Annotated in this window: 45 protein-coding genes, 9 tRNA genes, 3 rRNA genes and 1 other annotated feature (2 of these 58 only partly in view); of the genes, 7 read left to right on the top strand and 50 right to left on the bottom strand. The window is 47.9% G+C overall.

Translation table 11 applies throughout. The annotated features are described in order from the left end of the window. The 3 genes in view from NST74_RS23095 to NST74_RS23105 are tightly spaced (at most 11 nt apart) and all read right to left on the bottom strand, a layout consistent with a single transcriptional unit that may run on beyond the window. Positions 1-169, bottom strand: the start of a protein-coding gene (locus NST74_RS23095) for a CocE/NonD family hydrolase (RefSeq protein WP_341114617.1). 1958 nt of this gene lie to the left of the window's left edge; the window shows 169 of its 2127 coding nt (coding positions 1-169); the start codon lies at positions 167-169; its stop codon lies beyond the left edge, outside the window. Between the two features lie 11 nt (positions 170-180). Continuing rightward, a complete protein-coding gene (locus NST74_RS23100; protein ID WP_341114619.1) occupies positions 181-1344 on the bottom strand; it encodes a dipeptidase in 1164 nt (387 codons plus the stop codon). 11 nt (positions 1345-1355) lie between these two features. Next, a complete protein-coding gene (locus NST74_RS23105; RefSeq protein WP_341114621.1) occupies positions 1356-2330 on the bottom strand; it encodes an ornithine cyclodeaminase family protein in 975 nt (324 codons plus the stop codon). A 184-nt stretch (positions 2331-2514) separates the two neighbouring features. Between NST74_RS23105 and NST74_RS23110 the strand changes: the two genes are divergently transcribed. From NST74_RS23110 to NST74_RS23130, 5 genes are all read left to right on the top strand, one after another. After that, positions 2515-3450 carry an aldo/keto reductase gene (locus NST74_RS23110; protein WP_341114623.1) on the top strand — a complete coding sequence of 312 codons (936 nt, stop codon included), beginning with the start codon at positions 2515-2517 and terminating at the stop codon, positions 3448-3450. A 521-nt stretch (positions 3451-3971) separates the two neighbouring features. Then, positions 3972-5162: an enoyl-ACP reductase FabV gene (fabV, locus tag NST74_RS23115; protein WP_341114624.1), complete on the top strand. Its 1191-nt coding sequence runs from the start codon at positions 3972-3974 to the stop codon at positions 5160-5162. A gap of 174 nt (positions 5163-5336) precedes the next feature. After that, positions 5337-6257, top strand: a complete 921-nt coding sequence (locus tag NST74_RS23120) for an aldo/keto reductase (RefSeq protein ID WP_341114625.1) — start codon at positions 5337-5339, stop codon at positions 6255-6257. Positions 6258-6521: 264 nt separating this feature from the next. Further along, positions 6522-7652: a glycoside hydrolase family 88 protein gene (locus NST74_RS23125; protein ID WP_445668153.1), complete on the top strand. Its 1131-nt coding sequence runs from the start codon at positions 6522-6524 to the stop codon at positions 7650-7652. Between the two features lie 96 nt (positions 7653-7748). Next, entirely contained in the window at positions 7749-8609 is an 861-nt protein-coding gene (locus NST74_RS23130; RefSeq protein WP_341114626.1) for an AraC family transcriptional regulator, read from the top strand. 242 nt (positions 8610-8851) lie between these two features. On the opposite strand, the gene NST74_RS23135 is transcribed toward NST74_RS23130, so the two are convergent. The 8 genes from NST74_RS23135 to NST74_RS23170 all read right to left on the bottom strand — a co-directional run bounded on the left by NST74_RS23135 (position 8852) and on the right by NST74_RS23170 (position 23326). Then, positions 8852-11245: a GH36-type glycosyl hydrolase domain-containing protein gene (locus NST74_RS23135; RefSeq protein ID WP_341114627.1), complete on the bottom strand. Its 2394-nt coding sequence runs from the start codon at positions 11243-11245 to the stop codon at positions 8852-8854. Positions 11246-11277: 32 nt separating this feature from the next. After that, on the bottom strand, positions 11278-15507 hold the full coding sequence (locus NST74_RS23140) for a glycoside hydrolase family 2 protein (RefSeq protein WP_341114629.1): 4230 nt from the start codon (positions 15505-15507) through the stop codon (positions 11278-11280). Next, the gene (locus NST74_RS23145; RefSeq protein ID WP_341114631.1) at positions 15455-16135 is read right to left on the bottom strand and encodes a hypothetical protein; all 681 of its coding nucleotides are present in this window, start codon (positions 16133-16135) and stop codon (positions 15455-15457) included. Before NST74_RS23145 ends, NST74_RS23140 begins: the two co-directional genes overlap by 53 nt. A gap of 290 nt (positions 16136-16425) precedes the next feature. Beyond that, positions 16426-17976, bottom strand: a complete 1551-nt coding sequence (locus NST74_RS23150; protein WP_341114632.1) for an ABC transporter substrate-binding protein — start codon at positions 17974-17976, stop codon at positions 16426-16428. Positions 17977-18014: 38 nt separating this feature from the next. After that, positions 18015-18899 carry a carbohydrate ABC transporter permease gene (locus NST74_RS23155; protein ID WP_341114633.1) on the bottom strand — a complete coding sequence of 295 codons (885 nt, stop codon included), beginning with the start codon at positions 18897-18899 and terminating at the stop codon, positions 18015-18017. A gap of 15 nt (positions 18900-18914) precedes the next feature. After that, positions 18915-19901 carry an ABC transporter permease gene (locus NST74_RS23160; protein WP_341114634.1) on the bottom strand — a complete coding sequence of 329 codons (987 nt, stop codon included), beginning with the start codon at positions 19899-19901 and terminating at the stop codon, positions 18915-18917. A gap of 292 nt (positions 19902-20193) precedes the next feature. Further along, a complete protein-coding gene (locus tag NST74_RS23165) occupies positions 20194-22503 on the bottom strand; it encodes an AraC family transcriptional regulator (RefSeq protein ID WP_341114635.1) in 2310 nt (769 codons plus the stop codon). Positions 22504-22561: 58 nt separating this feature from the next. Then, on the bottom strand, positions 22562-23326 hold the full coding sequence (locus tag NST74_RS23170) for an SGNH/GDSL hydrolase family protein (protein WP_341114636.1): 765 nt from the start codon (positions 23324-23326) through the stop codon (positions 22562-22564). Between the two features lie 130 nt (positions 23327-23456). Between NST74_RS23170 and NST74_RS23175 the strand changes: the two genes are divergently transcribed. Continuing rightward, positions 23457-24344 (top strand): AraC family transcriptional regulator, encoded by an 888-nt coding sequence (locus NST74_RS23175; protein ID WP_341114637.1) that lies wholly within the window; start codon positions 23457-23459, stop codon positions 24342-24344. Here NST74_RS23175 and NST74_RS23180 read toward each other — a convergent pair. Then, positions 24341-25252 carry an AraC family transcriptional regulator gene (locus NST74_RS23180; protein ID WP_341114639.1) on the bottom strand — a complete coding sequence of 304 codons (912 nt, stop codon included), beginning with the start codon at positions 25250-25252 and terminating at the stop codon, positions 24341-24343. The two genes, NST74_RS23175 and NST74_RS23180, sit on opposite strands and share 4 nt — an antisense overlap. A 128-nt stretch (positions 25253-25380) precedes the next feature. Between NST74_RS23180 and NST74_RS23185 the strand changes: the two genes are divergently transcribed. Continuing rightward, complete coding sequence (locus NST74_RS23185) at positions 25381-27384, top strand: alpha-amylase family protein (protein ID WP_341114642.1); 2004 nt, start codon at positions 25381-25383, stop codon at positions 27382-27384. Positions 27385-27833: 449 nt separating this feature from the next. Here the strand turns inward: NST74_RS23185 and NST74_RS23190 are convergent. From NST74_RS23190 to radC, 38 genes are all read right to left on the bottom strand, one after another. Then, positions 27834-27906 (bottom strand) — tRNA-Lys (locus NST74_RS23190). 80 nt (positions 27907-27986) lie between these two features. Further along, positions 27987-28065 (bottom strand) — tRNA-Leu (locus NST74_RS23195). A 19-nt stretch (positions 28066-28084) separates the two neighbouring features. Next, positions 28085-28161, bottom strand: a tRNA-Arg gene (locus tag NST74_RS23200). Positions 28162-28171: 10 nt separating this feature from the next. Continuing rightward, positions 28172-28246, bottom strand: a tRNA-Gly gene (locus NST74_RS23205). 36 nt (positions 28247-28282) lie between these two features. Further along, positions 28283-28355 (bottom strand) — tRNA-Lys (locus tag NST74_RS23210). A 15-nt stretch (positions 28356-28370) separates the two neighbouring features. After that, positions 28371-28448 (bottom strand) — tRNA-Asp (locus tag NST74_RS23215). 26 nt (positions 28449-28474) lie between these two features. Further along, a tRNA-Met gene (locus NST74_RS23220) sits at positions 28475-28551 on the bottom strand. 44 nt (positions 28552-28595) lie between these two features. Then, positions 28596-28671 (bottom strand) — tRNA-Val (locus tag NST74_RS23225). 88 nt (positions 28672-28759) lie between these two features. After that, positions 28760-28834: transfer RNA gene (locus NST74_RS23230), tRNA-Glu, on the bottom strand. Between the two features lie 93 nt (positions 28835-28927). After that, the gene (locus NST74_RS23235; protein WP_341114645.1) at positions 28928-29455 is read right to left on the bottom strand and encodes an AAA family ATPase; all 528 of its coding nucleotides are present in this window, start codon (positions 29453-29455) and stop codon (positions 28928-28930) included. A 205-nt stretch (positions 29456-29660) separates the two neighbouring features. Further along, positions 29661-29777, bottom strand: a 5S ribosomal RNA gene (gene rrf, locus NST74_RS23240). A gap of 214 nt (positions 29778-29991) precedes the next feature. After that, positions 29992-32920 (bottom strand): 23S ribosomal RNA (locus NST74_RS23245). A gap of 241 nt (positions 32921-33161) precedes the next feature. After that, a 16S ribosomal RNA gene (locus NST74_RS23250) occupies positions 33162-34719 on the bottom strand. Together the 16S, 23S and 5S rRNA genes form the textbook arrangement of a ribosomal RNA operon. 487 nt (positions 34720-35206) lie before the next feature. After that, positions 35207-36961, bottom strand: a complete 1755-nt coding sequence (locus tag NST74_RS23255; protein WP_341114647.1) for a LysM peptidoglycan-binding domain-containing protein — start codon at positions 36959-36961, stop codon at positions 35207-35209. 325 nt (positions 36962-37286) lie between these two features. Next, positions 37287-38168, bottom strand: a complete 882-nt coding sequence (gene ilvE / locus NST74_RS23260; protein WP_042130546.1) for a branched-chain-amino-acid transaminase — start codon at positions 38166-38168, stop codon at positions 37287-37289. Positions 38169-38172: 4 nt separating this feature from the next. Continuing rightward, positions 38173-39060, bottom strand: a complete 888-nt coding sequence (gene pheA / locus NST74_RS23265; protein WP_341114649.1) for a prephenate dehydratase — start codon at positions 39058-39060, stop codon at positions 38173-38175. Next, positions 39057-40037, bottom strand: a complete 981-nt coding sequence (thrB, locus tag NST74_RS23270; RefSeq protein WP_341114651.1) for a homoserine kinase — start codon at positions 40035-40037, stop codon at positions 39057-39059. The genes pheA and thrB overlap by 4 nt, the downstream gene beginning before the upstream one ends. 60 nt (positions 40038-40097) lie before the next feature. Next, on the bottom strand, positions 40098-41384 hold the full coding sequence (locus tag NST74_RS23275; protein ID WP_341114652.1) for a homoserine dehydrogenase: 1287 nt from the start codon (positions 41382-41384) through the stop codon (positions 40098-40100). Between the two features lie 36 nt (positions 41385-41420). Further along, complete coding sequence (locus NST74_RS23280) at positions 41421-41858, bottom strand: ACT domain-containing protein (RefSeq protein ID WP_042130552.1); 438 nt, start codon at positions 41856-41858, stop codon at positions 41421-41423. 158 nt (positions 41859-42016) lie between these two features. After that, the gene (locus tag NST74_RS23285) at positions 42017-43378 is read right to left on the bottom strand and encodes a hypothetical protein (protein WP_341114654.1); all 1362 of its coding nucleotides are present in this window, start codon (positions 43376-43378) and stop codon (positions 42017-42019) included. A 66-nt stretch (positions 43379-43444) separates the two neighbouring features. Beyond that, positions 43445-44215 carry a hypothetical protein gene (locus NST74_RS23290; protein WP_341114656.1) on the bottom strand — a complete coding sequence of 257 codons (771 nt, stop codon included), beginning with the start codon at positions 44213-44215 and terminating at the stop codon, positions 43445-43447. Positions 44216-44230: 15 nt separating this feature from the next. Then, positions 44231-44977 (bottom strand): hypothetical protein, encoded by a 747-nt coding sequence (locus tag NST74_RS23295; protein WP_341114658.1) that lies wholly within the window; start codon positions 44975-44977, stop codon positions 44231-44233. 11 nt (positions 44978-44988) lie between these two features. After that, positions 44989-46308, bottom strand: a complete 1320-nt coding sequence (locus tag NST74_RS23300; RefSeq protein ID WP_341114660.1) for an SPFH domain-containing protein — start codon at positions 46306-46308, stop codon at positions 44989-44991. A gap of 211 nt (positions 46309-46519) precedes the next feature. Continuing rightward, positions 46520-47830 (bottom strand): GTPase ObgE, encoded by a 1311-nt coding sequence (gene obgE / locus NST74_RS23305; RefSeq protein ID WP_341114662.1) that lies wholly within the window; start codon positions 47828-47830, stop codon positions 46520-46522. Positions 47831-47845: 15 nt separating this feature from the next. Then, positions 47846-48586 carry a Spo0B domain-containing protein gene (locus NST74_RS23310; RefSeq protein WP_076120422.1) on the bottom strand — a complete coding sequence of 247 codons (741 nt, stop codon included), beginning with the start codon at positions 48584-48586 and terminating at the stop codon, positions 47846-47848. 279 nt (positions 48587-48865) lie between these two features. Then, entirely contained in the window at positions 48866-49177 is a 312-nt protein-coding gene (rpmA, locus tag NST74_RS23315) for a 50S ribosomal protein L27 (RefSeq protein ID WP_042130564.1), read from the bottom strand. Between the two features lie 17 nt (positions 49178-49194). Next, a complete protein-coding gene (locus NST74_RS23320) occupies positions 49195-49530 on the bottom strand; it encodes a ribosomal-processing cysteine protease Prp (RefSeq protein ID WP_042130565.1) in 336 nt (111 codons plus the stop codon). Between the two features lie 12 nt (positions 49531-49542). After that, positions 49543-49854, bottom strand: coding sequence for a 50S ribosomal protein L21 (gene rplU, locus NST74_RS23325; RefSeq protein ID WP_042130566.1), 312 nt, complete (start codon positions 49852-49854; stop codon positions 49543-49545). Positions 49855-49868: 14 nt separating this feature from the next. Next, positions 49869-49954, bottom strand: a sequence feature (ribosomal protein L21 leader region). Then, on the bottom strand, positions 49887-50036 hold the full coding sequence (locus tag NST74_RS23330; protein WP_156114857.1) for a hypothetical protein: 150 nt from the start codon (positions 50034-50036) through the stop codon (positions 49887-49889). (Overlaps the previous feature by 68 nt.) Beyond that, on the bottom strand, positions 50017-51258 hold the full coding sequence (locus NST74_RS23335) for an Rne/Rng family ribonuclease (protein ID WP_341115961.1): 1242 nt from the start codon (positions 51256-51258) through the stop codon (positions 50017-50019). The genes NST74_RS23330 and NST74_RS23335 overlap by 20 nt, the downstream gene beginning before the upstream one ends. A 59-nt stretch (positions 51259-51317) precedes the next feature. Further along, positions 51318-52160, bottom strand: a complete 843-nt coding sequence (locus tag NST74_RS23340; protein WP_341114663.1) for a M50 family metallopeptidase — start codon at positions 52158-52160, stop codon at positions 51318-51320. Next, the gene (locus NST74_RS23345) at positions 52153-53016 is read right to left on the bottom strand and encodes a M23 family metallopeptidase (protein WP_042130571.1); all 864 of its coding nucleotides are present in this window, start codon (positions 53014-53016) and stop codon (positions 52153-52155) included. Before NST74_RS23345 ends, NST74_RS23340 begins: the two co-directional genes overlap by 8 nt. Positions 53017-53316: 300 nt before the next feature. Continuing rightward, a complete protein-coding gene (gene minD / locus NST74_RS23350; RefSeq protein ID WP_042130573.1) occupies positions 53317-54111 on the bottom strand; it encodes a septum site-determining protein MinD in 795 nt (264 codons plus the stop codon). A gap of 5 nt (positions 54112-54116) precedes the next feature. Further along, positions 54117-54776: a septum site-determining protein MinC gene (gene minC, locus NST74_RS23355; protein ID WP_042130575.1), complete on the bottom strand. Its 660-nt coding sequence runs from the start codon at positions 54774-54776 to the stop codon at positions 54117-54119. Between the two features lie 79 nt (positions 54777-54855). Next, positions 54856-55386, bottom strand: coding sequence for a rod shape-determining protein MreD (gene mreD / locus NST74_RS23360; protein WP_081389959.1), 531 nt, complete (start codon positions 55384-55386; stop codon positions 54856-54858). Continuing rightward, positions 55386-56264 (bottom strand): rod shape-determining protein MreC, encoded by an 879-nt coding sequence (mreC, locus tag NST74_RS23365; RefSeq protein ID WP_042130577.1) that lies wholly within the window; start codon positions 56262-56264, stop codon positions 55386-55388. Before mreC ends, mreD begins: the two co-directional genes overlap by 1 nt. A gap of 62 nt (positions 56265-56326) precedes the next feature. After that, on the bottom strand, positions 56327-57361 hold the full coding sequence (locus NST74_RS23370) for a rod shape-determining protein (protein ID WP_042130579.1): 1035 nt from the start codon (positions 57359-57361) through the stop codon (positions 56327-56329). A gap of 39 nt (positions 57362-57400) precedes the next feature. Further along, positions 57401-57671, bottom strand: the end of a protein-coding gene (radC, locus tag NST74_RS23375; RefSeq protein ID WP_042130581.1) for a RadC family protein. 419 nt of this gene lie beyond the right edge of the window; only the last 271 of its 690 coding nucleotides appear in the window; the start codon falls outside the window, past its right edge; it ends in the stop codon at positions 57401-57403.

Consider the following 57671-nt stretch of genomic DNA (forward strand, 5'->3'; position numbering starts at 1 on the left):
ATGGAAGAACAGTCTTGAACTGGCTATCCAACACGTTGTACTGCATTTGTGTTCGTCTACGTGGATCAACCTTGGCGAGCATAATCTGTTGTTCCGTAAAATGTATTTTCCCTGAATAAATGCCCGAACAGTAGAAGTTAAATGTAGTTGTGTTCAAATATGTTGTCATCTATTGATCCCCTATCCCCAAATTTCTTCAAATACGCGCAACCAGTTGCCACCCATGATTTTTGCAATATCCTCATCCTTATAACCGCGAGCTACTAGACCTCTAGTAAAGTTGATAAAATAACTATATTTTTCAAGCCCAGCAACAGTTTCAGTAGAAGGTCCGTCTCCTTTGGCGAAACCTAGTTTAGGTGCGATATGTTCTTTAAAATAGATCAAAGACCAGAGCACATCACTCATCGGCCAATCCGTCCCAATTCCGACATGATCTACGCCTACAAGCTGGATTACATATTCGATATGATCCAGCACATGATCAATAGTTGTATGATTAGGGTCTTCATGAACAAACCATGGCATAGCAAAAATACCGATCACTCCACCTGTCTTAGCGATCGCAATGATTTCCTCGTCACTTTTGCAGCGCATATGCGGATAGATGGCCTCTACACCTGTGTGTGAAGCAATAACCGGAGTCTTAGAATACTGGCAAGCATCGAGCGTGGTCTGTTTTCCGCAATGTCCCGTATCTACAATGATCCCCAGCTTGTTCAGACGCTCAATGAACCTTTTTCCATAATTCGTAATCCCAGCGTTCGACTGTTCTGCACAGCCTGCACCGACCTGATTCTGATTGTTATACGTTAATTGTAGAATTCTCAAACCAAAATTATGTAACACATCTAATAGATCCAGATTCGTACCTAGACCATCCGTTTCTTGCGCCGTGATAATACCCGCCTTATGGCCATTACGCTTGGCTGCACGTATGTCTCCTGCGGTTAAAGCTTTAACCAACCAATCTGCGGAGTCGAACTGAAGCTGAACTTCAGCCATGCTAGTGATCATGCTTTCTAAGGATTCTAGATGAAGTTCCCGGTTCCCCGCGGTAATTCCTGATTTATACCATTCACTTTTATACTCTGGGATCTCACCGCTGGCCGACAGCTTTGTGATCATTTTAGCTGGCATACTGCTGTATACCATCGGCTCATCTTTATAGGGCTCACACCGCTCTTTAATTTTTTCGGACACAGATTCTGGAATTGCGTTTGGAGATAAGGGACCCTGAAATAGCAAATCAATATTAATGTTCTGCTCATGTAAACGTATGGCCCGCTCTTCTTCTAGCTCCGTCAACTTGAAATCATACAAACCTTCATATGTGCTCATCATGTGGTCGCTCCTTAGAATGCAATTTCAATCCCTTTTTGTAATCTAATTGCTTCATTATAAATGAAGTTAGCTGCTGCTAAATCCTCTATGGCAAGTCCTAGTCCTTTAAAAAGAGTGATCTCATCAGCTGTAGTTCTACCCTCGATACTCCCGCTGATCAGTTCACCCATTTCACCGATGATATGGCCTGAAGTGATCACGCCTTCGTTCAGCGGAATTAAATAATCCCCAGATTCATTATGCGTGGATTCCAATCGGTCTACATACAACTTAGCTAACCGGACGGCCTCCGAATCCAGCTCACGATCCGCTGGTCTGCACGCTCCAACCGCATTGATGTGAACACCGGACTTCAGCCATTCTCCTTTAAGTACAGGCTCTGTGGATGCTGTTACGGTACAAATGATATCTGCTGGGCTGACTGCCTCTTGTACAGACTCAGCTACAACGATCTCCATACCATATTTACGGCTCATCTCCGCTTGGAAGTCTCTTGCTTTTGCAAGTGTCCTACTCCAAACTCTGACCTCACGTATGGATCGAACCAGCAGCATCGCTTCCAGATGGCTTTTGGCTTGTTCGCCCGTACCAAGAATGGCAAGCACTTCAGCATCTTCTCTGGCCAGATAGCGAGTGGCTACTGCGCTAACAGCCGCTGTGCGAATTGCCGTAATCTTTAGTCCATCTACTACGGCTTTCAGAACACCGGTAGAAGAATCGAATAGCGTAACAAGTCCTTGATGGGAAGGTAGACCTGAGCCATGATTGCTTGGGAATACACTAATGATTTTGGCTCCTGCTACTTCTTCTCCCTGCAAATAGCCCGGCATTAAGCCAATCAGGTTGCCTTGGTGCAGCGGGAGTACTTGTCTTAAGCTCTGTACAGCTTGTCCAGCGGACAAGTCCTTCAAAACGGATTCCATCACTGTGATGCAAGACTCCATTGCTAATAGCTCAGTCACTTCATTTTGATTAATGACTAGCATAAGACAACCCTCCTTTACTTCATTGTGACAACAAATGTGGGAATGCAAAATTATTCTTTATATCATAACTTATACGCTTTAATTATTCATGTATAAAGCTGGAAGCCATGAATTTGTTTTACCACGAGCCATTAGCTATACTTAATATAGTTCATATTCTATTTTAAGGAGCTGACGATTGATTATGTCTAGTAAAATAACTTTAGGTAGAACAAATTTGCAGGTACTCCCTCTCGGACTGGGTGCCAATGCTGTTGGTGGGCATAATTTATTTCCCGGCTTAAATGATGAGACTGGTAAAAACATCGTTCGTAACGCTCTTGATCATGGGATCAATTTCATTGATACCGCATATATTTATGGTCCAGGTAGATCTGAGGAACTGATTGGAGAAGTGCTGAAAGAAAGAGGCGGCCGTGACAAGGTGGTCATTGCTACTAAGGGCGCTCACAAGATTACTGGTGATAAGGTTACAATCGACAACTCTCCAGCTTTTCTAAGACAATCTGTAGAAGACAGCCTGAAACGCCTCCAGACCGATTATATCGATCTTTACTATATTCATTTCCCGGATGAAAGCACACCTAAAGATGAAGCTGTTGGCGAGCTTAAGAAGCTGAAAGATGAAGGAAAGATCAGAGCAATTGGGGTCTCCAACTTCTCCATTGAACAGCTGAGAGAAGCCAACAAAGACGGGCATGTAGATGTTCTTCAATCCCACTACAATTTATTGCATCGTGATGCGGAAAAAGATTTGCTCCCTTATACACAGGAGCATGGTATTTCCTTCGTTCCTTATTTCCCTCTTGCATCCGGCCTGCTTGGCGGTAAATATAAGCAAGGCGATACATTCAGCGACATTAGAAAGAACGACCCACTGTTCCAAGGGGAGACTTTTGCTAAAAACTTGGAGAAAGTCGACAAGGTTCGCCAAATTGCCGATGCCAAAGGTGTTGAAGTCGCTCATGTGGTGCTCGCATGGTATTTGACTGTACCTTCTATAGATGCACTTATTCCCGGTGCTAAACGTCCAGAGCAGATCGTATCGAACCTGGAAACGCTAAAGGTTCAACTGTCATCTGAAGAGATCAGAGCGATTGATTTAATCTTTAAGGCGTAATAGCGCCTTATATGTAAGTAATGTAAAGGGGGCTGTCCTAGAAGTCATGAAATGGCTACTGGGGCAGCCCCTTTTTGCTTTGTTCTATTATTTGAGCGGTTTGATTGGTTTGTTACGTTCATTGCGCTGCATTTCATTCGTTGGATTCGTTGGAAGAACATCTTTAACTAACATGCCCACATGCACAGCTGCTATCGGACACAGCTGACCTTAAACAGAGCATGATTACTTATTTGGAATCCTAACGGACCCCATAGCCGCTTTTGGCATGTAATACATCCAATAAGGACCTTTTTCTAAGGAATAACGTCAGTGAGGTCCGTAAATCGCAGTGGATGTATTAAGTTTCAGCGGTGCAGCCTGCCAGCGAGCCACGGAGTAGCGATCCTTGTCTAACCGCTAAAAACTCAGAGTAGTGTTTCTTATTAATATCCTAAATTCTTTGTATTAGTAAATATTGTTTGCTATACTTTCTCTGTGTATCAGTAGACTTAAATTTTTATACAAAGGGGAATTCCTTGATGATTATTCAACCTAAAACACGCGGATTTATATGCACAACAGCCCATCCAGAGGGATGCGCCAAACAAATAGAACAACAAATTGAATATGTAAAAGCACAAAAGAAAATTGAGGGACCTGCGAATGTACTTGTCATTGGTGCTTCTACCGGATACGGACTAGCTTCTAGAATTTCAGCTGCCTTTGGTGCTGGCGCCAATACCATTGGTGTGTTCTTCGATAAAGCTGCGGAAGGTCAGCGTACCGCTTCTGCAGGCTGGTATAACTCCGCTGCCTTTGAACAACAAGCAGCAGCGCTTGGGCTTAAATCACACAGCATAGTTGGCGATGCCTTCTCTGATGCTATTAAAGAAAAGACCATTGAATTGATTAAAGCTGAATATGGCACTGTCGATTTAGTTATTTATAGTGTCGCTTCACCTCGTCGTACCCATCCGGTAACAGGAGAAACCTTCTCCTCCGTAATTAAACCAGTGGGAACAGCTTATTCAAATAAAACCTTGAACTTCCACACAGGTGAAGTATCCATGACCACTATTGAGCCTGCTACGGAAGAAGAGGTACGTCAGACAATCGCCGTTATGGGCGGTGAAGACTGGAGAATGTGGATTGATCAGCTTCAAGCAGCTGGTGTCCTTGCAGACGGTGCTACTACCGTTGCTTACTCCTACATCGGACCTGAAATCACTCACCCTATCTATCGGGACGGAACCATTGGACAAGCCAAGCATGATCTGGAACAGACTGCGATCCAAATGAATGACCTTCTTGCGTCAAAAGGCGGACGTGCCTTTGTATCCGTTAATAAGGCGCTTGTAACACAGTCCAGCTCAGCGATTCCTGTAGTGCCCCTTTATATCTCTGCACTTTACGAAGTAATGAAGGAAAAAGGCCTGCATGAGAACTGTATTGAACAAATGTACCGCTTGTTCTCTGAGCACCTATATGGAGAAGGCAAGGCTACTACTGACGGAAGCTGCCTGATTCGTATTGATGACTGGGAAATGCGCGAAGATGTGCAGACTGAGGTTATGAAACGTTGGGACGAGCTGACAACTGAGAACGCTGCCGACCTAGCTGATCTTGAAGGCTACCGCCAAGACTTCTTCAATCTATTTGGCTTCAGAACAGATGGCGTAGACTACGAAGCTGATATTGATCCGAATGTCGACATTCCTAATATGGTCTAAATGCTAATGAGGTGGTCCGCAAAGTAGTGAATTCTACTGATGTGGCCGCCTCTTTTATTTTTCTAAGCATACCTTTCAATACGACACAGGATATATTGGCTTAGCCTCCCTCTATATGTTATGGTTTGATAGAATACTGCAAGTTCTACTTACATTCGAAGGAGTGAATCACTCATGGTTAAAAAAATTAGTGTAGCGAATGGTGTACTAGACGTATCCCAAATTTCGCTTGGCTGTATGCGGATCGCGGATTTGTCTGCAAAAGAAGCTGATACACATGTACATAGTGCGTTGGAGCTCGGAATAGACTTCTTTGATCATGCTGACATTTACGCAGACGGCAAAGCTGAAGAAGTATTCGCAGGAGTACTTCAGAATAATCCTGGTATGCGTGAAAAAATGCTGATCCAAACCAAATGCGGAATCCGCAAGGGCTATTTTGATTTCTCTAAAGAGCATATTCTCCAATCCGTGGAGGGCAGCCTTAAACGCTTAAAGACCGATTATATCGATGTGCTCCTGCTTCATCGTCCTGACACGCTGTTCGAACCTGAAGAGGTGGCTGAGGCTTTTGACATTCTGGAGAGCAAAGGATTGGTCAAGCATTTTGGGGTGAGCAACCAAAACCCGCTGCAAATCGAGCTACTCAAGAAAAATGTTAAGCAACCGCTCCTGTTCAACCAGCTGCAATTGAGTATTATGTTTACGGGTATGATTGATACCGGCTTCAATGTAAATATGACTAACTCCGGTTCGGTTGTCCATGATGGCGGGATTTTGGAGTACAGCCGTCTACATGACATGACCATTCAGCCATGGTCACCTTTCCAATACGGCTTCTTTGAAGGTGTGTTCTTGGATAACGACAAGTTCCCTGAATTGAATGAGGTCATTAACCGCCTAGCTGCTGAAAAAGAGGTGACCAATACTGCTATTGCCATCGCCTGGATTCTCAGACATCCGGCAAATATGCAGCCTGTTGTCGGTACAACCAATACGCAGCGATTGCGGGATATTGCCAAGGCTTCAGATATTACGCTCACCCGACCAGAATGGTATGAAATATACCGAGCTGCCGGCAATATACTTCCATAAGTATAAAAAACCACGAAATACGTTAATAACGTACCTCGTGGTTTTTCTTTTTGGATGGACTCTCAGAGATTTGAAGCCTGCACAAATTGATTAAGAGTCAACTGCTCTGCCAACTGGGGGCGGACAACGGTTATACTCCATAAATCAAAGCTTAGACACTCCCGTTCTTAACCGCAATTCAGCTAACCATTTGCACAACAAATCAATACAACACTAGGCATATAATGAACATAATAACAATTTAGCAATACTATGGAGGTTATTATGAACTGGAAATCGGCGATTGAACACACGCTCTCCACCACCCGCCTTAACATTAAGCGCTTTGGTGACTCTTTTCCAATTGTAAGCTTGGGAGACGGCAAATATCATTTAACTGACCATACCGGCTGGACGGAAGGATTCTGGTCAGGTATTTTGTGGCTGAGCTATGAATACAGCAAAGACCCGGAGATTCACGCTGCAGCCATCCAAACGGTTGATTCTTTCAAGAAGCGCATGGAAGCGGAACAGGAGCTCGATCACCATGACATCGGCTTTCTGTATTCGCTGTCCGCCAAGGCCCGCTGGATCGTTGATAAGGATGAAGAATCGCGTCTGCTGGCGTTGCAGGCAGCAGACATCCTAATGAAACGCTGGCGCTCTGTCCCGCAGCTGTTTCAAGCCTGGGGACCGGAAGGCGATCATGATAACGGAGCCCGGATTATTATTGACTGCCTGATGAATCTTCCCCTGCTCTATTGGGCAACCGAGCAGACTGGAGACAGCAGCTATGCGGATTACGCGAAGATTCATGCCGAGAAGAGCCGGCGGTTTCTGGTGAGAGGAGATGATTCCTCCTTTCATACTTTTTATTTCGACCAACTGACGGGCAATGCCATCCGTGGAGGAACCGCACAGGGCTATCAGGATGGTTCAACTTGGACACGTGGACAGGCTTGGGGTGTCTATGGCTTTGCCTTAGCCTACCGCTATTTCAAAGAGCCGCATTATCTGGATACCTCCATAAGAATGGCCCGATATTTTTGGGAGCATCTTCCTGCTGATCATGTTGCGTATTGGGATTTCGATTTGCCGCAGGAGGATTCCACGCCCCGCGACAGTTCGGCTTCCGCCATCTTTGTGTGCGGACTCCTGGAGTTGCTGGAACATTTGCCGGAGGATGACCCGCAGCGGGCATTGTTTGGTGAGGCCGTAGAGAAGTCTATGGATTCCCTGTTGAACCGCTACTTTACCGCAGGCAGTCCATCTGAAGAGGGTTTTCTGCGGCATGGCTCCTATTCTGTCAGAGGAAATTCATCTCCCGATGATTTCATGATCTGGGGTGACTATTTCTTTCTGGAAGCGCTGCTGCGTCTGCAGAAAGGTGTCCCGGGATATTGGTATGAGTACTAAAGTGATTACGCATCAGCCCCCCCCCGTGTCACCCGTGGCTGATATGAACTGAATGATCTATACTGTAATTAATAACGGTTATTAAGGGAGTGTTCCATGAACAGGAACGATCATTTACCCCAAAGATTTAAACCTAATTTATTTATGTACAATTATAAATATGAAAATGAGGAAGCCCATTGGTTTCACGCACATCGGGGAATTGAAATACTATATATTTACACCGGCCGCGGGGAAATCATGGCAGAGAATCAAATCTACCCTATCCGGGATCATACACTGGTCTGGTTTCAGCCCTATCAACTGCACCGTGTGATGGTTCCTCCGACACCCAACCGTTCATATATCCGGACGAATCTGACCTTTGACCCCAGTCTTCTAGAGCAGTACCTCTCCGTTTTTCCTTTAATGGAGAAGTTTTTCCGCAGGATGTGGAAGGGCAGCCTTCAGATGCCGGTTTTCTATGATTTGCAGGACACCCTGATTCCTGATTTGCTGGAGGAAATAGATTATTCCACAAATAACTCTACAGCTGGCACAGAAGAAAATATCGGATTTCTGATGCTTCAGCTGATCCGTCTGCTTCAAAAACACATGTCCGGTGACTTGACCGAAGTTAGCCCGCTACATTCGCGTGGAGGTTCACATGCTGAGCGAATCACCGAATGGCTTGATGAGCATTACAAAGAACCCTTCAGCCTCGAAGTGCTGGCTGCCGCGATGCATCTGTCACCCTATCATATTTCGCATTTGTTCAAGGAATTTTCAGGCATCACGCTGTCCGAATATCTGATGCAGCGGCGTGTAAGAGAAGCTTGTATACTGCTTGCCAATACCACTAAACCCGTTAAGGAGATTGCGGCAGAAGTGGGCCATCTTTCCCCTTCATATTTCAGTCAGATGTTCAAAAACAATAAAGGGATTTCACCCGAAAAATACAGAAGGAGCATCCGCTAAAACCAGCTTTTTGGATGGTACAAACAAGAATAGAAATATCCATCAAATACCTGTCTCTTGATCACTGCAAAAAATCACCCTTTCATAAAATGGAGTACTAAGCAGCCATTTTACGAAAGGGTGATTTAAGTTTATTTAAAGACGAACAGAGACATGAAACAAGAAACAGATTGGAAACGGCAGGATCCGCAGCCAAAGGTCGAATGTCTCGCCTGCCAGTAAAATACGAGCGATGTACTTCTCTACAGAATAACTTCAACCTTGACCGATGAACGTCCGGGATAAGGGGGAAGTACATTACCTTCCACCTGTTCTCCATCAACGGTGATTACTTTGACGCCTTTGCAGACCTTGCTGACATTCGTAACGGTGATGTCATAGACACAGCCTCTGAAACGCCGTTTTACCGTAAACCCTTCCCAATTTGCGGGAATACAAGGATCAACGGACAAGCCTTCCAGCACGGGCTTCACACCTATAATATATTGGGTGGCGGCGATATACATCCATGCAGCCGTGCCTGTTAACCATGAAACATTGGCGAGACCAAACTTGTCAGACTCCGGCCCGAACAGATTGGAGGCATAGACATAAGGTTCTGCTTTGTAACGCCATAAGCCCGCCTTGTCCATGGCCACATTCGGCAGCAGCTGACGATAATATTTATAGGCCAAATCTCCCCGACCAAGCATGCATTCAGCTATAATTGCCCAGGTGTTGGCATGACAGAATACCGCACCGTTCTCTCCCGTCCCCTTATTGTAATTGGTCAAAGGATCCGCAGGATCGGGAAAGGTGGTAATAGAAGGATGAATTTTTTTGATGCCGAGCTCCGTGTCCAACATTTCGCGTACACTGTCCATTGCCTTCAGGCCCTTATCTTGGTCCGCCATGCCGGACATAGTGGCCCAGGTCTGGGCGTTGAGCCAGATTTTGGCCTCATCGTGTTCATCGCTGCCGAGGAACCGACCATCATCCATAATCGCTCTCCGGAACCAACTCCCGTCCCAGCCGATACTGTTGACCAGCTTCCGCTGCGTCTCGTACATAGCTTCATACTGTGCGACGTCCTCCGGATGGCCGGCGAATACCGCAAGATCAGTCATCCGCAGCAGCACCGTTCCCAGCTGCATCGACGTCCAGATGCTTTCTCCTCGCCCCTCACGGCATACGCGGAACAGCTGATCGTTCCAGTCCGAGCGAAGCATCAACGGGAAACCGCTTTGTCCCAGCTTCGACGCGGTAAAATCAATCGCCGCCTTCAAATGCGCATACACCGTTCCCTCACCGCCGTCATAATAAGGTACCCTGGTCTTCAGAAAAGCGGCATCTCCGGTTTCCGCCAGAAGATCCCATGCCGCCAGCGCAGTCCACAAATGATCATCGGAATGGATGCTCGTTACCGGGTCCCAGCCTTCGTTCGGAAAGAAGTAGTGATTCACATGCCCGTCCCTGTACTGCTGGCCGAGCAACAGCTTCAGCTTGTCAAAGGCAAGCTCCGTGTCAAAGGGCACGACCGCCAAAATATCCTGCGCGGTATCCCGGTAGCCGACACCTCTGAACGTGCCCGTGGCATAAAAGGAAATGTTGCGCGAAAACAGAAAGTTACGGTGCGCCTGGTATGGATTCCAAATGTTAATCATCCGCTCGGCATCCTTATCCGGCAGACTGCTCTCCCACGCACCCAGGTAATCCGCCCAATTTTCTTTCAGCGCCCGGAAGGAGGCTTCTACGAATCCCGCTTCCCGGGAGTGAGCGACTGCCCTCACAATCTCCTGCTCATCCGCTGCAGTACCGAGAAAGACATTTATCGTGCGACTTTCCCCCGGCTGAAGCGTCAGGTTAAACTGCAGCGCACCGCACGGGTCGCCGCCCATCAGGGTGGAGTTGGTGCAGCCCCCGTTTTCAATTGCCGCCGGATTGGATTCGCTGCGGTAACAGCCAATGAATTCCTCGCGATCACCGTCATAACCGGCAAGCGGCATATCCGCTGTCAGATAGACAAGCGGTGTCTCCTCCGGTTTGGGCTGGTTCTCGACGCCGTACCGGTACACCAGCGCCTCCGCTTCATGGTACTGCACCGAAACCTGATGTTTGTTGTAGCACTGCCACTGCAGCTCTCGCATAAATTCCATCATACCGAATTCGGCGTAGGCATAGACCTTGAGCTCTTGCGGAGTATTGCCTTGATTGGTCAAGGTCAGATTCCAGATCAGTGAATTTTCATAAGGCCCGACAAAATACACCGTTTGGGCTGCTATGCTCCCCTGACTTGCCTCGAACCGGGTATATCCCATGCCGTGGGAACTCTTCCACATCTCCGGTTTATCTGTGGCAGGTTCGCTGCTCGGGCACCAGTAGCGGCCTGTTTCCGCATTTTGTATATAAAAATAAGGGCCTGAACGGTCCATCGGCAGATGGAAGAAACGGTAGCGCGTAATGCGCCAGATCTGGGGCGACTTGTAAAAGGCTACACCGCCGCCCGCATGCGACAGCATCGTGTGGAAGGTACCGTTCGACAGGTAGTTCATCCACGGCGTCGGCATATCCGGCCGTTTGAATTCCACCTCCTTCTCCTCGTCCCTGAAGATATAATAATCCTTGGGATCGGTATGTTCATGGGGATCAGCTTTCACTTGGTTCCAGCTCCTTTATAAGATTATCGGGTTTATTTCGGCTCGACCTCGTCAAGGGTCAGCCGGTATTCCAGGCCCTTCATATAAGTGCCGTCAGAATTCAGAAAGGTCAGACCAATTATGAGGTCGCCGCCGCTTCCCCGAACTATCGCAATCAGCCGGTTGAGTCCGCTCTGCAGCGTAAGCTCCCGCTCCGGCTCTGTCACCAGAGCACCGTTCAAATAAATCTCATTAGGAGCGGTTGTGTTGATACGCAGCCTCCCCCGGTGTAGCTGTCCGTCTCCCTCCCATTCCTCCGGCGTATGCACAAAGCAGCTTAGAAACCACGGATCTCTTCCCGCATCCGCTATACGCAAAGTACCGTTGCCGGAACGCCGCTCTTTCTTCTGCATCCAGCCGTAAAGGCCTTCGCCCAGATTATTCAAAGAAAACGCCGGATCGGTGTAGTACGCCTTCATCTCCTCATAATCAACATGGGGCTGACAAGGCAGTGCCATCATGGTTTCCACGGCCCACTCCTCATCTCCCTTCACACTGTCCAGCAAGCCGTCGGCAAATGACGCGCCCAGATTAGCGAGCAAACGGGAATACAGGCGGAGTGCCTTCTCACTTCCGGGGTCCGTCAGGAGCTGGGAGCAAAGCACAGAGCCTGTTCCCAGCTTGACTTCGGTCAGGTAGGTTCCCGATGGACGCGTATTTCTGCGGTTCAGCTCCACCAATGCGAGTCGGCTGTATTCCGCCGTGTAGCCATGGACGAAATAATCCTTCCAGGCGGTACCTTCAACGCTCGTGCAGAGAACCGTTGCGTCCGGTATCTCCAGGCTGTCCGCAGCCAGCACCCGGTTCAGTACATCCCGCGGCGACAGAAATACCTTGTCGAAGCCGAACAGGTCGACTGGGCTGAACCCCTGCACGGCGGCATGGACATCGTCCGCCGCCAAGTGATACGCCTCGTGCGGCTTCACGCGCACGGGGCGGTCCAGCAGGCGGGCAAGCGCCGCCTGCTGGCTTGCTGAAGCCGGCAGGAGCAGCACCTGCCCGCCGGCTTCAGCGTAACGCCGGAGCGCCTCGGCAGCTCCCGGCGCTTCCAGCATGCAGGCTTCGGCCACGATCAGGCCGAAGTCCTGCATGCCCCCGAGCGGCGCTGTGTTATCCAGCGCCGTATACCGCAGCCGCAGCTGTTCAAGGAACGCTGCGGTCTGCCCGCCGCGGCGCACCAGCGCAGCCGCGGGCCGGGCCTGAGCTCCGGCGGTGTCCCCGCCGCCGGCGTAGGCCAGCAGGTTCTGCAGCAGCAGGCAAGCCTGCGGAACCTGCTCCAGATTGGCCATCAGCTCCAGCTGATTGGCCAGGAACAGGCCCTTTCCGCTGCGGTATTCCAGCAGCGGAGACCACAGATCGCCGCCGTCTCCGAAATCGCCCGTGCTGCATTCCAGCAGCAGCGAGAAGTCGCCTGTTACCGGCTTCTCAAAGGCGGCCTGAATAATCGGTGTCGGCCCCTCTTCGCGCAGCTCTTCATGCCAGAACATCAGATCCCTCTCACCCAGCCCAGCGAGCACCGGATGCAGGTAGCTGCCGGCATGGGCACGGAAGAACGGCCGCCGCGAGAGCGGCAGCTTGCCCAGCGATAGCTGGTTCTGCTCCAGCAGCAGCAGCCGGCCGCCCCGCGCGGCAAATGCCTTCAGCAGTACCTCCACTTTGCCGTCTGCGTCCTCCATCCGGCTACCGACAATAAGCAGATAATCGGCTGGCAGATCGTCCAGTAGCGAACGTTCCACTCTTTCACAGCCCGGAACAAGCCGGCGAATGTGCTCAAAATCGAGGTCCGACCCCCAATAGGCTGACCTCCGCCGCACATTCACAGGCTGACTCAGCAGGCTTGCGGACATGAGCCTGTACTCCAAACGCAGCTTGTGCACCAGCTGCCCACCGTGGAACAACTGTGCTGTCAGCATCGCCTGCTCTCCGTCGGCAGCAGAAACAGGCATCCAAGAAAACGAAACGACCTTTTGTTCAGCAGGATTTTGACTGAAAGTGAAGCTTTGCTCATGAACGTTCTTGTTCCCCTGCCAGATTATGAACTCCATTCTAACTTCCTGTGCGGACAAAGTATCGTTGTATACGTCAAAGCTCCGGAAGACCGGCTTATCATCATAGAAGCAGCTGTTATACTCAGCGGCAATGATCACAGCAGGTTTAAACGCCTCAGCCATAATCGCAAAAGCCGGATTAGGCTGATATAGGGGGTATTCCTCCGGCAGCAGACCGTTGTTGATTGACAGCGAATAGGCCGGGACACATTCCGGCTTCACTCCAGGCGTTCCCGGTTCAGACGGCGGCAGCGTAAGATTCTGCTCCGGCATTGGCCGCATGAAATAATGGGCAAAATTAAAGGTGGAAATGCCGGAAACCCCCTGCCGTCTTGCATATTCCACAAACAGCCGCTCCTTCAGCGCCAGCCCTGCTGTGCTTTCGTCCGTACCGCGGTAGGCCTGCAATCCGTTGTACATGCTGCTGTTCTGCGGACAAATATACCACCAGCCGCCGTGTTCGCCGAAAGTCAGCGGAACCGTACGGTCCCACTGGCTGATCGTGCCGTCGATATTGTAATGGCGGCTTTCCACCTCCGTACAGGCTTTTGGCAGCAGCCGGTTGTCCCCCTCGGCGATCACCAGACGAGTAGGATCAAGTTCACGGATCTCCGCGATCAGGCCGGGCATATACTGTTTGAAGCCATCCCGTCCGTCTACCCAGCGCATTTCGTTCTGCAGGCTCCAGAGAATGACCGATGGATGGTTTTTGTCGCGTTGCACTAATCGGCGTACATGCTGCCGGCAGTTCTCCACATAAGCGGGATGGTCCGCCTGCATCGATTTACCCGAGCCGTAAATCGCCGTCTCATCGACGATCAGCATACCTTCTTCATCAGCGATACGGACATAATCGGAAGGATAAGGCTCGGCATGCAGCCGGATACTGTTAATACCGGCGGTGTGGCAGATGCGGTACCAGTTACGGATATAAGCTTCCGTCATCTGAAGTCCCCCCTGAAAATGCCAGGAGTCGCCTCTTAGATTGACCGGAATGCCATTCAGCATAAACCGCGGTCCTTCATACCAGAATTCTCGGAAACCGAATACTTGATCATACCGGTCGATGACTTCCCCGTCTTTGAGCAGTTCCAGCACCGCACTATACAAAAACGGCTCATCCGGGTTCCACAGTCTGGCGCCGCTCCAATCCAGATGAAATGAGGCATTATACACTTCACCAGCACGTTCGTTCTCACACAGCCTAAGTTTCTCCGCAGCGGCAGCATCAACAGCTCCGGCTATACACTCCGCAGATAGAACCGACCCGGGTTCGGCTGCCACCTCGTAACTCTCCTCACTGCCTGACGTCAAGGAGGCTGTCAACAGCTCTACTTCTCTCCCTTTTATCCCAGCACTAGCCATAGCTGCGGCTCTCGGCTCTTCGGAATCTTCTGCCGCTTCCAGCCCTCTGGAAAACTGCCGCAGCACGCCTTTCTCCCAGATGCCCAGCCTTACCGTTAGCGGACCTCTGGCCCCGGCTGTTCCTGATCCGGCAGCCACAGCCTTCACCTCTATTCGTCCCTCCCTGACGGAAGTGCGGATCGTAACATCCTCCAGCGACAGCACAGGAATACCTTCCAGATAAACATCCTGCCAGATTCCCCGGCTGATTCTTCCATACCAGGAGCCCATAAGCCCCGTTATTTTTGACATACCGTTTGGAAGCACGACGGTGTCGAAGCTGCTGCAGACAACATGCAATTGATGCTCCCGTTCCTGTTCTACCCTGGAAGTAATATCGAGTCTCAGCGGCAGGTACCCGTCTTCCCAAACGCCAACCTCCTGCCGGTCAATATAGATCACAGCCTTTTGCATAATACCATCCAGCCGTAATATGATCCTCTGCCCGGCCATGCTTTCTGGAACGCGGAAGCTCCGGTGCAGCACACCCGCTTCAGCGGCATCCCACTCCTCCGGATAGCCGTACAGGTCAAATGGGGCATACTCATATTCCGGGATGCTGCCGAATGATTTGCCGTCCGCAAGCGGGTAGGTCCGCCTCCAGCTGGAGGGCACCTGAAGCTGGCGCTCCTCATAGTTGATTATTTCGGGCAGCCTGCGGCATTGCGGCTGATCATATAAGGGCATGAAATTCCAAGCCCCGTTTAGACATAGCAGATTACGCATCTCTTGTTCCCCACTTTCCAGGGAAGACGCGTACTTCGAGCACATTCTCCAGCTCCCGCCACAGCTCCTGGCCCTTAGACGCTTCCTCCCATTTGATAAAATGCGGCTCCATCACTTCAGCCCAGTTGTCCGGCCGCAGCCGGGTCTTCAGTTTTCCTTCATAAGGGGCTGGCTCCCGGGTAGCCGGCTGCTCCGCATAAAAAAACAGCACATTCTCATGCAGGCCAATCATGCCGTATTTATCGCCGTCCCCCGGCCGTTCCTCCTGGTATTGATAGTGGTAATAAATATAGCTGGCTGCCTCTTCTGGCTTCAGCAGCGCAAGCCGTCCGTAAGCCTTGCCTTCCGTGCTCCGGCGCTCCCAGTGCTGTATGGAGATTGGCTTTTGGTAATGAAAAATATCCGTCATCGGCACCCAGCGGCGCCCTTTTTTCCCTCCAGGCCACACGGCAAGCCGCTCCGAGACCTCCGGCAGTAAAACTTCCGGTGAAACCGGCGTTCCAAGACATTCATAATATAGAAACAGTTGACTGCTGCAGACAAACAAGCTTAAATGGTCCACTCGGAGATGCTCCATAACGTCGATAAGCGAATGAGAGACCTCCCTGCTACGGAAGAAAGCAGCGGCCTCCTCACCTTCCAGTTCTTCAGCTCTATATAAACAGCGCTTCATTCCGCACCTCCTTATCCTTCACACTCATGTTACTGCAGGCAATCCTTTCCGGCCTTGACGATGCTGACCTTGTTTAGCATAATTACGACATTGTCTGCAGGAACATTGATGGGATATTCCTTAGACGACTCCTCACAGGTTAACTATAAAGCGCTCTCCCCTCAGGAAGAGCGCCCAATAACATTTAAGCCATAACCGAGAAGGTGATGTCATCGAACAGCATGTAGGAAAACCGTCGGTGTTAAGCCTTGGGCGAAGCCGTCCTTAAGCAGCAGGTTCCTACAATCTCCTTACTTCTTCAATCCTTTAACCTTAAGGAATTGCTCGAATTGTTTGGTTACTTCCGCTACGTATTTCTCTTCGCCCGCTTCCTTCAGCTTGCCGTAAAGTGCAGGCCAGGTTTCTTCGAAATCGAGTGTTCCAGTAACCAGTCCCCGTTTGTATTCCCCCCAGACAGCGTTAAGGTTGGCGATCTCCGTATTCACCGGCTCGGAATTGAACTTGAAGGCGCCGACTGGATTGACCTCTGAATCGGAATTAATCTTTTTAGTTTCTTCCCAGACATTTTCCGGCTGTCCCTCTTTCAGATAAGAATTGAATACGCTCCCAAAAACCCAGTCCATATTCGGCAGATAACGGGAATCTGCCAGAGCCTTGATGTATTCACCATTGGTCTTCTCATAGTGTTCACCAGCTACGCCGTTGCAGAGCAGATTGTACAGCTCCTTGTCGGTATTCACCAGATTGAGGAACATCATCGCACGTTCCGGATTAGGAGCGGTCCGGCTGATCGATTGGTTGGTCGTAGCCGAATAGCCGTTGGAGAACCAGTCGCTGAGCGGAACTGTAATAACCTCATTGCCGCCGTTTTTGGCCTTGACTTCAGCTTCCACACCGGGCTTTAGTGTAACGTTGAAATCGACTGCGATTTGGCCTTTGACGAGATAATCATTCATTTTTTCCGTAGCTGCATCTTTATAAATATAACCTTCCTTATACCATTTGCTGGCCAGTCGGAAATTGTCCAGCTCTTCCTCCGGATAACGCTGCAGTGTGTAGGTAGGATCATCTGTTTTGATATAGAAATGGTCATCTAGTCCCGGAACTACCCAGTACTTGTCGTCATGTGACTGCGGATTGATGAAAGAAGTGCCGAATAAACCAAATGGAATAATGTCCGATTCATTTTGCTTGATTTGGGCCAAGAACGGTTCAATATCTGCAATTTTCTTGATGGAAGCGGTATCAAGATTATACTTGTCAGCAAAACGTTTCTGGATGATAAATCCGTAACGGGAGCCGTTGATCTGCTGATTCGGGATACCGTAGATTTCCCCGTCGACCGAAAGGCCGTCCCACATCACCTGCGGTACATCCGCCTTCAGCTCCGGTGCGTATTCATCAAGCAGAGCATCCATCGGCTGGATGGCTCCTTTGCGCACCAGCTCTTCCGGCTTCAGCATGTAGCCGGTCCAGAGAATGTCGAACTTCTCCCCCGCCGCAAGCACCGTGTTCATCTTCTGCACATAATCTCCGATCGCAACAGGCATTAGCTTGACTGTGGCATTAATCTTCGCCTTCACGATTTTGTTAACTTCCTCCTGTACCTTCTCCTGGTCGGCCTGAAGCTGTGACAGCGGATAATACCAGGTCAATTCAACCGGCTTCAGCTCGCCTGCGTTTCCTGATTCCGGAGCCGCGCTTTGTGTGCTTTCCGCTCCGCTTCCTTCCGCGCCTTTCCCGGCATTACTGTTGCCACCGTTATTGTTCCCTCCGCAGCCTGACAGCACGGATGCAACGAGCAATACGGATGCCAAAACTCCAAACAGCCTCTTTTTCATGTAAGTGACCTCCTGTACTTTGTACATGTAATTGTATGTTAACCCTTTAGGGAGCCAACCGTAAGTCCTTTAACGAAAAACCGCTGAAAAAACGGGAAGATCACCAGCATCGGTCCGCCGGCAAGCACAGCGATCGCCATACGCGCCGAATTGTTAGGGAAACTCGCCAGATCGATGCCAAGCTGCTGCGTAAATTCCGAGTTCGTAGTCAGAAACTCAATACTGTTGAGCGTCCGAACCAGCAGGAGCTGCAACGGAACTTTATTAGGATCGTCAATGTATAACATCGCGTTGAACCATTCATTCCAGTACGTAAATGAAATCAGGAGACCCAGCGTAGCTAGTGCTGGCGTCGACAGCGGCAAAATAATCTTGAAGAAAATGCGAAATTCCCGCGCTCCGTCAATTTTGGCTGATTCAATGATCTCAAGGGGAATTTTGGACATGAAGCCCTTCATGACCATGATGTTAAACGGTGACAGCAGGATAGGAAGAATCAGCGCCAGCAGGCTATCTTTCAGATGCAAATATTGCGTAATGAGAATGTAGGAAGAAACGAGTCCCCCGCTAAACAGCATGGTGAAAAATACATAAAATGTGGTCACCCGGTTATACCGATAATCCTGCCTTGAAATGACGTATGCGGTCATCGCAGTCAGCAGCAGCCCGGCTAATGCGCCAATCACGGTCACCATGAGCGTCACTCCGTAAGCCCGGAGCAGAATGTCGGGAGCGTCCAGCAGATAGCGATAGGCATCCAGACTGAACGATTTAGGGATAAACTGATACCCGTTTTCGGTCAGCGACTTTTCATCCGTAAGCGACACTGCTATAACGAGCAGAAAAGGCAGGACGACCACCAGCGAGAGCACCGTAAACAGCAGGTTAATAAATAGCTTGGAAAATTCGAATTTCTTGGACACTTTCAGGGCACCTCCTTACCATAAGGAATGATCGGGATTGATTCTGCGCACGATTCGGTTTGCACTCAGCACCAGCACCAGACCGACAACCGACTGATAGAAACCTGTAGCCGCAGACATACTCACATTGCCGACTTCGCGCAGCGCACGGTACACATAGGTGTCAATGATATCGGTAGAACCGTAGAGAAAGCCTGAGTTATTCGGTATAAAATAATGCAGGCCAAAGTCGCCGCGGAACATGTTGCCAATGGACAGGATCAGCATAATAATGACCAGCGGAGCCAGCAGCGGAATGGTGATTTTGAACGCCATCTGCCTTTTGGTTGCCCCGTCGATCCGCGCCGCCTCGTAATATTCGCTGTTAATACCTATGATGCCGGCAAAATAAATCAGCGTGTTGAACCCTACCACTTTCCATAATTGAACCATGATAAGAATCACCGGCCACGGTGTAGCATTCTGATACCAACTTACCGGGTCCAGACCGAAGGATTCCAGCGTACGATTGATAAAGCCGTCAGAATGGTTCAAAAAGGCGTACGCCACGTAACCCACCAGTACCCAGGAAAGAAAGTGGGGCAGAAACAAGGCTGTCTGGTAGAACTTGCTCCACTTTGCCTTGATTTCGTTCATGAGAATCGCCAGCAGCAGCGCTGCCGAGGTGCCTACCAGAATGTAAGCGATGTTATAAAGAACTGTATTACGGGTAATCCGCCACGCTGTGTCGGTAGTGAATAAATAACGGAAGTTATCCAGACCTACCCACTTGCTGCCGAAGATTCCGAGATCATACCGGTAATTTTTGAAGGCGATAATCAAGCCGATCATTGGAATATAGGCAAAAATCAATTTGTACAGTAATCCCGGCAGTGAGAGTAGAAACAGCTCCCGGTTATTCCGGAAATGATGAAGCTCTCTTCCGATCCAATTCTTTTTGCGCGTTCCGGGCGGCACACCTGAATTTGCTCTTTGATCCGCTAGTGGAACCTTATTCAACATAACCCAAGCCCCTTCCTTTCCTTCCTTAGCTGCAGCTGTTTGCCTGTGTTCCAGGCTTTGCACGACTAACAATAGCGCAGAATCAAGCTTTGGCGTTACTGTACAATTGCAAGATTGCTGTAAAGAGGGACTGTATTGTTGCCAGTTTACTGTTCTGGCCGGGCGGAGATGAAGCAGCGGGTAATAGAAAGATAATTTATAGCGGGGGTCTTTTAGATTCCTTTAGTTAGCAAAAAGCCCGCTAAATGAACAGGGTTCATTTGCGGGCTGACTTAAGTATAAATTTCACAGGTTATCTGCTACGGTCAATGGCAGATTTCAGTCGGTACTCCTTCGGTGTCGTTCCATAACGCCGTTTGAATAAACGGTAGAAATAGCTTTCATTCCCGAACCCGACCTTTTCCATAATTTCAGTTACGGTTAAGTCCTTCTGTTCCAGGCACTCTCTGGCACTGCTCAAACGCGCTGCGTTAATCTGGTCAACAACGGTCGTTCCTTCCTGCGCTTTGAAGACTTGGCCCAGATAGACGGAGCTCATCTTGAGCATGTCGGCAATCCGCTGCACATTAAGATCTGGATCGGCATAATGCTTGTCGATAATTTCCTTCACTGTTTCTGCGAGCAGCCTGTTCTTATCTTCACGCCCGCTCTTGCGCTGCCCTGTGACCTCGCGTACAACCTCCAGGAGTACGCCCTCAATCTCATCCAGTGTCTCTTTTTCAAGAATACGACGGTTAATGGCCTGCAGGTTGTAAGGCACCGGATTGACGTTACGATTGTTCATCTCGCCAAGCGTATTGCTTAATGTAACCGCAAGATGAAGTACCGCAGAGAACATATTTTCGAAACTGAAGCCGCCGAGCAGCTCCCTCCATTTGCGTATCGCTTGCTCCGTCTCCGCCAGATCCCCGCCCTTCAATCCTTCCGTCAGCTGCCTTTCCAGCTCCTGCGGGATGCGAAGGGATTCATTCTCCTCATTCTCCCGAAGCATTTCAGGTTCAAGCACTACTCCCTTGCCGAAAATCATCCGGTAATTGGAGTGGCGAATGGCTAGATTATAATGCTCCGATATACACCGGTAATCTGTGAACAATTCGCTCAGCGTAACCGTAAAGGTAATATGGTAATAGTCAAAAATAGTCTGCTGAAGCGCTCTAAAGCGCTCATCCAGCTTCGTAAGTGTCCCTGCTTCACTGCCGACGATGAAGACAAGATGGCCGCTTTTCATGTCCGCCGCTTCGCAGGACCCTTCAAGCCGCAACAGCTCCTGACCGATATTGGCAATGGCAAAGTAAAGCAGGGATTCCATCGGCAGTCCCGGATCTGCCGCAAGTCCCTGCAGATTGTCGATCTGCACCAAGGCTAGTCGCAGAGGCGACGGAAATACGATGTCAATTCCGTGCTGCTTTCTGATCTGCAGGAATGCCTGTTCATCAATACTGCCGCTTGACCCGATCAGACTCCGCAGCTGGTAAAGCTTAGCGATATTCGACTGCGATGCCCGTTCCAGCTCCAGACCCTTCAGCTTGCTGATCATCTCAGTTACGTTGGCTGCAATCAGCGACAGCTCATCCTTCGCCTGCGGGACGCCGCGTACATCCTGCGGCACCAGCGTCAGCAGCTGGCCCACCGGCTTATACAGCCGCAATGCAAAGAAAACGGACAGCAGGATAGCGAGCAGGACTACAGACAGCGTGACCGCTACCTCCGTCCATTTCATCTGCCGGACGCTGTCCAGCACAACATCGTAGTCCTGCATACTGACGATCTGCCAGTTATTCATCGCTTTGCTCAGATAAGTGACCTTATATTTCCTTTCTCCATACGTATAGTTAAAAGAATTAAGAACCGTATCCGAGGAGGAAATCCGCGGCAGCAAATCCGCCTTGATGTTTAGCCCGTCAGGCAGCTGCCCGTTGGTAGAAATAAGCACCTCGCCTTCGCTGTCCGTGATAAAGAGCACATCATTTTCCCGCTCCGCTACATGATTAAGCGCTTTCATATTATCCAGCATCCAACCCGGCTTCACCGTTAAAATCAGCACATTGTCATTGATAGAACCAAGAGACTCCCCGTCATAAATGAATGTAGCAAACACATCAATCCCCCCGTCCTTTCCGTCAAGGTCCAGCGGAATCAGCTGCAGCTTCGGCAGATCAGCCCGGGAGTTCATGTATTTCTTCAAGGAATCGTAAAGAAGACTATTGTTAATTTCATGATTCAGCGAGGAGAAGAACCGGTGCTGGGCACCGTTGTAAAAGACAGCTGCATGCAAATACGGGGAAGCCGCCACTGTATGGTTTAGGCGCTCGATCTTGAGAATGCTCTGTTTGTAATCTGCGCCGGACTTCAGCGCGAGCAGCTCTTCATCATTATAAAGGGATACTGCCAGATCCTTAACGATACCATTCATATTCTCTATATTGTAGTTAATTTGGGTAAGCAGCTTCCGGTCGGCTTCGTTCTGCAGGCTAAGTACCTTGCCGCGGGCGCTCGAGTTCACAACCAGCGAAGCGACCGCCAGAACGGCGACAACAAGCATAAAGCTGAGCAAAATCCGCTGTAGATATTTGCGCGAACGGATTGTCTGCAGTACATTCATGTGTCCTCACTCCCTGATTTTAGGGTGACCTTAATATAATCCCGCCTTGTTTTGCTTGTCAATCCGCGTTTTCGCGGGCCGCCTCCCGCGAATCCTCTGCATCCGACAGGTTATCCGGCTCTGCGTGGAACAAATCCCGCAGAAGTATGCGTGCTATAATCCTATGTCCTGATACATCCGGATGGATACCATCGCCATATCTATACGAGGCATTAACCGACCTCTCATGCCGGATATGCTCCAGCAGCGGTGTGCGCAGATCGATGACGCCATCAGCGGGACAGCCCCCGCTTAGCAGCCAGTCCGCATAACGCTCCAGCACATGATCGTAATCTCTGTAGGGCGCCAAATAGCTGAAATCATCCGCTTCCGCCGGCTGCAGCGTACCGTTCATTGACGGGGCGTCGAATGGCGGCGGTGTCATCAGCACGACTTTGGCCCCTGCTTCCCGAATTTGTGTGCTCAGCCGCAGCATCCCCGCCTGATAGGCTGCAAAACGTTCTTCCGAAAAGGGATGATAAATCCCGTCATTCATCCCGTAGCAGGCTGCGACCACACTGGGAGAGGCTTCTTTAAGCTCCCTTGACAGCCGGTTATGAACACAGGGCCGCGGAAAAGGATGAGTGGCTTCGCTAAGTCCCGAAGCCGTCTCGCTGGGAACACCGCAAGGGACCAGTTCTACCGTCCAATCCGGACGGTGCACCTGCAGCCACTCCCGGGTTAAGCGGATATATAGACCGTCAGCCGTAATGCTGTCCCCTAGAAATAGAATCTGGGAATCTGCGGAATCTTTTGTTACCTTGTCAGTAAATAGATGCAACATATTTATCCCTCCTGACCATCGCGCAGATCTCCCGCTTGGCCGAAGCCAGGCGATGCCACGCATTCTAATGGTAGCGCCGGCTGTCCTTTTTCGCCTTGACGATTTCGACCTTCTTTAGCATAATATGGCCATGACAACCAAAATATTTGCACAGGACATCGGACTTGAACCCGGTTTCACTTTTAGAATCCAGAAATGTCCGCTGACCCATGATTACTATGTCCACAGCCATGACTTCTCCGAGCTGGTCGTCATTCTGTCAGGAAACGCCGTGCATATCATTGAGGGGAGAGAGTATCCAGTCACTGCCGGCCAGGTTTTTCTGATCCACAGCGATGTTTCCCATGGTTACAAGGATGTCGAAGGCATCGAATACTTTAATGTGATGTTCCAACCTGAGCAGCTGCTGCAGCAGTCCGAGCTCAGACTGATGCCGGGCTTTCAGGCATTATTTTACATCGAACCTTTTTACCGGAAAGAAATGTATTTCAAAGGTATGCTCTCCCTTGAAGCAGAACAACTCTTGGAGGCTACACGGCTGCTGGATAATATCCTCGAAGAGCATGACCGGCAGCCTGAAGGGTACAGGCTGATGATCCGCACCTATTTTACTGCTCTGGTAGGCATGCTATCACGCTATTACCAAACCAGCAGCGGACACAAGGATAACAAGGCGCTGCGGATCGGTGAGACAGTCACCTATATCGAAGAGCATTTTCTACAGCCAATCACCTTGCAATCCATGGCGGATATGGCTTATATGTCAACCCGCCAGTTTCTGAGAGTCTTCACCCGCAATTATCAGACCACCCCAATGGACTATGTCATCCGTAAGCGGCTGGACTATTCCTGCACGCTGTTGCGCAGCCCCGGACTTACGATTTCCCAGGTGGCCATGGACAGCGGCTTTCATGACCAGAACTATTACTCCCGCCAGTTCCGCAAAGTATTTAACTGTACACCCAGCGAATACCGAGAGAGAAATCAGGAATCCTGCCGGATCCCAAGGAACTCCTAGAGCTCCAGCGCATCGTTCACGTCAGTAGCATCTTCCTTTTGGCGCAGCCGCCGCCGGTACGCTCCGGGCGTTACACCGAATCTTGCGCTGAACAAACGTGTCATGTAGTTTGGATCGTGAATGCCCACCCGTTCGGCGATTTCGGAGATGCCCAGCACCGTACCGCTTAGCAGTTTCTTGGCTTCTTCCAGGCGCCGCTGCAGCACGTACTGTAGCGGTGTGGTTCCAATATGCTGTTTCATGCACCTCGTAATATAATCCGCCTGGAAGTGCAGCTCCTCCTCGAGTGCCGCAAGGTTAAATGGCTGTCTCCATTGAATATCTAGATAGGCAGCGGCTGCCCGGGCCAGCCGGACCGCCGGCTCCGGCAGGGAAGTCCGCGCACATTCCTCTTGCAGTGCCGCCAGCAGCCCAGCCAGCAGCAGATGAAGCCGGAGTGCGTTCTCAGCATTCAGCCGGCTATGGATCTCGTTCATCTCATGCAAGATCGGCTCCAATGCTTCTACGTCAACAGTGGCGTACTTAGGCATGTATAGACGCTGTTGTACAGAGGGCTCCTCATCCTCTACCGTTCCTTTGGCCAGCAGCGACGACCATGGAATGTCCTCCCGCCGGATATGAGCCGGCTTACATCCATGGATGAAGTGCACCCAGTAAATCTCCGTATCCTCCCCGCAAGCCCGATACCCATCATGCAGCAGCCCTGCCTCCAGCACCAGCAGTTTTCCCGGACCCACTGCATAATCCCTGCCCTCTTCTGTCATATAGAGTGTTCCCCGTTTGACCAGCAGCAGATCATACACACCGAAGGTGCGGGCGAAATGCCGGTCTCCCGGCGACCAGACGGCATGTCCCACCGTGACAAATTGCGGCAGCGGAGGTATCGCGAATTCCAGGCACAGCACCATATATCTCTCCTGTCAAAGTCGATTTTATGCTATTCCAAGTCTATATTATCACTGGCTGCTCCGGCAGAAAAGAGTTACATTGACTGGGAACCCGCTTTTCATCCAATTAGATAAGGGGCTGTATATCCATGCGCTTTCGTCAGGTTCACCTTGATTTCCATACTTCTGAAGCCATTCCCGGCATAGCCAATGAATTCTCCAAATCCCAGTTTCAGTCCATGCTGCGTGCCGGTCATGTAGACTCTATCACTGTGTTCTCCAAATGCCATCACGGGTGGGCTTATCATCCCAGCGAAGCCAATGAAATCCATCCGCAGCTCTCTTTTGATCTGCTGGGGGAGATGATCACCGCAGCTCATGATATCGGAGTACTGACGCCGGTATATTTGTCGGCTGGTCTTGACGAGAAGCTTGCTCGCCGGCATCCCGAGTGGCTGATCCGCGATGCAGAGGACCGCACACGCTGGGTGAAGGACTTTATGACACCGGGTTACCACGAATTTTGCCTTAACACGCCTTATCTGGACATTTTACTGGCGCAAATCCATGAAGTGGTCTCCCGGTATGACTCCGACGGTATCTTTCTTGATATCGTCGGCGTCCGTAAATGCCGCTGCCAGTATTGCGTTGACGCACTTCGTGCCTCAGGCCTGGACCCCCGCGACGAGGCTTCAGTCATTGCCTTGGGCGAGCAGACTTATCTGAATTATGCACGCCGCGTCCGGGAGACAATCGATGCTGTGAAGCCTGGTCTACCGGTCTATCACAACAACGGTCATCAGCAGCGGGGCCGCCGAGATCTCGTGCAGGTCAATAGCCATCTCGAGCTTGAGTCGCTCCCTACCGGAGGCTGGGGCTACGATCACTTCCCGCTGTCAGCACGGTACGCCCAGACGCTGGGCATGAAATTTCTCGGTATGACCGGCAAATTCCATACCTCCTGGGGTGAATTCGGCGGATACAAGCATCCGAATGCGCTGCGGTTTGAAGCAGCTCTCAGTCTGGCCCACGGTGCCAAATGCTCCATTGGTGATCAGCTTCATCCTTCAGGCATAATGGATGAAGCGACCTATGCCCTGATCGGCGCTGCCTACGCTGAGGTGGAGGCGAAAGAGCAGTGGTGCAGCGGGGTTGAGTCCGTTGCAGACATTGCCGTCTTATCCCTGGAGGCGGCACGTGAGGCCTGCCCCGACGGGCAGGCATTGAGAGGAGCGCGCAATCTGGCTGACGCGGGTGCGGTACGCATGCTTACAGAGGGCCATTATCTGTTCGACATCGTAGATACCTTCAGCGATTTTTCCGCTTATAAGGTACTGATACTACCGGATGAGGTACCGGTATGGCCGGAGTTAGCCACCGCTATTGAAATCTTCACAGCTGGAGGAGGTAAAGTGCTCGCCACCGGGCGTTCAGGTCTGAACACAGCAGGCGATGCGTTTGCACTGAACCTGGGTATCAACTGGCTGGGAACCAATCCTTACCGGCCAGCTTATTTCTATCCGCATTTCACACCGGGGGCTCTGCTGCCAGCCTCCTACGTAATGTACGGCGAAGGTCAGCTTGTGGAATTGCATGACGGACAATCACTGGGTAATCTGGAGAATCCATATTTCAACCGCGATGTATTCACCTTTTGTTCACATCAACACACGCCTGGTACCAGGGAAGACAATGGACCAGGCATGGTCGAAAGCAGCAATGGAATCTATATCGCTTGGGATGTGTTCAGCGAATATGCGGAAGCAGGCCATCTTATCCTGAAAGAGATGGTGCTTCATGCGCTATCACGGCTGCTCCCCCAGCCTGCCCTGCGCACCAATCTACCGGTCCGGGGAATAGCGACCCTGCAGTATCAGCAGGCGGAGCAGCGCTATGTGAACCATCTGCTTTATGCCTCCCCCGTGCTAAAAGGACGCATTGAAGTTATCGAAGACATCGTGCCGCTACGGGACATTTCTGTCAGCCTGCGTCTTCTATCTCCTGCTCTTGTCCAGCGGGTCTATCTGGCCCCGTCAATGACAGCTCTGCCGTTTACGGTAGGCCAGGATGAAATCTCTTATATAATTCCTTGCTTGGAGAATCACCAGATGGTAGTAATAGAACTGGCACAGGAGAAATATCCAGTAGAGTAAATTCGCTCAATCAAACAGAATCAGGGAGGTCCAGCAACCTATCATGGCTTCTATAACCTCCCTTTTCTTATTGCAATGTCCCCTTCAAAACATAGTCCCTTAGCCGGTCCTCTCCGATTCAGATATAAAAAAATCAACCCATCGCAGATGAGTTGATCCATAACTATATTTTAAACAAAGTTGCTCATAGAAGATCTCAAGCTTAAGCCATTTGCTGTGCCAGTCCTCCCAGTGCACCAAAGACCATGTTCTTCGTCATAGTTGTGCTGTGTTACTGCGCTTCTTTCCAATGGCGTCAGTATGAAAAAAGTTCAGGAATCACCTTAAGTTCAATTCAAAAATCAACATAGCAGAAACCATGAATTAAACAATAAAGATATAATATATTTCAGCAAAGAAAAAGAGTTTATAAGATCGCTTAGTAAGCAATCTTATAAACTCCTTTAGGATGGACTCTCAGGGGCTCGAACCCTGGACAAATAGATTAAGAGTCTACTGCTCTACCAACTGAGCTAAGAGTCCACAATATAATGATTTATCTTATAGAACTTGAAAAGCAAAAGCTCTTAGCATAACGCATAAGAGCTTCGCTTGCTAATTGATACCGGTGAGAGGACTCGAACCTCCACGGTTTCCCTCTCGATTTTGAGTCGAGCGCGTCTGCCATTCCGCCACACCGGCAAATTATTGAGTTAAAAGATGGCGCGCCCTGAGAGATTCGAACTCCCGGCCTTTTGATTCGTAGTCAAACGCTCTATCCAGCTGAGCTAAGGGCGCAAAATTTATATGGAGCGGACGACGGGAATCGAACCCGCGACCCTCGCCTTGGCAAGGCGATGCTCTACCGCTGAGCCACGTCCGCACACGGTATGTATTGATGTCCGACTCACTAAAGAAGTGAGCCATGAAGGACTCGAACCTTCGACACCCTGATTAAAAGTCAGGTGCTCTACCAACTGAGCTAATGGCTCATAAAGCAAGAAAAATGGCGGAACCGACGAGATTCGAACTCGCGATCTCCTGCGTGACAGGCAGGCATGTTAGGCCAACTACACCACGGTTCCAAAAGATATAATTGCTTGATGAAAATTGGTTGCGGGGGCAGGATTTGAACCTGCGGCCTTCGGGTTATGAGCCCGACGAGCTACCGGGCTGCTCCACCCCGCGTCATTAAAAAATATTCAACTACCCATTACAATAAGAAAGCTTCATGGTGGAGGCTGAGGGGATCGAACCCCCGACCCTCTGCTTGTAAGGCAGATGCTCTCCCAGCTGAGCTAAGCCTCCATGTAAAGAAGCAACTCAATTATCATAACACATTCTAACCAGTAATGCAATATTTTATTTCAGAAGAACAATAAGGTTTTAAAGAAATTGGTGACCCGTATGGGATTCGAACCCATGTTACCTCCGTGAAAGGGAGGTGTCTTAACCCCTTGACCAACGGGCCTTATCGAAAACAAAATGTTTTGACAACAAAAAAGATTATATCATGTATTTCGAAGTATAGCAATACATAAATTAAAATACTTTCACTTTTATTCTAAGCAGGCATTAAAGTAATGCCTAGCTTGAGTGATATAAGCTCCACGACTTCAAGAGCTGTGCGGTTGTTCGTGTCTAAATGCGCTCGGAATACGTCCTGGTTCAGTCCTGTGATGCATCTGTCGATCTGTTGAACGGCCCACGAGTCCTTCTCCTCACCTCTACTAGTCAATCGCTTAAGCAGCGTCTCTCGTGAGGCACATAAAGTGAAATGATGAACCTCTAATCCTTCATTCATTAGCTTCCCCACAATCTCTATCCAATAATCTGGGTTGACTATAGTCATAGGTACGATAATCGTCCCACTATATTCGCTAACTATGTATTTTAACATGGAATGATTAATTTCACGCCAAAGGCGATAGTCCTGAAAGTCACTTATTGTCATCACATCGGGAATGTTTGCTCTTATGTAATACCCAACATTCTCTGGATCGTATACAAAGGAATTAGGAAGCCTGCGATGTAATTGATATGCAGTTTCTGTCTTTCCCGCACCAAAAGCTCCATTGATCCATATAATCAAGATGATTCTCCCCCATAAATAATCTATATTTTGAGTGGCCAAGACTAGTCTCCTTAAGACTCTATTAATCACAATATCATAAGAATCCTTTCATGTAATAATGTATTTAATAGATTTAGTTCTTATTGTTTTCTTTAAACCCTTACCTGCAGTTTCTCTGTATAACAAAAAGACCACTGTCGATTACTCAACAGTGGTCTCGCGTGCTTGGCAACGTCCTACTCTCCCAGGACCCTTCGGTCCAAGTACCATCGGCGCTGGAGGGCTTAACGGTCGTGTTCGGGATGGGTACGCGTGGAACCCCTCCGCTATCGCCACCAAACGGGCATTTGCAGTACAAATGCATTATTCAGGTCTCAGCATCGCCAAATGCTGAAAACAAATTCATCATCATACGGTCACTAGTACCATATGGGTTAGAACTTGATTCCTGAAAACTGAATCCGAATTGAATTTGCGTTCGCCCTTCTTACGGGGCCCCCGGAAAGTACTCGGAATTAGCTTCGCAGCTTCTTCTTCACTTTTTGGGGTATTTTTAGGATAAGCCCTCGACCGATTAGTATTGGTCAGCTCCATGCATTACTGCACTTCCACCTCCAACCTATCTACCTCGTCGTCTTCAAGGGGTCTTACTAATTGGGAAATCTCATCTTGAGGGGGGCTTCACGCTTAGATGCTTTCAGCGCTTATCCCGTCCGTACGTAGCTACCCAGCCATGCTTCTGGCGAAACAACTGGTGCACCAGCGGTACGTCCATCCCGGTCCTCTCGTACTAAGGACAGCTCCTCTCAAATTTCCTGCGCCCACGACAGATAGGGACCGAACTGTCTCACGACGTTCTGAACCCAGCTCGCGTACCGCTTTAATGGGCGAACAGCCCAACCCTTGGGACCTACTTCAGCCCCAGGATGCGATGAGCCGACATCGAGGTGCCAAACCTCCCCGTCGATGTGGACTCTTGGGGGAGATAAGCCTGTTATCCCCAGGGTAGCTTTTATCCGTTGAGCGATGGCCCTTCCATGCGGTACCACCGGATCACTAAGTCCGACTTTCGTCCCTGCTCGACTTGTAGGTCTCGCAGTCAAGCTCCCTTATGCCTTTGCACTCTTCGAATGATTTCCAACCATTCTGAGGGAACCTTGGAACGCCTCCGTTACTCTTTAGGAGGCGACCGCCCCAGTCAAACTGCCCGCCTGACACGGTCCCCGTACCCGATTAGGGCACTAGGTTAGAACCTAGATACGATCAGGGTGGTATCCCAACGGCGCCTCCACCGAAGCTTGCGCTCCGATTTCTACGGCTCCCACCTATCCTGTACAGATCGTACCCAAATTCAATATCAAGCTGCAGTAAAGCTCCATGGGGTCTTTCCGTCTTGTCGCGGGTAACCTGCATCTTCACAGGTATTAAAATTTCACCGGATCTCTCGTTGAGACAGCGCCCAAGTCGTTACGCCATTCGTGCGGGTCAGAATTTACCTGACAAGGAATTTCGCTACCTTAGGACCGTTATAGTTACGGCCGCCGTTTACTGGGGCTTCGGTTCATAGCTTCGGGTTACCCCTAACCACTCCCCTTAACCTTCCAGCACCGGGCAGGCGTCAGCCCGTATACTTCGCCTTGCGGCTTCGCACAGACCTGTGTTTTTGCTAAACAGTCGCTTGGGCCTTTTCACTGCGGCCCCCTCGTGCTATTCACACTACCGGGGCACCCCTTCTCCCGAAGTTACGGGGTCATTTTGCCGAGTTCCTTAACGAGAGTTCTTCCGCGCGCCTTAGAATTCTCTTCTCGCCTACCTGTGTCGGTTTGCGGTACGGGCACCTTCTCCTGGCTAGAGGCTTTTCTTGGCAGTGTGAGATCATGACCTTCGCTACTACAATTTTCGCTCCCCATCACAGCCCAGCCTTAACGATGTGCGGATTTGCCTACACATCAGCCTCACTGCTTAGACGGACATATCCATCAGTCCGCGTCACTACCCTCCTGCGTCACCCCATCGCTCATAGCGGATTACGGTGGTACAGTAATTTCAAACTGTTGTCCTTCGACTACGCCTTTCGGCCTCGCCTTAGGTCCCGACTTACCCTGAGCGGACGAGCCTTCCTCAGGAAACCTTGGGCTTTCGGCGGATCAGATTCTCACTGATCTTTTCGTTACTCATACCGGCATTCTCACTTGTATGCTGTCCAGCGCTCCTTACGGTACACCTTCAACCCACATACAACGCTCCCCTACCCCAGATACATACGTATCTAGCCATAGCTTCGGTGGTGTGTTTAGCCCCGTTACATTTTCGGCGCAGAGTCACTCGACCAGTGAGCTATTACGCACTCTTTCAATGGTGGCTGCTTCTAAGCCAACATCCTGGTTGTCTGTGCAACTCCACATCCTTTCCCACTTAACACACACTTGGGGACCTTAGCTGATGGTCTGGGCTGTTTCCCTTTTGACAATGGATCTTAGCACTCACTGTCTGACTCCCGGCAATAAGTATATGGCATTCGGAGTTTGACTGAGCTTGGTAATCCTTGCGGACCCCGCACCCAATCAGTGCTCTACCTCCACTACTCTTATACCGAGGCTAGCCCTAAAGCTATTTCGGGGAGAACCAGCTATCTCCGAGTTCGATTGGAATTTCTCCGCTACCCCCACCTCATCCCCGCACTTTTCAACGTGCGTGGGTTCGGGCCTCCAGTGCGTGTTACCGCACCTTCACCCTGGACAGGGGTAGATCACACGGTTTCGGGTCTACGTCCACATACTCAATCGCCCTATTCAGACTCGCTTTCGCTGCGGCTCCGTCTTCTCGACTTAACCTTGCATGTTAAACGTAACTCGCCGGTTCATTCTACAAAAGGCACGCCATCACCCATAGATAGGGCTCTGACTTTTTGTAAGCACACGGTTTCAGGTTCTATTTCACTCCCCTTCCGGGGTGCTTTTCACCTTTCCCTCACGGTACTGTTTCACTATCGGTCGCCAGGTAGTATTTAGCCTTAGCAGATGGTCCTGCTGGATTCATACGGGGTTTCACGTGCCCCGCACTACTCGGGATCCGTCTCGGAGAGAACACAGTTTAGGCTACAGGGCTTTTACCTCTATCGCGGGCCTTTCCAGACCTCTTCACCTACCATATTCCTTTGTAACTCCATGTGAGACGTCCCACAACCCCTAAGAGCAAGCTCTTAGGTTTAGGCTGTTCCGCGTTCGCTCGCCGCTACTGACGGAATCACTATTGTTTTCTCTTCCTCAGGGTACTTAGATGTTTCAGTTCCCCTGGTCTGCCTCTACATACCCTATGTATTCAGGTATGAGTAACTGCGAATTACCACAGCTGGGTTTCCCCATTCGGACACCCCCGGATCAAAGCTTGCTTACAGCTCCCCGAGGCAGTTTCGTTGTTCGCCACGTCCTTCGTCGGCTCCTGGCGCCTAGGCATCCTCCGTGTGCTCTTATTAGCTTAACCTTGATTTTTCCGCAGGAAAATATCATACGATATCTCTCTTGGAATCATCTCACTAATAACATTTACTTGTTTTACACAAGTTGCTAAAAGATGTTCTAAAACGCAAATTCGTTTCGGTATCCAGTTTTCAAGGATCAAGTCTTACTTGAGAGCTTAAACTCTCAAAACTGAGCAACGAGTGAGTTGTGGAAGTTTAACTTCCGATTTGAATGTCTCCACTTCCGAAGACGATTCTCCATAGAAAGGAGGTGATCCAGCCGCACCTTCCGATACGGCTACCTTGTTACGACTTCACCCCAATCATCTACCCCACCTTCGGCGGCTGGCTCCCTTGCGGGTTACCCCACCGACTTCGGGTGTTGTAAACTCTCGTGGTGTGACGGGCGGTGTGTACAAGACCCGGGAACGTATTCACCGCGGCATGCTGATCCGCGATTACTAGCAATTCCGACTTCATGCAGGCGAGTTGCAGCCTGCAATCCGAACTGAGACCGGCTTTGATGGGATTGGCTCCACCTCGCGGCTTCGCTTCCCGTTGTACCGGCCATTGTAGTACGTGTGTAGCCCAGGTCATAAGGGGCATGATGATTTGACGTCATCCCCACCTTCCTCCGGTTTGTCACCGGCAGTCACTCTAGAGTGCCCAACATTACTTGCTGGCAACTAAAGTTAAGGGTTGCGCTCGTTGCGGGACTTAACCCAACATCTCACGACACGAGCTGACGACAACCATGCACCACCTGTCTCCTCTGTCCCGAAGGCCGCTGCTATCTCTAGCAGATTCAGAGGGATGTCAAGACCTGGTAAGGTTCTTCGCGTTGCTTCGAATTAAACCACATACTCCACTGCTTGTGCGGGTCCCCGTCAATTCCTTTGAGTTTCAGTCTTGCGACCGTACTCCCCAGGCGGAGTGCTTACTGTGTTAACTTCGGCACCAAGGGTATCGAAACCCCTAACACCTAGCACTCATCGTTTACGGCGTGGACTACCAGGGTATCTAATCCTGTTTGCTCCCCACGCTTTCGCGCCTCAGCGTCAGTTACAGCCCAGAAAGTCGCCTTCGCCACTGGTGTTCCTCCACATATCTACGCATTTCACCGCTACACGTGGAATTCCACTTTCCTCTTCTGTACTCAAGTCACCCAGTTTCCAGTGCGACCTTAGGTTGAGCCCAAGGTTTAAACACCAGACTTAAATGACCGCCTGCGCGCGCTTTACGCCCAATAATTCCGGACAACGCTTGCCCCCTACGTATTACCGCGGCTGCTGGCACGTAGTTAGCCGGGGCTTTCTTCTCAGGTACCGTCACTCCGGTAGCAGTTACTCTACCGGACGTTCTTCCCTGGCAACAGAGCTTTACGATCCGAAAACCTTCATCACTCACGCGGCGTTGCTCCGTCAGACTTTCGTCCATTGCGGAAGATTCCCTACTGCTGCCTCCCGTAGGAGTCTGGGCCGTGTCTCAGTCCCAGTGTGGCCGTTCACCCTCTCAGGTCGGCTACGCATCGTCGCCTTGGTGGGCCGTTACCCCACCAACTAGCTAATGCGCCGCAGGCCCATCCCTCAGTGACAGATTGCTCCGTCTTTCATTCTTCCTTCAGGAGAAAAAAGAAATTATCCGGTATTAGCTACCGTTTCCGGTAGTTATCCCAGTCTAAGGGGCAGGTTGCCTACGTGTTACTCACCCGTCCGCCGCTAAGTTATTTTGAAAGCAAGCTTTCAAAATAACTCCGCTCGACTTGCATGTATTAGGCACGCCGCCAGCGTTCGTCCTGAGCCAGGATCAAACTCTCCAATTAGTATTGAAAAGAGCGATATGCTCATTTTGAAACATCTGACGAGAAAATTAATTCTCACGATGAAATTTCAAAAGCGTAAAATACGCTGTGAAACTCATCAGTTTTGGATTTCACTTTCGTGATTTCCTACTCACTCGTTGTTCAGTTTTCAAAGATCAAGTTCTCGTTGGTGCCGTTTAATGTCTCAGCAGCAACTCTTATAATATATCATGCATTCCGATGAATTGCAACACTTTTTTTTCAAAGTCTTGTGTAATCTCATCTGGATTAACATTCACCAATCGAAAGTTTATATCTCCTCTTTGCGACTGGATTTATAATGTAACATATAACCCACTCTAAAAACAACCCCTAAATTTTAAAAATTCAAAAAAATACTTTCGCCTCATTCTTACATCTACTTCATTTCTTCTCATTAAAAACGTGCAGACTCTGATAATCAGAATCTGCACGTTAAAGAGAGATTAGCTTTTAGTTTAAAACTGTATTAATTAGAAATCCACGGATTTCTGCGTTTCTTAGAACTCTCTGTACGACCACCTGCACTTGAACGCTGAGATTTCACAACTGTCTTGGTCTTCTTGCTGCTATTTTGACTTGAGGTCTTTGCTTTTGCTGCCGTTTCCTTCGTTGCACTCCCCTTACTCTTGAGCGAACCACCAGAGCTAGATTCCTCACTCACTGTTCTAGCAACTTCGGGAGTGTCCAGTACAAACGTTTCAGGATCTTGAATTTCCGGAACCCGATTATGCTGCGAATAATTACCTATACCAGGATACTGCGGATTAGACGGAATACTCGACATTATCGGCCCACCAAAAGCTCCAAGAGGAGAAGCTGGGACTATTCCCTGATTAGGTGTTCCTGCTCCATAAGCAGAGAATGCATTTGGGTTTCCATATGCAGGATAGGTATTGTATAAGGGCATTTCATATGAATAGGGTTGAACATGCATTCCCCCGCACCCACAAGTAGTTGGCCAAGGAAGGTTCGATGACATCCCATACATCGAGTCCATCCCCGAAACATTAGCCTCCATATTGTTAGGCGCAGCATTCGAATTCCATTGCTCCGGACTCATATTAGGCCAAGCATTTGGATTCCATTGCTCCGGACTCATATTAGACCAAGCATTCGGATTCCATTGTTCCGGACTTACATTAGGCGCAGCATTCGGATTCCATTGTTCTGGACTCACGTTAGGCGCAGCATTCGGATTCCATTGTTCTGGACTCACGTTAGGCGCAGCATTCGGATTCCATTGTTCTGGACTCATATTAGGTGAACACATGTTTTCTGAAAAGTAGTATGGAGACATGCACTCTGGTCCAAATGCCGCTGGCTGAACATAATTTGGTGCCCAGTTCATGTTCATATTAGGGCTATTCTGATAAGAATCATTGAGATAAGGATTTCCACCTAGGCCTGGATATCCCATACTGTCACAAGAATTTGCCTTTTCCTCTTTGGTAGTCACTGGCTTCATCTCAGCTTTTGACGCCTCATGATGTGCTACGGGCTCTTGATTTGGTACTGTAATCTGAACAAACAAGCTCTGCATTTCAATTTCTTGCACAGGAGCAACTTCCATTTGCATATTTGGCGCAGGGTTCGGTGCATTAATTGGAGCTATATTTACCGATGGATGTGGTGCTGAATTGGATTCAGGTGCGATTTTTGGCGATGGTTTAGGTGCAGGTTTAGTTTCTGGTTTTGCCTCAGGTTTATTTTCTGCTTTTGCTTCCGGTTTAGTTTCTGGCTTAACCTCTGGTTTAGTTTCCGGTTTTGGTGCAGGAACCACCTCAGCAACTGGCTGTTCTTTTGGACCCGTATATTCCTTCCCGCCAACTTGTGTTTTCTCAGAAGCATTAGAAGGCATGTAGCCTGGCTGTACGGGCGAAGCGTTTGACGTCTTTTTAGGAATGTTAACTACTTCCCCTAACATCAATACATTTGGATTCTTTAGCTGGGGGTTTGCTGCAACCATATCCTTTAAGGGGATTCCCCACGCCTTAGATAATTTCCATAAGGTATCTCCTTGTTTGACTGTATGCTTGTAGTAAACTTCACTGTTATCCGGTACAGATACGGGAGCCGTAGGTATTTTTACTTTTTCACCAAGTGCCAGCACATTCGGATTACTGATCTGTGGATTAGCTTCAATAATTTTTTGTAACGGCACTCCGTACTTTTGCGATAATGCATACAGACTATCGCCTTGTTTGACAATGTGTATTTTCACGTAGCATTAACCTCCTAAAAGTTTTGTGGAGTATTGCTTTCTTACAGCTACACAGCAAAACTGGCTTTGAAAGCAAACACCCTTTGGATGGAACATTGCTCTCTTACAAAGTTATATGCGGTACAGCCGCCTCCTTCGTTACTACATCTTATGCAGCCCATGGGCGAATGACATCCCTGAAATAAAAAAAATCCTTTCATGAGACATGAAAAGATTTACCAGAGACCTCCGGCCATCTTCTTCATATGCATGAAAGGATATCCAATGCCTATTCAACACTCATTACACGACTAGCATGTAAAAGAGCATATTGTACGATAAACTGTTATTCCCAAACCTTGTAGCCATCTTTGTCAACAACATTGCGGAATTCTTCAAGAAGCTTCAACGTTATTGGACCTGCATGTCCTTCTCCGATGATGCGTCCGTCAATTTCACGCGCTGCAATAACTTCTGCTGCCGTTCCAGTGAAGAATACCTCGTCGGCGATGTAAACATCATGCATGCTGAATGGTTCTTCTTTCAGTTTAATACCCAATTTCTCGCATAGCTCGATGATAGCCTGACGTGTGATTCCTTCGAGCGCACCCAGATAGCAAGGTGGAGTGGTGACCACGCCATTTTTGATGATGAAAATATTATCGCCAGATCCTTCAGTAACATAACCTTGAGCATTCATCATAATCGCTTCATCAGCTTCTGCAAGATTGGATTGAATTTTCACCAGGATATTGTTGAGATAGTTAAGCGATTTAATTTTCGGATTCAGTGCATCCGGAATATTACGACGCTGGGATACAGAAACAGCACGAAGTCCATTAATGTACGCTTGTTCTGGGTAAATAGCCAGTTGTTCAACGATAATGATTACGCTGGCTTTAGGACAACGACGTGGATCAAGACCCAAATTACCAGGACCACGGGATACGATCAGTCGAATATAACCGTTACGCATGTCGTTGAGGCGAATCGTTTCAGCCATAGCTTCCAGCATCTCGTCATAAGTGAGCGGAATGTCCAGCATGATCGACTTCGCCGAATCATATAGTCTGTCCAAATGCTCTTTACATTTAAAAATATTGCCGTTGTAAATACGAATACCTTCAAATATGCCGTCTCCATACAAAAAACCGTGATCAAAAACGGATACCTTTGCATTTTCCTTAGTTACGTGTTGTCCATCCAGATAGATCCATTGTTCAGCCATGAATTTACTGCACCTCCGCTTTCTCTTCCTCATAGGTGTATGTGGGATACGAGCCCAGAATCCGAACCTGACAGCCTAAAGCGCTAATCTCTTCAATAGCTCCTGGCAGCAGGACTGATTCTATCGGTTCCAGCACATCAATATAAAAATAATAAGTACCCAACTTCTTTTTCGTTGGTCGTGATTCAATACGCGATAAATTTAGCTTCCGCCAAGAAAAGGCAGCGAGGACCTGGTGCAAAGCACCCGGAAAATCCTCCGGCAGCGTAACTAGGACGCTCGTCTTTACACCATTGCTGCTCCGTGGAAGATCTACCTTCTGCGGACCGACAAGGACAAATCTTGTGTAGTTGTTGTTGTGATCTGTAACTTTCCGATCAACAATCTCCAGTCCATGAGTAGCTGCACCAAGCGCAGTACCAATCGCAGCCCAACCCTTTCCAGGATTGTTCTTAACGATTTCAACAGCTTCAGAGGTACTTCCGACCGACTCCAGTTCAGCCCAAGGTGCATGCTTCCGAACAAATTGCATACACTGTGCCATTGCAACAGGATGCGAAAGGATTTTTTTCACTTTAGTGAAATCCTTATTGCCGTTCGTATCTCTGAATTCCAGCGGGTGACCGATGAGATTCTGTATCGATGGAAAGATCCATTCCGCCTGCATAGGTAGATCAACTTCATTAATAAGCCAATCAATATGGAGACTAACCGAACCTTCAATAGTATTCTCAATCGGGATAACGCTGTAATCAGTGGCTCCACCATCCGTAGAGAGAAAGACATCGGAAATTAACTTGTGATGCACAATTTTTACAGGCTCACCGTTAAACAAATGCAGCAGCGCTTCGTGAGATACTGAGCCCTGCGGCAATACCGCTATTGATTTCATGACCGTACTTCTCCTTTTATCATATCCAAAAATGATACGTTTTGCATCTCGTTTCTTTTAAGCAGCTCTGATGTAACACCTGAAGTACAAGGCATCAGCCAGCAAGTCTTAGCAGAGATGCCGTGTTCTTGCATCGTATTCTTCAGAAAAGCCTCAAGTTCACTCTTACGAGTCTCACGGCGATCAACTAAACACAGTAGCGTAGGGCCGGCACCGCTAAGTGCGATCCCTAAAGCACCATGTTTAGGTGCTTCCGCGAGCAGCTTCTCCATGCCTGGAATAAGCGCTGCCCGATAAGGTTGATGCAAACGATCCTGCATCGCTCTACTGATCAGGTCAAGCCGACCTGATGCAAACGATGCCGTCATTAAAGAGGTTCTACTGATGTTGTACACAGCATCACTAACTGAGATTTCTGTTGGAAGCACTCCCCGTGCTTTTGTGGTTTCCAGCTCGAATTCAGGAATAACCACGAGAACCTCGAGGTCATGTGGTGGTTCAAGGCGAACATAATCAGCATGAGCACCATCCCACACTGCGGTAATAATGCCTCCAAATAAGGAAGCCCCTACATTGTCGGGATGCTTCTCAAGCTGGGTCGCCATATCAAACAGCTTGGCCTCATCCAGCGGTGAACCGATCATCGTATTAGCTGCGACCATGCCCCCAATGATAGCCGAGGCACTGCTGCCAAGTCCACGCGTAAGCGGTATCTCTGAGTACATCGAGATAGATAATTCAGGCACCGTAACGCCTGCCTCTGCAAATACCATTTGAGCGACCTTATAGAGTAAATTACTCTTATCCCGAGCCACTCCATTCATCTCATCACCATATAGATGAAAAACAGTCTCCTCTGCTTCCTCCATCTCAATCCAGGCATACAGCGGCAAAGCCATGCCGAGAGTATCGAAGCCCGGACCAAGATTGGCTGTACTAGCAGGTACTTTAACCCTTGCTACTCCATAAGTACTCATAACAGGTGCAATCTCCTTACTCATTGTTTGAATATATAAAGTCTAACTCTAGCTACAGTGCTAACCTTCCACACGATAATGACTCTTGATTCGGTGGATGACTTTCAGTTCCTTAAAGTGACGCAGCACTTTATTCATACTTGCTTTGCTGGCGTTATGGGTAACAATAATAATCTCCGCATCAGGATTATTTGCATTGGCTTGCTGAACTACCGAATCAAGACTCACGTCATACTCGGCAAACACCTGAGTAATCTTAGCCAATACGCCTGCTTTATCATCAACGTGTAAAAGTAGAAAGTTCTTATAAAAGATATCCTCATCACTCTTAAGCTTCTTCTGCTTATAAGGAACTTTTTGCTTCAATCCATTAACACCCAGCTTGAGATTCTTAATAATGGCTACCAAGTCAGCTACTACCGAAGTTGCCGTTGGCATTGCACCCGCGCCCGCACCATAGAACATGGTCTCTCCTACTGCCTCACCATACACATAAACTGCATTGAAGACACCATTTACAGAGGCAAGCGGGTGACTTGCTCGAATCAAGGTCGGTTGAACACTGATACTGAATTCCTCATCCTGACGTTCAGCAATGCCAAGCAGCTTAATTTCGTATCCGAGACGCTTTGCAAAGGCAATATCGGCTTTACTCACTTCTGAAATCCCGCTCACACTGACGTCATGCAGCTCCACGTTAGTACGGAAGCCTAGAGTTCCGAGAATCGCCATTTTGCGGGCAGCATCCAGACCTTCAACATCGGAAGTTGGATCAGCCTCTGCATATCCTAAATCCTGCGCTTCTTTTAACACATCATTGTAGGATGCGCCTTCTTGGCTCATTTTGGTTAGTATGTAATTAGTTGTTCCATTCACAATACCTATAATCTTCATGATCTTATCTGAAGAAAAGCCTTCGATAAGCGTCCGAATAATCGGAATACCACCTGCAACACTAGCTTCATAAAAGACATCACATTGCTTCTCTTGCGCCTTAGCCAGAATCTCCGAACCGTGCAGCGCCATTAAGTCCTTGTTCGCAGTTACAACATGCTTACCGCGGTCCAAAGCTTCAAGAATATATTCCTTTGTTCCATCAATACCACCCATCACTTCAACGATTACATCGATCTCAGGATCACGAATAACATCCCATGGATCTGTTGTTATTTTGGCAGGGTCGACCTCAATATCACGTAGCTTATTGGAATTATTCACCGCTATACGCTCAATGAGTATTGGAGAGCCTACTTGACTGCTCAAATCCTCCTGATTTCCTTCCACGATACGAACTACACCTGTACCAACTGTTCCCAGACCCAGCAATCCTACTTTAACCGGCTTCATCAGTATCCTCCTAAAAGTTTTACGTATATATTTTCTCTATCCCTGTCCAACGATTAGGGCGCGCTTCACTCCCGGAATATTCTTCAGACTATCAAGCATCTCTCCGAGCTCCTCATTCAAATGTGAGATTTCCACGGAAATCACCACATTCGCTCGTCCTTGTAGCGGAATACTCTGGTGAATCGTCAGTACGTTAGCCCCATGCCCCGCCACAGATCCTAGAACCTTGGAGAGCATCCCCGATTCATGTTCCAAATCCATAGAGATCGTAACAATTCGCTCACGTTCGAGCTGATGGATCAGGTGAATGCCATCCTTGTATTTATAAAAAGCACTTCGGCTTAATCCTACCTGTTCTACACCCTCATGTACGGTCTTCGCATCCCCGGCCTCAAGCAATTGTTTGACCTGCATAGTCTTAAGTACAGCATCAGGTAATATGTCCTCACGGACCAAATAATAGCGTTCTTTCACGAACGTCCTCACCTCAAAGACTTTTGTGTTTTCTTAGTGGACATTATATCGGAAAAGACTTATAAAATGCAATAACTTTATATGTATACTCTGAGGTTGGGGAGTACGGTGCAGCAAAACCCCCGGATTCCCGGGGGCAGCAGGCAATCGTATGTACACTAACTGTATGGAATCGTCGTCCCGCAATAGTCACAGATCTTGTCCTGACCAGGAAGTACTCTACTCTTAGCACCGCAACTCGGACAAACGATGGATTTCGGCAGTTGGACAGGTGGCTTAGGCCTATTCTCCGGTAATGACTGCCGCCCAGATGACGGCTGGTTCTCTGATGCCGTGGAGGGCTGTGCCCTGTCAGGATGCACAAGATTGGGCGGTTGTTTATCTAAGAGCTTAACACGTCCTTCATAATAGACAAGATCAGAAGCAAGTAACCCCCATCTCACCAAATAACGTAGGTCTCTACGTACATCATCTTCACTTTGTTTCGTGATATCAGCTAAATTACCAATATGTCTAACATCATCCACTATGATCAGCATGAGATACTTCTTGCACAGAAAATCAAAGTTTTCTGTTGCGAAGGTAGCCCTCCCTGCAAAGCTGTCCGCCGGAATTATAAAAATCAAGTAGAGGACCACCAGAATGATCAATAAAGTGAACCACTTAAAATCCCCTTTGTAGGTCCCCACGGCGAAGAGGACGGCAAGTTCCATAAAAGCTCCCATACATACATGATAGAGCAATTTGTAGTTAAATGATTTCCGCTCATTCTTATAATGAGTGCTTACAAAACGAAGCATCGCAAGTACAAACCCAAGCGGAGCAAACAAATAGGCAATCGCCATGATGATTCGATCAAACACTGTCCGGTCTCGCTTGTTACGGTAGCGAAGGTTATTCTCAGGCGCACGCACCAGTGCTTGTGCCCGGTTGGAATAAATAAGCTTCGGCGGCAATTTTACAAATGGATTGTCTACACGTCCTTCATAATAAACAATATCTGGAGAAAGTACTCCCTGATCTTTTAAATATTCCAAAACCTCGCGGACGTTCTCTTCACTGAATCCGCGAATATCGGATAGGCTGCCGATATGCCTTATGCCGTCCACAAGAACCAATGCGATATAGTCATTGCAAAGATAGGTGAATCCCTCTCTCCATCCTACGGCCCTAACCGACAATTTGATGGCAGGAATCCTAAACAATGCGTAGATAATCACCAGCCTGATCAAGAGTGCGACATAATCGATTTGACCGAGTAGCTTACTAATAATGAAATAGATCGCCAATTCTACAAAGGCACCCATACACGCATGATAAAACAGGTTAATATTGCTTGCTTTGCGCTGTCTCTTGGAATGTGTAGATAATAACCGAATGGCAGCCAATATAAAGCCAACCGGAGCAAATATATACGCAAACACAATAGTCGTATAATCAAACGCCGTCCGCTCATATTCATGCTTATACACGGGTTTTCCCGATGTCGGCGGCTGTCTGCGTATATCCAATCCACTCATTTTGTCTTTAATCCCCTTATTTATGTAATCCTATATGCGATGCAGCTAATCTGTTGGTTGACGGCATTAACTATACGATATCATTGTTCCACAATAATCACAGCTCTTGGACTGACTAGGCTGAACTGTGTTCTGTGCTCCGCAGCCCGGACAACGAATGGACTTAGGCAGTTGCGGCGAGGACTGAGGTTGAGTATGAACCTGCTGTCCCGAGGCTTGGGCTCCGAAGCCTGATGGCCTTCCAGGATGAACAAGATTAGGTGCTGTCATGGATGGATCTGGCGTCTGGCGCCCCTCCGAAAGGACAATATCAATATCCAGTAGTCCTTTATTCTTTAGATACTGGACATCTCTCCGTACATCACTTTCACTTTGAACTATCCGTTCAGATATACTGCCGACATATCGGATATTTTTATTTTGAATCAGCTCTATATAAGAAGTGTTAAGTTTAGAAAGTGTATATTTAGCTTTTGCTGTCACACTCGCAAGAATAAAAGCCGGAATCAAAAATATGACTGCAAGGAAAATCTGGATCGTTAATAATTCGGAAGTTCCAGTGTTTCCACTCATGGTATCCACAAACATTGCAATAGAGAGCTCAACAAATCCTCCGATAAATACATGCATGAGCAGATTTAGATTGGTGGGCCTCCGGTAATTTTTATAATGGGTCAGCATCAACCGTAACAATGCAAGGACGAGTCCAATGGGCATGAATAAATAAGCTGACGCTAGAATGACATAATCAAACCCAGTCCGATCTAATTTAATCAGAGGAACCGCTGCACTCCCCGCTGGGTTCGGTGACGGATCTTGTATGTTCAATCTGTTCATGTAGTTATTTTCCTCCTATTTAAGTGCCGCTAATTCCCGATTTCGCCGCTCTAGAGTAGCTTTAATACTGTCGGCCATTTCGTTGATTTCAGCTTGCCAGTTCTCATGTGGCTCATTTGTCATGAGCAGCAGCTTCACATGATCATGCAACAGGGAGATCTGCTGATGCATGATATCCTCAGTAGCATATAAAGATGAATCTGAAACAGGATCGCTGAACTTAAATTGATCTTGCAACTTATTGAGCATCTTCACAAGCGTTTCAGATTCGGGATCCTTCCAGCTGCTTGCCAGCGCTCTGATCTCGTTTATTTCACTCTGATGCTGCCGAAATGCTTGTAAGGATCTCCGCAGTTGCTGTTCATCTGTTCCGGCATTCCATCCATAGATCCCGATCACAGCCAGTGTGATTCCACCAATCAAAAGAATCAGCAGTTGCAAGGCAGCATACCACAAAGGAGACATCTCCAGCAGCCAATCAAAAACAATAGCAGATACGAATACGACAGCCGCATAGCTTCCCGTGATGAATGCACCACTGAGAAGAACAGGTGAGGTCCTCTGCACACTACCTGCACTACGGAGCCAAAAAATACAATAGCCATACACCACACTCTCCGCCAGCAGAACAGCAACTAGCGAAGTCACGAATCGAAACAGGGATTCAGAGAAGCCTAATCCTATAAAAGAGAACACCGTTAGTATTATAGCAGCAACATAAATAGTGGTGATGATACGAATATAGCTTTTACCCTTGTTCATTACGTCCTCCTTCAGCCTGCCTTAGTTCCACACTCTGCACAGAATTTCTGTCCAAGCTTCAGCTCATGCCCACAGCCTCCGCATTTAATAACCAAGCTGTCTCCACAATGAGGACAGAATTTCACCCCTGGCGATACCATTTCTCCACATTTGCCACAGGCCTTAGGCATTTCTTTTCCACAAGAGACACAGGAAGACGCACCCTCAGGATTATCCGCTCCACAGGCTGGACAAGCTCGATAAGGATTACCACAGCCAGGACAGAACTTGGCTCCAGGTTTCAGTTCATGTCCACACTCCAAACAATTGATCTTATTTCCGGACGGCGTACTTTGCTGAATGCTCTCCAGAGCATGCCCACAGCCGCTGCAGAACCTTCCCTCTACAGGATTCATAACCCCACACTTCGAACAGGAGCGTTCTTGACGTACAACTGTTGTCCCTGAATCAAAACTCATCCCTCGGGTCATACGGTTTACCATATCCATAGCCGGGCCAGCGAATCCCATCCCAAGCCCAAGTCCCATCCCAGTGTTCATCATACCTACACCAAGATTGCCAGGATTGCCGGCTGCTTTTTCCATCGTGTTAAAGCCCCGCTCTTGCTGGTAATTGAAGCCGATAATATCCATTTCTGCTTTTTTTGCTAAAGCTTCCTTTAATCGAATCGTTGCCGGATCATCATCAGGAATATTAATCGAATCAATATAGAAGTTATTCAGCTCAAGACCATTATCCAGAAAAGTCGATGCTAACCGCCCCTGGATATGCTTTGAGATCTCTGCAACATAAGCATTAATCTCCAGAATACTGATTTGCTTATGTACAAGGTAGGATGAGATCAGTTCATTAATATTCGACATAAGCAAGCCCCGGAAATAATTAACCAGAGTATCGTGATCAAACTGAGGAAGCGTTCCAACGAGCTGCAATAAAAATTTTCGTGGATTATCGACCTTTACACCAAACTGTCCGAAGGAACGAACAGAAATCATAATTTTATATTTAGGATCTTGGAGTTGTAAAGGTGTACTAGTTCCCCATTTAACATTCATCGAGTTAGTCTTGTTCACGTACCATACTTCTGCTGTAAATGGTGACTTCCCGCCAAAAGGGAGATTAACGATATTAGATAAAATAGGTATATTGGCGGTGCTTAGGGTATGTCTTCCTGCCGAAAAGGAATCAAGCGCCTGTCCTCCTTTGAACAGGATCGCTTCCTGAGATTCATTAACGATTAGCTGAGTCCATGTTCCTAGCTCTTGGTTAGGATATTTCCATGCGAAAATCCCTGGAGGACCGTCGTACTTCACCACTTCTATAATTGCCATCTGCTATTCCTTCTTTCATCATCTATGATATACGAATAACGTATGTGTTCCCGGTTGGGAATAAGTGTATTTCGATATTTATTGTATACGATATATATCGTGTTTTGGGTTCTTTTCTTGAAAAAAAATGCTCTGTACGAAAATAAAAAAAGCGCCACTTGTGTCTTCCTTTACAGGAGAACACAAGTCGCGCTTTGTAATCAGCTAAATATTAATAGTAACTGCTACTCTCTACGAACTCGAATTCGAACTCACCAATACGGACAATAGTCCCCTCTACAGCTCCACGTTTACGAAGCTCTGCATCTACACCCATATGCCGCAAAGTCCGGGCGAGCTTTAGAATCGCATCATGTGTGCTAAGCTGCATACGTTTCAACATTTTCTCGATACGAGGGCTGTTGACCACATATGTTTCATTATCACGTGTAATCGTGAATGAGTTATCATCTTCCGCTTCTAGCTTATAAACCTTACGTTCAGTTGTACCTGATACTTCTTCAACTACCGGTGCCACCGGAATACTATCAAGAATATCCGTTGCACGATATAACAGTTCCTGAACACCCTGACGGGTAAGCGAGGAGATTGGCATAATCTCAAGATCCGGACGCACCTCAGCTACGCGCTCTCGGAAAGCGATGAGATTCTCCTCTGACGCTGGCATATCCATTTTATTTGCAGCCACGATCTGAGGACGATCAATTAGAGCCGCATTATATTGCTTCAGCTCGTCATTAATGAGAACCCAATCCTCGAAGGGATCACGCCCCTCTGAACCAGACATATCCACTACGTGAATAATGATCCGTGTACGTTCAACGTGACGTAGGAATTCATGACCAAGCCCTATGCCCTCACTAGCTCCCTCAATTAATCCTGGCAGATCCGCCATTACAAAGCTTCGTCCATCCCCAACATCTACTACTCCTAAGTTCGGTGTAATCGTAGTGAAATGGTATGCGCCAATCTTTGGTTGAGCTGCGGATACGACCGACAGTAGCGTAGATTTGCCCACACTCGGGAAGCCTACAAGTCCCACATCAGCCATAACCTTAAGTTCCATAACAATATACCGTTCTTGACCCTCTTCGCCGTTCTCTGCTAGCTCTGGAGCCTTATTAGCTGCTGTGGCAAAACGAGCATTCCCACGACCCCCACGACCCCCACGGGCAACAACAACTTGCTGACCATGACGAGTCAAATCGGCGATGATTTCTTGAGTATCATCGTCAATTAATATGGTTCCAGGTGGAATCCGCACGATCATATGATCAGCGTTCGCTCCATGCTGACTTCTGTTACGTCCTTTAATCCCTTTGTCCGCTTTAAAATGGCGCTGATAACGGAAATCCATCAGCGTACGCAAGCCCTCATCTACGCGGAAGATAACGTCGCCACCACGGCCACCGTCACCACCTGCTGGACCACCATCCGGTACATACTTTTCCCGACGAAACGCAACGATACCATCCCCGCCGTCTCCGCCCTTAACATAAATCTTAGCTTTATCTACGAACATTAATGTTCACCTTCCTCACATTTCAAGCGGCAACCGCAGCTCTACATAAGCCTTACTAGGCTTAAACTGCTCCGCTTTCATGATTTTTCCTTGTACTATATTATAAATTTGCCCTTTAAGCTGCTCGGGATTGCCATGCTCTCCCTCACCTTCGAAGGAGATAAGAATGTCTCCTCCATCCTGAATAAAGCCAAGACGCAGCTTGCGCGTTTCTCCCTGGGGAGCCAATCCGTTATATTGATAAGCCCGTACGGTCTGCATAATCACTGAAGTCAGCTCATCTCCTGCTTCCCGGTTTAGCTTGTCCTCCAGCTGCAATCCTTCCTCCACTTGAACTTCCAGTTCCAGGCTAGTCCGGTAAGTTCGGAAAGATTGGATAAAAAAGACCAATGAAGGAATGCCCAGCTTAGCGATACGACTATCAAGCGCTATGCGTTCCTTTATTCTTTCCACACACTCCACGGATTTATCAGGTTTTCCAAGCTGAATATATCCGTAAAGAATCTGCAAATCGTTCATCCAATCATGACGATGATGATTCAGTGTCCGAATCGCCGCCTGTTGCAGTGTGTTCTCTTGTATGCGCAGTTCCCGTTCCCAATGACGCTGATTCCAAATGAAACTAAAGGCAACTATTACCGCTACCCAAATTCCAAGCAACAGACACGTCAAAAGGGAGGTATGCCAATACACGAGTCCTAAAGGAAGCAATACGGATAACATGACTGCCCAGATTGCACTTTTCCAGGATTTCATTCTTTCTCCCCGTCCCTCAGTTCGCAAAATTCATGACTTTGTTTAGAATATTACCTCATCAATTACCATTTCCTAGTATAACACAGCAGTTCCCTGTAGTTCACCAGAGATAACCATGAGTATTTTACATATGTTTAAGGATGTTCATGCTTTCTTAAAACGCTGTAGGTATGTTTCTAAAGTGCTCAAAGAGGTTTCACAAACGATTCTGAATATTCTACAAAAAAGCCTCCGGCACTCATGCCGGAGGCTTCTACATGCAAATATGGTTCCGTAAGCTTACGCTTCCAGTGCCGCTGCTACCGGAGCGACATCAACTGGGTATACGCTCACTTTTTTGCGATCGCGGCCCCAACGTTCGAACTTCACTACGCCATCCACCAATGCGAACAACGTATCATCTTTACCGATGCCTACGTTAGTGCCTGGGTGAATTTTTGTTCCGCGTTGACGAACCAAGATGTTACCGCCGGTTACTGCTTGACCGTCAGCACGTTTCACGCCAAGACGTTTGGAATGGGAATCCCGTCCGTTTTTTGTGGAACCTACACCTTTTTTCGATGCGAACAATTGAAGATTCAATTTCAACATGTTGTCAACCTCCTTCTTTAAATATTTACTTGCTCTATTTGAAGATACTTTCCGTATGATTCTGCGATATCATTTAGCATCACGACCATGGATTCAAGCAACAATTGCACCTTCGCGGAAGTATCGAAATCATCAATGGAACTTAATGTTCCACTTAGGAATCCGTTCTTCATGGATGTATCCATGGAGATTCCGGTCAATGTCTCAATCGAATTGACGGTTCCAACCGTTACGGCCGAAACTCCGGCACATACGATATCTTCGCCACGCTTTGCATAACCCGCGTGCCCTTTTACCTCAAAGCCAACGATAGTCCCTAGATCCGAAGATCGTGTAATCCGTACGTTAATCATTCACGCACCTTCTTACGCTTGAATCTTCTCGATAGTTACTTTCGTGTACGGTTGACGATGGCCTTGTTTCTTGTGGTAGTTCTTCTTAGGTTTGTATTTGTAAACTACAACCTTAGCGCCTTTACCATGTTTCTCGACTTTAGCTGTTACAGACGCGCCGCTTACGAGCGGAGTTCCTGCAGTCAGACCACCTTCGTTAGAAACAGCCAATACACGGTCAAAAGTTACACTTGCGCCGTCTTCAGCTTCCAACTTCTCAATGAACAAAACATCGCCCTCTTGGACTTTGTATTGTTTACCGCCAGTTTCGATAATTGCATACATTTTACTTGCACCTCCTCATGTCTCAGACTCGCCTAGTCTAGGTGGCAGATTCCCGTGGGAACTGCACTTATGTACCCGATCGGAGCGGTTACAGCATGTGCAGGACCGAATGAATCAAACACATACTTGAAGATATTATCATACTTATCGCCTATCGTCAACTCATTCCATCCATTCTCCAACTTTTCCAGTCCCTCCGCAGCACTGACAAAGGATAGGTGCGAAGCTGGCTGAATCATGTCTTGCCTTCTTCCGGGTCATCTCGAGGAGTCCAAGTCTTGTCCAACCGAGAATATGTGTTTTGGTTCGATCCTTGCAGATCACCTTCTCCAGCCGTTCAGTAACCATTTTACGGTGTATTTCTTCCTCCATGTCAATAAAATCGACAATAATGATTCCGCCCGTATCTCGCAAACGGATCAAACGACCAATTTCCTCAGCCGCAAGCATATTAGTATTCGTCACCGTCTCTTCAAGCGATGCTCCTCCAATGTATTGGGCAGTGTTAACGTCAATAACGGTGAGCGCCTCGGTTTCATCCCAGATCATTGTTGCTCCGCCCTCCAGTGTGATCTTGCGACTGAAGCTTTTGTGCAGCTGTTCCTGAATTCCATACGCTGTAAAAATGGACTCCGATCCATTATACAAGCTTACAGGCTTGTACCCATCAGGTGCCATGTCATCCAGAAATGCCGTGGCTTCTTTAACTACGGCAGGAGAATCTATAATCAACTGATCTCGCTGTGGATTAAATGCATCTCTAATGAAGCGCTGAACAATACTAAGATCACGATGCAACAGTGCCGGAGCTTCTGCGGTTTGCGCCCGACGTGTAATGTTATCCCATTGTGCACGTAGAAATGAAAGATCACCTTCCACCGCTTCATGCGGCTCGTCCTGAGAGACAGTCCGCATAATAAGCCCTTCTTCTTTCATGCGCAGACGTTCGCCGATTCCTTTGAGCCGGCTACGTTCAGCATCGCGACTTATTTTTTTGGATACCCCGACATAATCAGCAAAAGGCATATACACCATCCAGCGACCTGGCAATGTATAATGTGTGGTTACACGCGCCCCCTTGCCGCCACTCGGCTCTTTTCTTACTTGTACAACAATATCCTGACCAGGCTGTAAAAGCGTCTCAATAGAAGGCTTCACATCCGGCTGTTTATCCAAATGAGGGTGCAATACATCATCAACATATAAAAAAGCATTCTTCTTCTGTCCGATGTCAACAAAAGCAGCCTGCATACCTGGAAGTACGTTAATCACACGGCCTTTGTAGTAACTTCCGACCAGCCCTTGCTGCTGATCGCGCTCAGCCGCGTACTCCACAAGCCTTCCGTTCTCCAGAAGAGCCATTCGGGTAATGTGCTGCGTGCAGTGAACGATCATCTGTTTCATGGCTTCACCTCTGGTTTCGTTCATTCATTGATTACTTGCTCATTCTCTGCATAAATACACTACATTCCGAAGTAAGTAGATATTAAGCGCTGTTCCGGCACAACAGCAACAACATTTCCTTTGCCGTTTAATACATAGATAAAATGATATTGATTACGTTTAAATAGACGCAATATAGCATCTAAAGGTTTCGCCGATAAGGCAACAATTGGACGAGCCACACTACCTGTCCGCAAATGATACTCGTAGACAGCCTCCCTATTCATCAAAAATGCAACGAATCGGTACGGTAAATTCCGATGATCCGTAAGATTTGAATACAACAGAAAGGCACCGATCATGACCATATTCAGCCTGAGTCCTCCACCCGCTCCAAGGGGCAGTAGCGCATAAACAATCACAAGAACACTTGCAGCAACACTAACTCGTCCGCTCCACAGCAAAGTATAGTAATAAGGAAGAAATAGACTCACTGTCGCTTGAAGTACTTTGCCTCCGTCAAGTGGGAGAACAGGCACTAGATTAAAGAGTGCAATAATTGCATTGGCATTTATGAAATAGGTTAAAAATTCCTGATTGCCATAACCTGCCTGCTGAAGCCCAAGAGCCATAACAATCATGATTCCATTTTGCAGCGGACCGGCAAGTGCAATGCCAATCTCACGACTAGCTGTAAGCCGCCCATGATCTTCAATAACCGCAACGCCACCAAACGGAAGAAGCTGAACCGACTTGACGGTAACACCAACCAGAAGGGCAGCCACCACATGTCCTAATTCATGTATGAGGACGATCGTAAATAAAGTCAGCAGCTCCAGAAATTGTCCTGTGAGTACAGAGAACAACATGATGATTACGAACAATGGATGTAGTGACAAATCGATCCCTAAGATCCTAATCAAACGATACCACTTCTGTAGGATCAATATAAGTCTTGTCTTTCATCACGGCAAAAAACAGCGTTGGTGCTGAGGAGCCCTCTTTCTCCAGCATCCAGCCAAGTGAATCTCCGCTTTGAATCCAGTCATCTATCTCCAGCTTGGTGCCGCTTAAATGTCCGTATTCTGCTGTAATTCCTCCAGAATGCTGGACCGCAATTCGAATTCCTCCGTCCAATTCTTTGGATATGGAAAGAACGCGTCCCATGTCTATACTCTTCACCGTCACATTTAAGGTTGAATCGAGTTGAGGCATAATTTCAACACCTTTTAGCGTGGATGCAAAAGGCTCCACAATGCTCCCGGCTACCGGAGCGCTAAGCTCATGATGAGCCGCTGCCTTTTGAGCAGGTTCATCTTTATCCCCAAATATCGGTATGAACGCTGGTGCACCATTAAAATTCTCCTCATACCAGACCCGCACTGCTGTGAAATCCATGTCATTGCTCAAGGCATCACTCACAAAAGCTTGAACTTTATAGGACCATGGCTGGTGAATTGTAAACACTCCCCACACCGCTCCAAACACTAGCACGCTGGCTACGACCCTTCGAATAAAGCCGGAAAAAAAATTAGAACCCCCACCACCAGGTTCCTCCCAGCCCCCACGTCTCTCTTTCCACATTACCTCTGGATCAGGCTCTATAGAGGATTGCTCATCATTCCCCTTAAATCCCGCTCCCCATTCTCTGAAGCTCGTACTCTTTTCGGGCATAACGAATAACGGAGCTGCCTCCGCTGTTTCTATATCTGGGATTTCTTCCAACAAACTGCGAATACGCTCCTTGCGGCGATTCTTGATATCTGATTTCAGATCCATATTTATCCCTCCGGACGGGCTTGTTTTACTTCCATTTTATGAAGCACGGAAGTCTCTTTAGAACAAGCCCGCCCAAGGCGGAGCACTTAAATCCCTGAAACGGTCAAATATTCTTGTTTTCCCCAAAATAAATCCCACCCCTTAGATTTCTCAAGTGGTGGGACCGTTAATGCTTCTATAGTAAGATTGCTTGGCAAGCAAAAACGCATTCGGCGTCCTTATAAGGACGGTAAGCGTTTTAGCGAGAAATATAAGACATAAAGTATTGTGTGAAACTTATCTTTCTTATATTTTGCAAAATTAAGCCATACCGAAAAACTTCTTAAATTTCTTAAATGCGCCCGGCTTCCGATCAAGCTGCATCAATGGTACAGCATCGCCTAAAATTCGACGTGCAATATTGCGATAGGCAATAGCTGCTGACGAATCAGGATTCATAACTGTAGGCTCTCCACTATTTGCGGCTTTAATGACCAGTTCATCATCCGGAACAATTCCGATAAGGTCAATATTCAGCACCTGTAAAATATCCTCAATATCAAGCATATCCCCAGACTTTACAAGACCTGGACGAATACGATTTACCACCAATTTTGGGGATTCCACATGCGACTGTTCAAGCAGTCCGATAATCCGATCCGCATCCCGCACAGCAGCATGCTCTGGTGTGGTAACTACGATCGCTTTATCCGCACCAGCAATCGCATTGCGGAAGCCATGCTCAATCCCTGCTGGACAATCAATCAGAATATATTCATATTCCTTCTTCAGTTCGAGAATGATATCTTTTACTTGTTCAGGAGTGACAGACGTTTTATCCTTTGTTTGTGCTGCGGGCAGCATATACAGCTCATCAAAGCGTTTGTCTTTAACGAGTGCTTGATTTAAACGACAACGTCCCTCCGCTACATCCACAAGATCATAAATAATGCGATTCTCAAGCCCCATAACTACATCCAGATTACGCAGTCCAATGTCGGTATCGACGAGACATACTTTTTTACCCTGCAATGCAAGTGCGGTTCCAATATTGGCTGTTGTGGTTGTTTTGCCAACTCCGCCTTTGCCCGAGGTTACGACTATCGCTTCTCCCATGGAGGCTACACCCCTTTAAACACATTTAAATCCTGACGTACTTTGACTAAATTATGAATTTTATCGATTTGCATAGCTCCGTTCGTTAAATATGCAAATTCCATACTGCTTTCACGGGTTTCCCACTCATCGGGAGGACGACTGATAATATCAGCAATTCTCAGTTGTGTCGGAGACATTAATGAAGCAGCGATAATTGCCTCTTCATTGCCATCTACTCCAGCATGCGCCATACCTCTAAGTGATCCTAGAATATAGATATCGCCTGAACAGGTTATGGTCCCTCCTGGGTTCACATCTCCCAGATATAAAAGATTTCCATCATGGTGCAGCACCTGACCGGAACGAAGAATCCCGCTCATTAGAAACAACGCGTCATTATCCTCACTGCCGGGTACTGGTAGCGCCTCTATGGAACGAATCAGTAGGTTTCCCTGTCCCTTCAGAATCTCCAGCACAGCTTCCTTATCTTCCTCAGTTACGAGACGATTGCCTAGCTTAATGTCCACATGTACAATCGGTCCAGTTAAAATATTTTGATGGCTGTGCTCCAGCTTATAGCGAAGCTCACTCAGAAGATCTTCGAAGGGACATTTGTCGTCTAGCAGGAATATCAGGCCATCCTTGATGCCCTTAATCCTTACATGCTTGGATTTTACTGTCATATGCCTGGCCCCCTATCCTCATTCATTCGTGCCGGGCCTCTTAAATTCCTGCTTTATCAAGAAAGAAATTAGAAGCTCTTTATGCTGCTTCTTCCGTACTCTTCTCTTTCTTGATCAGCTCAAGCTGGCGTCGTAACGGTATGTAGAGGATCAGAGCAATAGCAAAATGAAAGAGCATCGTTGGCAGCATATGATTCAAAATCGCCCAGCTATAAGGCTCCTGATTGAGATTAAATACACTATAAATACCAAATAACACGCTATCCTCTAGCAAGCTTCCGAGCAGAATCACAGTCATCATAAGAGGCAATGGAGCACGCGGGATCTGAAACAGAAGGCCGATTAAGTAAGCCGACAGACCCATCGCAAAGGAATGTGCTCCTAGAATTCTGCCATAAAAAACGACATCATGTATCATTCCGAAGGATAGACCTAGTATAAGGGCCGTATGACGATGATGGTATACAGCCACAAACAATAGTACAACGAACACTAGATTCGGAATAATTCGCATCTGCCAAGCATCTGGAATCAGCCAAGGCAGAATGGTTCCCTCCAGAATAAACAAGAGGAACAGTAACAGAACAAGAACAGATCTGCGCATATTCACTATTCAGCACGCTCCTCCGTAAACACAACGATCAGCTGCTTCCAGTCCTGGAATTCTGCTGAAGGCTTAATCACTGCTGTGGAAGTTAATCCAAATTCACCAACCTCAACACTTTCAACCGTACCGATGGTCAAGCCTCGCGGATACAATCCGCCAATACCGGAGGAAACTATAACATCCTTCGGTGCAATCGGATCGCCTGGCGGGATCTTGTTCATCAATAACCTGTTTGTCTTAGGATCATAGCTTTCAATCATACCAAAGGTCTTGCCCTCTTTGGAAATAGCAGTTGCCGCAATTGGCGGCTGAGAATTAGGGTCATTCGTATCCATCATAGTCATCAGCTTCACAGTAGAAGTGAAATTGCTGACTTGGCTAATAACCCCTACCAAACCATCAACAGAAATCACGGACATATTTGGTCTAACGCCATCTTTGGCGCCTAAATCGATTACAATCGTGCTATTGCTTGGTTCTGTAGTCTGACTAACCACCTGCGCAATATGATATTGATATTTATACAATTCCTCTTGAGCTTTTGTGAACTTCAACTGTTCCTTCAATTGCTCATTTTCTACCTGAATGAAATTGTATTGAGCTTTATCACGCGCATATTGGGCAGCAAGTATCTTCAGCTGCTCGTTTTCCTTAGAAAGATCTTTCAGATTTCCGATATCTTCAAACAAGCCCGCTACATATCCAGCGGGCTTGTAGAACATTTTTTGCACGAAACCAGTCGTATCTCTAAGAAAATTCTCCGGCCAGGACAAGGAGCTCCTTGATGCCAAGCTGAAGCCCATCACCACAATGAACAGCACCAGTGTAATCAACAGAATAAACAAACGTTTATTGCTTAAGAGTTTAAACAGTTTCAACACCCTCTAACAACAGTATTTCTCCCATAACAGGGGTTGACTTACACAAGTGGCAATACATAGGCTTATCTCTTAGAGCGAAGACTGGAACTGCTGCGGCTCTTGAACAAATGGATATTTTCAAGCGCCTTTCCTGTTCCAATAGCTACACAATCCAGAGGGTTCTCAGCGACAATAACTGGCATTCCAGTCTCACGAGCAAGGAGCTTGTCCAAGTTACGAAGCAAGGCGCCTCCACCTGTCAAAACAATTCCGCGATCCATAATATCTGCTGCGAGCTCCGGTGGACATTTTTCCAAAGTTACTTTAACAGCTTCAATAATAGAATTCACAGTGTCGGACAAAGCTTCACAGATTTCATCGGAAGTAATTGTAAGCGTCTTTGGCAGACCTGTTACGAGATCGCGTCCGCGAATTTCCATGGTCTCAGCCTTCTCAAGCGGAAGAGCAGAACCCACATCCATTTTAAGCTGTTCCGAAGTTCGTTCACCAATCATCAGATTGTATTGACGTTTGATGTATTGAATGATGGACTCATCCGCTTCATCACCCGCAACACGTACGGAACGACTAGTAACAATACCGCCGAGTGAAATTACAGCAACTTCAGTTGTACCTCCGCCGATATCAACAACCATACTTCCTGTTGGCTCCCATACCGGTAGATCTGCACCGATCGCAGCAGCAAAAGGTTCCTCGATAATGTAAGCTTCACGAGCACCAGCTTGTCTAGTAGCATCTTCTACGGCACGTTGCTCTACAGCAGTAATGCCGGAGGGTACGCAGACCATTACATTAGGGTGACGTTGGAACATGGAACGCTGTTTCTGTGCTTGACGGATAAAATATTTAATCATCGTAGCCGTTGTGTCAAAATCAGCGATAACGCCATCCTTCATCGGACGGATCGCACGAATGTTACCCGGTGTACGACCGATCATCTTTTTAGCGGATTCACCCACGGCTTCAATCGTCTTAGTGTCAGTGTTAATGGCTACAACGGAAGGCTCTCTTACAACGATCCCCTTACCGCGTACATAGACAAGCGTATTCGCTGTCCCCAAGTCAATTCCTAAATCTTTCGTAAAACTACCCAACATGCTAATTCTCCTTTTCCTAAGTAAATCTTCACATTTATATTACATGTGTCCTTTTTCTTTCAAGCTTACAAAGCTGCTATCACCGATAATTAGATGATCTAACACGTCTATTCCGACAATCTCACCTGCTTGAAGCAGTCTCTGAGTCAAGGAGATATCCTCCGGACTAGGCGTTGGATCACCACTAGGATGATTATGTGCGCATATGATAGAGGCACTGCTACATTTTATAGCTGCTCGGAATACCTCGCGAGGATGAACAATCGAAGCGTTAAGACTGCCCATAGACAACGTTTCTTGTCCAATCACG

It is taken from the genome of Paenibacillus sp. FSL F4-0125 (assembly GCF_038008565.1).
GTDB lineage: Bacteria > Bacillota > Bacilli > Paenibacillales > Paenibacillaceae > Paenibacillus_AQ.

Bases quoted from the DNA above. Each gene is read 5' to 3' on its own strand.
- NST74_RS23100 (WP_341114619.1), bottom strand. From the start codon at position 1,344: ATGATGAGCACATATGAAGGTTTGTATGATTTCAAGTTGACGGAGCTA.
- NST74_RS23105 (WP_341114621.1), bottom strand. From the start codon at position 2,330: ATGCTAGTCATTAATCAAAATGAAGTGACTGAGCTATTAGCAATGGAG.
- NST74_RS23110 (WP_341114623.1), top strand. From the start codon at position 2,515: ATGTCTAGTAAAATAACTTTAGGTAGAACAAATTTGCAGGTACTCCCT.
- fabV (WP_341114624.1), top strand. From the start codon at position 3,972: ATGATTATTCAACCTAAAACACGCGGATTTATATGCACAACAGCCCAT.
- NST74_RS23120 (WP_341114625.1), top strand. From the start codon at position 5,337: ATGGTTAAAAAAATTAGTGTAGCGAATGGTGTACTAGACGTATCCCAA.
- NST74_RS23125 (WP_445668153.1), top strand. From the start codon at position 6,522: ATGAACTGGAAATCGGCGATTGAACACACGCTCTCCACCACCCGCCTT.
- NST74_RS23130 (WP_341114626.1), top strand. From the start codon at position 7,749: ATGAACAGGAACGATCATTTACCCCAAAGATTTAAACCTAATTTATTT.
- NST74_RS23140 (WP_341114629.1), bottom strand. From the start codon at position 15,507: ATGTGCTCGAAGTACGCGTCTTCCCTGGAAAGTGGGGAACAAGAGATG.
- NST74_RS23145 (WP_341114631.1), bottom strand. From the start codon at position 16,135: ATGAAGCGCTGTTTATATAGAGCTGAAGAACTGGAAGGTGAGGAGGCC.
- NST74_RS23150 (WP_341114632.1), bottom strand. From the start codon at position 17,976: ATGAAAAAGAGGCTGTTTGGAGTTTTGGCATCCGTATTGCTCGTTGCA.
- NST74_RS23160 (WP_341114634.1), bottom strand. From the start codon at position 19,901: ATGTTGAATAAGGTTCCACTAGCGGATCAAAGAGCAAATTCAGGTGTG.
- NST74_RS23165 (WP_341114635.1), bottom strand. From the start codon at position 22,503: ATGAATGTACTGCAGACAATCCGTTCGCGCAAATATCTACAGCGGATT.
- NST74_RS23170 (WP_341114636.1), bottom strand. From the start codon at position 23,326: ATGTTGCATCTATTTACTGACAAGGTAACAAAAGATTCCGCAGATTCC.
- NST74_RS23175 (WP_341114637.1), top strand. From the start codon at position 23,457: ATGACAACCAAAATATTTGCACAGGACATCGGACTTGAACCCGGTTTC.
- NST74_RS23180 (WP_341114639.1), bottom strand. From the start codon at position 25,252: ATGGTGCTGTGCCTGGAATTCGCGATACCTCCGCTGCCGCAATTTGTC.
- NST74_RS23185 (WP_341114642.1), top strand. From the start codon at position 25,381: ATGCGCTTTCGTCAGGTTCACCTTGATTTCCATACTTCTGAAGCCATT.
- ilvE (WP_042130546.1), bottom strand. From the start codon at position 38,168: ATGGCTGAACAATGGATCTATCTGGATGGACAACACGTAACTAAGGAA.
- pheA (WP_341114649.1), bottom strand. From the start codon at position 39,060: ATGAAATCAATAGCGGTATTGCCGCAGGGCTCAGTATCTCACGAAGCG.
- thrB (WP_341114651.1), bottom strand. From the start codon at position 40,037: ATGAGTACTTATGGAGTAGCAAGGGTTAAAGTACCTGCTAGTACAGCC.
- NST74_RS23275 (WP_341114652.1), bottom strand. From the start codon at position 41,384: ATGAAGCCGGTTAAAGTAGGATTGCTGGGTCTGGGAACAGTTGGTACA.
- NST74_RS23285 (WP_341114654.1), bottom strand. From the start codon at position 43,378: ATGAGTGGATTGGATATACGCAGACAGCCGCCGACATCGGGAAAACCC.
- NST74_RS23290 (WP_341114656.1), bottom strand. From the start codon at position 44,215: ATGAACAGATTGAACATACAAGATCCGTCACCGAACCCAGCGGGGAGT.
- NST74_RS23295 (WP_341114658.1), bottom strand. From the start codon at position 44,977: ATGAACAAGGGTAAAAGCTATATTCGTATCATCACCACTATTTATGTT.
- NST74_RS23300 (WP_341114660.1), bottom strand. From the start codon at position 46,308: ATGGCAATTATAGAAGTGGTGAAGTACGACGGTCCTCCAGGGATTTTC.
- obgE (WP_341114662.1), bottom strand. From the start codon at position 47,830: ATGTTCGTAGATAAAGCTAAGATTTATGTTAAGGGCGGAGACGGCGGG.
- NST74_RS23310 (WP_076120422.1), bottom strand. From the start codon at position 48,586: ATGAAATCCTGGAAAAGTGCAATCTGGGCAGTCATGTTATCCGTATTG.
- rpmA (WP_042130564.1), bottom strand. From the start codon at position 49,177: ATGTTGAAATTGAATCTTCAATTGTTCGCATCGAAAAAAGGTGTAGGT.
- NST74_RS23320 (WP_042130565.1), bottom strand. From the start codon at position 49,530: ATGATTAACGTACGGATTACACGATCTTCGGATCTAGGGACTATCGTT.
- rplU (WP_042130566.1), bottom strand. From the start codon at position 49,854: ATGTATGCAATTATCGAAACTGGCGGTAAACAATACAAAGTCCAAGAG.
- NST74_RS23335 (WP_341115961.1), bottom strand. From the start codon at position 51,258: ATGAAACAGATGATCGTTCACTGCACGCAGCACATTACCCGAATGGCT.
- NST74_RS23345 (WP_042130571.1), bottom strand. From the start codon at position 53,016: ATGGATCTGAAATCAGATATCAAGAATCGCCGCAAGGAGCGTATTCGC.
- minD (WP_042130573.1), bottom strand. From the start codon at position 54,111: ATGGGAGAAGCGATAGTCGTAACCTCGGGCAAAGGCGGAGTTGGCAAA.
- minC (WP_042130575.1), bottom strand. From the start codon at position 54,776: ATGACAGTAAAATCCAAGCATGTAAGGATTAAGGGCATCAAGGATGGC.
- NST74_RS23370 (WP_042130579.1), bottom strand. From the start codon at position 57,361: ATGTTGGGTAGTTTTACGAAAGATTTAGGAATTGACTTGGGGACAGCG.